The sequence below is a fragment of the Kitasatospora sp. NPDC042419 genome (assembly GCF_056437345.1).
In genome coordinates this window covers 1-57,671 of the sequence record NZ_JBWKAW010000026.1, presented here as the reverse complement: position 1 = coordinate 57,671, position 57,671 = coordinate 1, and the positions used below count along the sequence as shown (strand labels likewise).

Annotated in this window: 49 protein-coding genes (1 of these 49 running past the window's edge); 31 read left to right on the top strand and 18 right to left on the bottom strand. The window is 72.9% G+C overall.

Annotated elements, in window-relative coordinates; all coding sequences use genetic code 11:
* Positions 1–225, top strand: partial view of a transglycosylase domain-containing protein gene (locus AC067J_RS34040; RefSeq protein ID WP_478305858.1) — the 3' portion only. The gene continues 1,785 nt to the left of window position 1, outside the view; only the last 225 of its 2,010 coding nucleotides appear in the window; its start codon lies off the left edge, out of view; it ends in the stop codon at positions 223–225.
* 45 nt (positions 226–270) lie between these two features.
* Here the strand turns inward: AC067J_RS34040 and AC067J_RS34035 are convergent, their stop codons facing one another.
* From AC067J_RS34035 to AC067J_RS34025, 3 genes are all read right to left on the bottom strand, one after another.
* On the bottom strand, positions 271–1,530 hold the full coding sequence (locus AC067J_RS34035) for a polysaccharide deacetylase family protein (RefSeq protein WP_478305857.1): 1,260 nt from the start codon (positions 1,528–1,530) through the stop codon (positions 271–273).
* A 166-nt stretch (positions 1,531–1,696) separates the two neighbouring features.
* Positions 1,697–2,065: a cupin domain-containing protein gene (locus AC067J_RS34030; RefSeq protein ID WP_478305855.1), complete on the bottom strand. Its 369-nt coding sequence runs from the start codon at positions 2,063–2,065 to the stop codon at positions 1,697–1,699.
* 120 nt (positions 2,066–2,185) lie between these two features.
* Positions 2,186–3,721, bottom strand: a complete 1,536-nt coding sequence (locus tag AC067J_RS34025) for an AMP-binding protein (protein ID WP_478305853.1) — start codon at positions 3,719–3,721, stop codon at positions 2,186–2,188.
* Positions 3,722–4,193: 472 nt separating this feature from the next.
* Here AC067J_RS34025 and AC067J_RS34020 point away from each other — a divergent pair, with 472 nt between their 5' ends.
* The 5 genes from AC067J_RS34020 to AC067J_RS34000 all read left to right on the top strand — a co-directional run bounded on the left by AC067J_RS34020 (position 4,194) and on the right by AC067J_RS34000 (position 9,581).
* A complete protein-coding gene (locus AC067J_RS34020; protein ID WP_478305851.1) occupies positions 4,194–5,450 on the top strand; it encodes an MFS transporter in 1,257 nt (418 codons plus the stop codon).
* Between the two features lie 212 nt (positions 5,451–5,662).
* Positions 5,663–6,601 carry a TauD/TfdA family dioxygenase gene (locus AC067J_RS34015; RefSeq protein WP_478305849.1) on the top strand — a complete coding sequence of 313 codons (939 nt, stop codon included), beginning with the start codon at positions 5,663–5,665 and terminating at the stop codon, positions 6,599–6,601.
* Positions 6,602–7,030: 429 nt separating this feature from the next.
* Positions 7,031–8,017: a class I SAM-dependent methyltransferase gene (locus AC067J_RS34010; protein ID WP_478305848.1), complete on the top strand. Its 987-nt coding sequence runs from the start codon at positions 7,031–7,033 to the stop codon at positions 8,015–8,017.
* Between the two features lie 90 nt (positions 8,018–8,107).
* A complete protein-coding gene (locus AC067J_RS34005) occupies positions 8,108–8,851 on the top strand; it encodes an FAD/NAD(P)-binding protein (protein WP_478305846.1) in 744 nt (247 codons plus the stop codon).
* 133 nt (positions 8,852–8,984) lie between these two features.
* Positions 8,985–9,581, top strand: a complete 597-nt coding sequence (locus AC067J_RS34000) for an alpha/beta hydrolase (RefSeq protein ID WP_478305844.1) — start codon at positions 8,985–8,987, stop codon at positions 9,579–9,581.
* Positions 9,582–9,689: 108 nt separating this feature from the next.
* On the opposite strand, the gene AC067J_RS33995 is transcribed toward AC067J_RS34000, so the two are convergent.
* Both AC067J_RS33995 and AC067J_RS33990 read right to left on the bottom strand, forming a co-directional pair.
* Positions 9,690–10,250, bottom strand: coding sequence for a GNAT family N-acetyltransferase (locus AC067J_RS33995; RefSeq protein ID WP_478305842.1), 561 nt, complete (start codon positions 10,248–10,250; stop codon positions 9,690–9,692).
* A 195-nt stretch (positions 10,251–10,445) separates the two neighbouring features.
* Positions 10,446–11,129 carry a sulfotransferase family protein gene (locus tag AC067J_RS33990; RefSeq protein ID WP_478305840.1) on the bottom strand — a complete coding sequence of 228 codons (684 nt, stop codon included), beginning with the start codon at positions 11,127–11,129 and terminating at the stop codon, positions 10,446–10,448.
* A gap of 360 nt (positions 11,130–11,489) precedes the next feature.
* Here AC067J_RS33990 and AC067J_RS33985 point away from each other — a divergent pair, with 360 nt between their 5' ends.
* The 16 genes from AC067J_RS33985 to AC067J_RS33910 all read left to right on the top strand — a co-directional run bounded on the left by AC067J_RS33985 (position 11,490) and on the right by AC067J_RS33910 (position 28,122).
* Entirely contained in the window at positions 11,490–11,750 is a 261-nt protein-coding gene (locus AC067J_RS33985; RefSeq protein ID WP_478305838.1) for an acyl carrier protein, read from the top strand.
* A 33-nt stretch (positions 11,751–11,783) separates the two neighbouring features.
* The gene (locus AC067J_RS33980; RefSeq protein WP_478305836.1) at positions 11,784–13,061 is read left to right on the top strand and encodes a condensation domain-containing protein; all 1,278 of its coding nucleotides are present in this window, start codon (positions 11,784–11,786) and stop codon (positions 13,059–13,061) included.
* Positions 13,062–13,283: 222 nt separating this feature from the next.
* Positions 13,284–14,201 (top strand): phenylalanine 4-monooxygenase, encoded by a 918-nt coding sequence (locus AC067J_RS33975; protein WP_478305834.1) that lies wholly within the window; start codon positions 13,284–13,286, stop codon positions 14,199–14,201.
* Between the two features lie 16 nt (positions 14,202–14,217).
* Positions 14,218–15,144 (top strand): zinc-dependent alcohol dehydrogenase, encoded by a 927-nt coding sequence (locus AC067J_RS33970; protein ID WP_478305832.1) that lies wholly within the window; start codon positions 14,218–14,220, stop codon positions 15,142–15,144.
* A gap of 61 nt (positions 15,145–15,205) precedes the next feature.
* Positions 15,206–16,555, top strand: a complete 1,350-nt coding sequence (locus AC067J_RS33965; protein WP_478305830.1) for a preATP grasp domain-containing protein — start codon at positions 15,206–15,208, stop codon at positions 16,553–16,555.
* On the top strand, positions 16,552–17,844 hold the full coding sequence (locus AC067J_RS33960; RefSeq protein WP_478305828.1) for a type III PLP-dependent enzyme: 1,293 nt from the start codon (positions 16,552–16,554) through the stop codon (positions 17,842–17,844). Before AC067J_RS33965 ends, AC067J_RS33960 begins: the two co-directional genes overlap by 4 nt.
* Positions 17,841–18,101, top strand: a complete 261-nt coding sequence (locus tag AC067J_RS33955) for an acyl carrier protein (protein WP_478305826.1) — start codon at positions 17,841–17,843, stop codon at positions 18,099–18,101. The genes AC067J_RS33960 and AC067J_RS33955 overlap by 4 nt, the downstream gene beginning before the upstream one ends.
* A 162-nt stretch (positions 18,102–18,263) precedes the next feature.
* Positions 18,264–18,707, top strand: a complete 444-nt coding sequence (gene acpS, locus AC067J_RS33950) for a holo-ACP synthase (RefSeq protein ID WP_478305824.1) — start codon at positions 18,264–18,266, stop codon at positions 18,705–18,707.
* Complete coding sequence (locus tag AC067J_RS33945) at positions 18,704–19,549, top strand: cupin-like domain-containing protein (protein ID WP_478305822.1); 846 nt, start codon at positions 18,704–18,706, stop codon at positions 19,547–19,549. Before acpS ends, AC067J_RS33945 begins: the two co-directional genes overlap by 4 nt.
* Positions 19,550–20,068: 519 nt before the next feature.
* The gene (locus AC067J_RS33940) at positions 20,069–20,224 is read left to right on the top strand and encodes a hypothetical protein (RefSeq protein ID WP_478305821.1); all 156 of its coding nucleotides are present in this window, start codon (positions 20,069–20,071) and stop codon (positions 20,222–20,224) included.
* Between the two features lie 427 nt (positions 20,225–20,651).
* A complete protein-coding gene (locus AC067J_RS33935) occupies positions 20,652–21,749 on the top strand; it encodes a hypothetical protein (RefSeq protein WP_478305820.1) in 1,098 nt (365 codons plus the stop codon).
* Positions 21,750–22,508: 759 nt separating this feature from the next.
* On the top strand, positions 22,509–23,285 hold the full coding sequence (locus AC067J_RS33930) for a hypothetical protein (RefSeq protein ID WP_478305818.1): 777 nt from the start codon (positions 22,509–22,511) through the stop codon (positions 23,283–23,285).
* A gap of 123 nt (positions 23,286–23,408) precedes the next feature.
* Entirely contained in the window at positions 23,409–24,218 is an 810-nt protein-coding gene (locus AC067J_RS33925; RefSeq protein WP_478305816.1) for an endonuclease/exonuclease/phosphatase family protein, read from the top strand.
* 429 nt (positions 24,219–24,647) lie between these two features.
* The gene (locus AC067J_RS33920) at positions 24,648–25,928 is read left to right on the top strand and encodes an aminotransferase family protein (protein ID WP_478305815.1); all 1,281 of its coding nucleotides are present in this window, start codon (positions 24,648–24,650) and stop codon (positions 25,926–25,928) included.
* A gap of 106 nt (positions 25,929–26,034) precedes the next feature.
* Positions 26,035–26,733 (top strand): hypothetical protein, encoded by a 699-nt coding sequence (locus tag AC067J_RS33915; RefSeq protein ID WP_478305813.1) that lies wholly within the window; start codon positions 26,035–26,037, stop codon positions 26,731–26,733.
* Between the two features lie 72 nt (positions 26,734–26,805).
* On the top strand, positions 26,806–28,122 hold the full coding sequence (locus AC067J_RS33910) for a pyridoxamine 5'-phosphate oxidase family protein (RefSeq protein ID WP_478305811.1): 1,317 nt from the start codon (positions 26,806–26,808) through the stop codon (positions 28,120–28,122).
* 64 nt (positions 28,123–28,186) lie between these two features.
* Here AC067J_RS33910 and AC067J_RS33905 read toward each other — a convergent pair whose 3' ends face one another.
* From AC067J_RS33905 to AC067J_RS33885, 5 genes are all read right to left on the bottom strand, one after another.
* Complete coding sequence (locus AC067J_RS33905; RefSeq protein WP_478305809.1) at positions 28,187–29,530, bottom strand: FAD-binding oxidoreductase; 1,344 nt, start codon at positions 29,528–29,530, stop codon at positions 28,187–28,189.
* 347 nt (positions 29,531–29,877) lie between these two features.
* Positions 29,878–30,438 carry an RICIN domain-containing protein gene (locus AC067J_RS33900; protein WP_478305807.1) on the bottom strand — a complete coding sequence of 187 codons (561 nt, stop codon included), beginning with the start codon at positions 30,436–30,438 and terminating at the stop codon, positions 29,878–29,880.
* A 37-nt stretch (positions 30,439–30,475) separates the two neighbouring features.
* Complete coding sequence (locus AC067J_RS33895) at positions 30,476–31,324, bottom strand: peptidoglycan-binding protein (protein WP_478305805.1); 849 nt, start codon at positions 31,322–31,324, stop codon at positions 30,476–30,478.
* Positions 31,325–31,357: 33 nt separating this feature from the next.
* Positions 31,358–32,260, bottom strand: a complete 903-nt coding sequence (locus AC067J_RS33890; protein ID WP_478305803.1) for a CAP domain-containing protein — start codon at positions 32,258–32,260, stop codon at positions 31,358–31,360.
* A 228-nt stretch (positions 32,261–32,488) separates the two neighbouring features.
* A complete protein-coding gene (locus tag AC067J_RS33885; protein WP_478305801.1) occupies positions 32,489–35,512 on the bottom strand; it encodes a BTAD domain-containing putative transcriptional regulator in 3,024 nt (1,007 codons plus the stop codon).
* A gap of 132 nt (positions 35,513–35,644) precedes the next feature.
* Here AC067J_RS33885 and AC067J_RS33880 point away from each other — a divergent pair, with 132 nt between their 5' ends.
* Complete coding sequence (locus AC067J_RS33880; RefSeq protein ID WP_478305800.1) at positions 35,645–37,063, top strand: AfsR/SARP family transcriptional regulator; 1,419 nt, start codon at positions 35,645–35,647, stop codon at positions 37,061–37,063.
* 93 nt (positions 37,064–37,156) lie between these two features.
* Here the strand turns inward: AC067J_RS33880 and AC067J_RS33875 are convergent, their stop codons facing one another.
* Positions 37,157–37,660, bottom strand: coding sequence for a hypothetical protein (locus AC067J_RS33875; protein ID WP_478305798.1), 504 nt, complete (start codon positions 37,658–37,660; stop codon positions 37,157–37,159).
* 202 nt (positions 37,661–37,862) lie between these two features.
* Here AC067J_RS33875 and AC067J_RS33870 point away from each other — a divergent pair, with 202 nt between their 5' ends.
* The 4 genes from AC067J_RS33870 (at position 37,863) to AC067J_RS33855 (ending at position 46,707) form a co-directional block, all read left to right on the top strand.
* Positions 37,863–38,204 (top strand): PadR family transcriptional regulator, encoded by a 342-nt coding sequence (locus tag AC067J_RS33870; protein WP_478305796.1) that lies wholly within the window; start codon positions 37,863–37,865, stop codon positions 38,202–38,204.
* On the top strand, positions 38,201–39,103 hold the full coding sequence (locus AC067J_RS33865; RefSeq protein ID WP_478305794.1) for a hypothetical protein: 903 nt from the start codon (positions 38,201–38,203) through the stop codon (positions 39,101–39,103). The genes AC067J_RS33870 and AC067J_RS33865 overlap by 4 nt, the downstream gene beginning before the upstream one ends.
* A 168-nt stretch (positions 39,104–39,271) precedes the next feature.
* A complete protein-coding gene (locus AC067J_RS33860) occupies positions 39,272–40,114 on the top strand; it encodes a DUF4184 family protein (RefSeq protein ID WP_478305792.1) in 843 nt (280 codons plus the stop codon).
* Positions 40,115–40,551: 437 nt separating this feature from the next.
* The gene (locus AC067J_RS33855) at positions 40,552–46,707 is read left to right on the top strand and encodes a glycosyl hydrolase family 18 protein (protein ID WP_478305790.1); all 6,156 of its coding nucleotides are present in this window, start codon (positions 40,552–40,554) and stop codon (positions 46,705–46,707) included.
* Positions 46,708–46,856: 149 nt separating this feature from the next.
* On the opposite strand, the gene AC067J_RS33850 is transcribed toward AC067J_RS33855, so the two are convergent.
* Complete coding sequence (locus AC067J_RS33850; protein ID WP_478305788.1) at positions 46,857–47,711, bottom strand: threonine ammonia-lyase; 855 nt, start codon at positions 47,709–47,711, stop codon at positions 46,857–46,859.
* A gap of 437 nt (positions 47,712–48,148) precedes the next feature.
* Here AC067J_RS33850 and AC067J_RS33845 point away from each other — a divergent pair, with 437 nt between their 5' ends.
* The 3 genes from AC067J_RS33845 to AC067J_RS33835 all read left to right on the top strand — a co-directional run bounded on the left by AC067J_RS33845 (position 48,149) and on the right by AC067J_RS33835 (position 51,631).
* On the top strand, positions 48,149–49,435 hold the full coding sequence (locus tag AC067J_RS33845; RefSeq protein ID WP_478305786.1) for an MFS transporter: 1,287 nt from the start codon (positions 48,149–48,151) through the stop codon (positions 49,433–49,435).
* A 173-nt stretch (positions 49,436–49,608) separates the two neighbouring features.
* Positions 49,609–50,838, top strand: a complete 1,230-nt coding sequence (locus AC067J_RS33840) for an ATP-grasp domain-containing protein (RefSeq protein WP_478305784.1) — start codon at positions 49,609–49,611, stop codon at positions 50,836–50,838.
* A gap of 52 nt (positions 50,839–50,890) precedes the next feature.
* Positions 50,891–51,631: a TauD/TfdA family dioxygenase gene (locus AC067J_RS33835; protein ID WP_478305783.1), complete on the top strand. Its 741-nt coding sequence runs from the start codon at positions 50,891–50,893 to the stop codon at positions 51,629–51,631.
* A 230-nt stretch (positions 51,632–51,861) separates the two neighbouring features.
* On the opposite strand, the gene AC067J_RS33830 is transcribed toward AC067J_RS33835, so the two are convergent.
* From AC067J_RS33830 to AC067J_RS33810, 5 genes are all read right to left on the bottom strand, one after another.
* Positions 51,862–52,659, bottom strand: a complete 798-nt coding sequence (locus tag AC067J_RS33830; RefSeq protein WP_478305781.1) for an alpha/beta hydrolase — start codon at positions 52,657–52,659, stop codon at positions 51,862–51,864.
* A gap of 497 nt (positions 52,660–53,156) precedes the next feature.
* Positions 53,157–53,816: a LysE family translocator gene (locus AC067J_RS33825; protein WP_478305780.1), complete on the bottom strand. Its 660-nt coding sequence runs from the start codon at positions 53,814–53,816 to the stop codon at positions 53,157–53,159.
* Between the two features lie 193 nt (positions 53,817–54,009).
* Positions 54,010–54,555 (bottom strand): dihydrofolate reductase family protein, encoded by a 546-nt coding sequence (locus tag AC067J_RS33820; RefSeq protein ID WP_478305778.1) that lies wholly within the window; start codon positions 54,553–54,555, stop codon positions 54,010–54,012.
* Positions 54,556–54,619: 64 nt separating this feature from the next.
* A complete protein-coding gene (locus tag AC067J_RS33815) occupies positions 54,620–55,483 on the bottom strand; it encodes a haloalkane dehalogenase (RefSeq protein ID WP_478305776.1) in 864 nt (287 codons plus the stop codon).
* 172 nt (positions 55,484–55,655) lie between these two features.
* Complete coding sequence (locus AC067J_RS33810; protein ID WP_478305775.1) at positions 55,656–56,471, bottom strand: NAD(P)H-binding protein; 816 nt, start codon at positions 56,469–56,471, stop codon at positions 55,656–55,658.
* An 80-nt stretch (positions 56,472–56,551) separates the two neighbouring features.
* Here AC067J_RS33810 and AC067J_RS33805 point away from each other — a divergent pair, with 80 nt between their 5' ends.
* Entirely contained in the window at positions 56,552–57,133 is a 582-nt protein-coding gene (locus AC067J_RS33805; protein WP_478305773.1) for a TetR/AcrR family transcriptional regulator, read from the top strand.
* Between the two features lie 25 nt (positions 57,134–57,158).
* On the opposite strand, the gene AC067J_RS33800 is transcribed toward AC067J_RS33805, so the two are convergent.
* Positions 57,159–57,671, bottom strand: a 513-nt coding sequence (locus AC067J_RS33800) for a DUF4097 family beta strand repeat-containing protein (RefSeq protein ID WP_478305771.1), incomplete at its 5' end; no start/stop codon positions are given.

Sequence of the window (57,671 nt, the reverse complement as noted above, 5' to 3'; positions counted from 1 at the left end):
CCCGATCCGGCAGCGAAACCCGGCACCACCCCGGACCGCACGGCGGGGTGGGCGGTCGGCTACAGCGGACAGCTCGCCACGGCGGTCACGGTCTTCCGGGCCGACCTGCGGGACATGAAGCTGCTGTCCCTCGAAGGACTGGGCGGGGCCGGTCCGGACGCCCTGGACTCGACGCTGCCCGGCCGGATCTGGGGCACGTACATGAAGGCGGCGGGCGGGCAGTAGGAGGGTCGGGCGGCTGCGGCCGGTCCCGCAGCCGCCCGGCGGTCGTCACTTCACCAGCCGCGACCAGTCCGCCGGCTGTGCCGGGTCCAACTGGCGCAGCTGGTCCAGCACCTTCGGGTCCTGGGCGTCCAGCCAGTCGGCGACCTGGCGGAACGAGGCGCAGCGGACCTCCTCGCGCTTGCAGACGCTCTTCATCACGTCCTCGATCGCCTGCATGTAGATGCCGCCGTTCCAGTCCTCGAAGTGGTTGCCGATGAACAGCGGGGCCCGGCTGCCGTTGTAGACCCGCTCGAAGCCGGCCAGGTAGCTCTCCCGGGTCGCCTTCTCCCAGGCGTCGAACTTCTTCGGGTCGCCGTTCGTGGTGGTGCCGGACTGGCCGGCCAGGTAGTTGAAGTCCATCGAGAGGCTCTGGGAGGACGTGCCGGGGTTCGGCAGCAACTGCAGCGGGAAGTTCCAGACGCCTTCCTTCTTCACCGGCCACACCTGGAACTCGCCGGGCGAACTGGCGTCGTAGCGGAAGCCCTTGGCCTTCTCGACGGGCAGCAGGTTCTTCTGGCCCTCCAGGCAGGGGGCGCGGCCGCCCACCAGTTCCTTGGTGTAGTCGAAGGGGAGCGGCGGGACGTCCTTGTAGCCGGTGTTGGTACGCCAGTTGGTGACGAAGGACATCGCCTGGTCGAGCTCGGACGCCCACTCCTCGTTGGACCAGTCGCCGCCCCCGCCGGGCTTCGGGCCGCAGAAGTGCCCGTTGAAGTGGGTGCCGATCTCGTTGCCGTCCAGCCAGGCCAGGCGGAGCTGCTCCAGGGTGTCCTTGATGTGGGCGTTGGTGGCGAAGTCGATCGATGCCGAACCCGCGTCGTGCTTCGGGGGGCGGTAGAGCGTGCGTTTGGACTTGGGAAGGAGGTAGAGGCCGGAGAGGAAGAACGTCATCTGGGCGTTGCTCTCCACGCCCAGCTTCCGGAACCTGGAGAAGAGGCGGTCGTCGCCCTCCAGGGCGCCGTCCCAGGAGAAGACCACGAACTGCGGCGGCTTCTCCCCGGGCTTCAGCCGCTCGGGCTTGGGCTGCTTGGGCTGCGGGCCGGTGTCGGAGGTGGAGCCGTCGCCGAGCAGCTTGACCTGGCCGTCCCAGGCCGGCGCGGGCGTGGGCGTGGGGGCCGGGGCCGGGGTCTCGGCGGGGGCCGAGGGCGTGGGGCTCGCGGGCGTGGTGGCGGTGGCGGTGCCGGTGGCGGTGGGTCTGCTCCCGGGGGTGGAACATCCCGTGCTCAGGACAAGCGCTGACGCGACCCCCACCGCCAGCAATCCGGTCACACCGCGAGCATTCCGCACCGTACCTCCGCCAATTCGTCCGACCGTTCGATCACTACTGCACTGATTAGATGTGATGAACAGTCACGAAGGTTGCCTGGATGTCGAATTGAGGTTCGAGGGAGCGGATCTCGAACCGGGGGTCGCCGCGGTCTGCGCCGCCGCGGGATCAGGGCCAGGGGCTCTCGTCCTCGTCGATGAACCTGACGTGCCGCTCGTCCCGTTCGTCGAACGCCGGGGCGACGGTCAGGACCATGTCCATCGCCCCGAAGTAGTGGATGCGGGTGTTCGGCGGGACGGTGACCAGGTCGGTGGCGCCGACCTCGACCGGCTCGCCGTCCAGGTGGAACACCCCGTGTCCGCCGACGACGTAGTAGATGTAGGAGCTTCGTACGTTGTAGAACTCCTGGAAGTGGCCCCGCTCGACGTGCACGTGGACGACCGTCGCGGACGGGTCCTGTCGGCCGTAGACGGTCAGGTCGACGCCGTGCTTGTTGAACCTCGCCGCTTCCTCGGCCGTGTGCCTGTACGTGGCCATCGTTCGGTTCCTCCTGAGCGGCAGGGCGAGGGGGCGACAAGGCGAGGGGACGACGGGGTGGCAGGGCGAGGGGGCGACGGGGCGCCGACCTCCCGGCGCCCCCTCGGGCCGGTGCCCGGGTCAGTCGGGCAGCTCCTCGGCCCGCCGCCGCAGCGCCAGCCGGTCCACCTTCCGGTTCGGGTTCAGCGGGAGCTCGTCCAGGTGGACGTACCGGCGCGGCAGGGTGCTGGACTGCAGTACGGCGCGCATGGCATCGGCCAACGTCGACTCCGGGACTTCGGCGCCGGTGTAGAACACGACCAGCTCCGTACCGTGCGCCGCGGGCCTCGCGACGGTGACGGCGTCGCGCACCCCGTCGCACTCGCGGACCAGGTGATCGACCTCAGCCAGCTCGACGCGCCACCCGTGAACCTTCACCTGCGAGTCCATGCGGCCGATGTAGGCGAGTTCGCCGTCCGGATTCGCGCGCACCCGGTCGCCCGTGCGGTACCAGCGCCGGCCGTCGAACTCGACGAACCGGCCTTCGTCGTCGGCCGGATCGAGGTAGCCGTCCGTCATCTGCGGTCCGGTGACCCAGAGTTCGCCCTCCACGGACGAATCCTCCCCCTGCTCGGTCACCAGCCGGAAGTCGTGGCCCTTGTGCACCCTCCCGATCGGCACGGTCCCGTTGACGCCGCGCCTCGCCGACTCCTCGCCGGACCAGCGGTGGTAGGAGATGCCGATCGAGAGCTCGGTCGGTCCGTAGCGGTTCTCCAGCTTCGATCCCGGTGCGGCCGCCAGCCAGTCCTCGACGTCCTGGCAGCGCAAGGCCTCCCCGCCGAAGATCGACCACTTCAGGCCGCCGAGCGCGCCCTTCTCCAGCCCGCCCATCTCCCGCGCCATCCAGATGCCGCTCGGCGTGGAGTGCCAGATGGTGACTCCGTGCTCGGCGAGGAACGCGGGGAGGTCCCGGTACGCCGACGGCGGGATCACCTGGATCGTCGCACCCGCGCCCCACGCGGCGAACACGTCGTGGATCCCGGGGTCGAAATTGAGGTCGTAGGTCTGGCCGAGTACGTCGTCCGGTCCGAAGTCGCACCGCCGGGCGAGCTGGTCGAAATAGTGCGCGAAACCGCCGTGCAGAACGGGAACGCCCTTCGGGGTGCCGGTCGAGCCCGAGGTGAAGAGAATGTACGCCCGGTCCGAATGGGACACCCGGACCGGCTCGGTGAATTCCGGGTGGGAGGCCACCGGGATCGTCGGGAACCCGTACGCGGAACCGTCGGTGTCGAGGATCCGGACGGGCCTCTCCCGGCCGGTGACCTCCGGCAGGACCGCCAGGCCGCGTTCGTCGACGATCAGTGTGTCCAGCCCGGCCGCCTCGATCATCCGGCGGGTGAGCTCGGTGGGGAAGGCCGGCTGCAGCGGGACGACCGTGGCGCCCGCGTACAGGACCGACAGCAGGGCCGCGTAGGACGTGATGCTCTTGCCCGCCAGGACTCCGACGGCACGAGGGGAACCGTTCGCCACGAGCGACCCCGCCCAGCGCATGGCCGTGTCGTGCAGCTGCCGATAGGTGGCGACGTCCGATCCGATCCTCACGGCGGGGCGGTCCGGGGATATCTCCAATCCCCGCAGGAATCGCTCGACCAGCGTGAGAGGCACGATATTTGCCATTCCCTGTCCCTCGGTCGTGAAATCGTCATTCGGCAGGACGACCGATCGTCCGTCGTCGAGCCAGTAGATTACCGACCGGCCCGGCGAACTGTACTGACACCCGGCAGGGCTCCGGTGAAATCCGACCCTCGGCATTTCCGCCGTCCGCGCGGCCTCCTCGGCCGGGTGGCCACGGCGGCGCCGGGACCGCGGAGTGCGCCCCGGAGCGGAGGCCGGGTTCGATCGCCCGGTGCCCCGAGGGCGAGGACGGTGGGGTGGCCGGCGCCGGCGCTGCCACCCCACCACCTGTGCGTGCCGGGGCGGTTCCGGGCGGCACCGGGCCGACGGAGCCGGCTGTCCGCCGCTCCGGGGACCTGTCCTATGTCAGGACACGGGCACCGACCGGCCCGGCTAGCGTGCGCACATGCCCCGAGCCACATCAGCTGTCCCGCCGCCCGCCCCACGGAAACCGCTGGCACGCCTGCTCCGCCGGATGGGCCCGCCGTCGCCGACGGCGGGCCGGGTCAGCGCCCAGGCGCTGGTCTACGGAATCGGCACCGGCAGCTTCTTCACCACGAACGCGGTCTTCTTCACCGAGGTCGTCGGCCTCTCCGCCGCCACCGTCGGCCTGGGCCTGACCATCGCCGGGCTCGTCGCCGTCGTCTTCGCCGTGCCGCTGGGCCGGGCCGCCGACCGGGCCGGCCCGAAGGTCGTGTGGGCGGCGGCGTCCCTCGCGGAGGCGGTCTGCTACCTCGCCTACCCGGCGGCTCGCGGGTTCGCCGCCTTCCTGGCGGTTGTCATAGCCCTCGGACTGATCAACGCCGCCGGCTCCGCCGGGTACGGCGCGTACGCGCTCAACCTCTACACCGGAGAGGACCGGATCGCGGCGCTCGCCTACAACCGGAGCGCGCTGAACGCCGGGTTCACCGTCGGCGCGGGCCTGGGAGGCCTGGCGCTCGCCACCGGGAGCGACACCGTCGTCCGGCTGCTCCCCGTCTTCGTCGGCGTGGTGATGCTCCTCAACGCGGCGATGATCTTCCGACTGCCCGGCGGGACCGCACCCGTCCGGGAACCCGCCCGGCCGCGAGGGCGCGAGCCGCGCAAGCTGGGGAGCGCGCTGCGGAACCGGCCGTTCTTCGCCGTGTCCGTCCTGGGCGGTGTCCTGTCGACGAACCAGGTGATCCTCTCCGTGGTGATCCCGCTCTGGCTGGTCGAGGAGACCAACGCGCCCCACGTGCTGCTGGCGGGGCTGTTCGCGACCAACACCCTCATGGCGGTGACCATGCAGACCATGACCGCCCGCGGGACCCACACACTGGCGGGCGCCGTCCGGGCGACGTACCGCAGCGCCGGCTGCTTCGCGGCCTCCTGCGTGGTCGTCGTGTTCACCGACGGCAGCAGTGCGGCGTGGCTGACCATGGCCCTCGTCTGGGTGGCGCACATCGTCCTGACCGGTGCCGAGCTCTTCCAGGCGGCGGCCGGCTGGGGATTCACGTCGCTCCTGTCCGACCCGGCCCGGCGCGGCGAGTACCAGGGCGTCACCCAGGTCGGCCAGACCATCGGCACCGTGTGGGCGCCGGCGGCCTACACCTACCTCGCCATGAACTGGCACACGGCGGGCTGGCTGGCCATCGCCGCCATCGTCGGCCTCGCGGCCGTCGCCACCCCGCCCGTGGCCCGCGCCGCCGAACGCTCGCTCGGCGCGGCCGCCGAACCCTCGCCCGGTCCGGCGGCGGTCAGCGCCCCTTGAACCCGCGGCCCGGGGCGACGACGGACCGCCGGCGCCCCGGCGGAGCCCGGAGGCACGCGGCGTCCCGGCACCGACGGCCCGGCGGGGGCCCGGCACCGCGGGCGCCGCGCAACGAGCGCCGCGCAGCGGGGAACCGCCCATCCGTCGACGTGAGCCGGTAGGACCGGTAGTCGGTAGGACCAGTAGTCGGTAGGACCAGTAGGAGGAGACAAGTGAGCGAGATCGCCCCCGGGCCGGAGGAAGAAGCACCCGTTCCGTCCTTCGAGGCCCCGGCGGACTCACCGCTCTCGTGGCTGCGGGACATGACGGCGACCATCCGCGACCGACTGCTGGTGGACGGCGCGGTCCTCGTCCACGGGCTGCCGATGGACGGACCGGGCAGTCTGGCCGCGGCGCGGGACGCCCTGGGCATCGGCAGTTTCACCCCCACCGAGGTGTTCAACCGCCGGAGCGACTTCGGGGACGGCGTCATCTCGCCGATCAGCTGGCCGCAGGACCGGCACATCTGCCCGGTCCAGGAGAACTCCTTCAGCAGGACGTTCCCCTCGGTGGTGCTCACCGCGTGCATCACCCCGCCGGACGGCGACGGGAAGGCCTACCTCAGCGATGCCCGCCGGATCCCGGGGCAGCTGCCCGCACACCTCGTCGAGCGTGTACGGGCGGGTGGTTGGACCATGAACCGGGCCTTCCACGGCGGATTCGGCATCGCCTGGTCGGAGGCCTTCTCCGTGGCGGACCGTGCGGCCCTGGAGGAACTCTTCGAGGCGGAGGGGATCGAATCCGAGTGGCTGCCCAACAGCGCGCTGTACACGGTGCGGCGCCTGCCCGGCTTCGTCGAGCACCCGGTCACCGGGGAGGAATGCTGGTTCAACCAGCTCTCCTTCCTCAACGCCGGCAGCCTGGATCCGACCGAACGCGCCTACATGGCAAGGGCCTTCGGGAAGTACCTCCCGATGGACACCTTCTTCGGCGACGGATCGCCGCTCTCGGAGGAGGACGTGGCGGCCATCGACCACGCCTACGACGCGGTGAGGATCGACCTCTCGTGGCGCCCCGGCGACCTGCTGATCACCGACAACATCATCATGGCCCAGGGCCGGTCGCAGGTGCAGGGCTCCCCTGAGTTCCTCGTCGCCCTGGGCGGGAGTTAGGGCGTGTCCGGGCCGGACAGCGCCCGACAGCACCTGGTTCCGACCCTGGTGTCTATCAGGACCTCAGGAGCCGGGGTTCGGACAGACTGCTTCCGTGCTCCTGCGGCGTGACGTGCGGCCGCGAACGGAGGGCCGGTGGCCACGCCGTGGCGGTGGCGTCGGGGCCTGGGGGTTCCCGGGCATCGCGGTACGGCTCGTTCGTCCCGCTGCTTCCCGCGAAGCGGCGGCAGCGCCTCCCGCCACACCCCTGCGGGCGTCGACGGAAGCGGAACCGCCCCCGTCGCGGGAACGCGGTTCCGGGCGACGGATGACGGGCGACAGACGACGGGCACGGTCCGGCCCGAGCGACGTGGCTGCCCGCCGGACGGGCCGAGGCGGCCGGAAGCCCCCGCGGGAGGAGCACCGTTGCCATATCGAGGAGAGGGAAAGATGGGCACGAAGGTCAGCAAGGCCGAAGTCGTGGTGCCGGTGGGCGAGTTCTTCCGGATCGGGGGGACGGAGCGGATCAGGCCGTCCGTCAGGCTCGAACTGTCGGAGCACTCGTACCTTCCGAAGTCGGACGATCCGCGCGCCGACTGGGTGGCGAGCGTCGCCGTGCCCGCGTTCAAGGCGCTCTCCGGGAGGGGCTTCCTCGCTCCGCGGTTCTGCACGATCGGCACGGGCGCCGGCTTGGACGCCCTGGCGGCCGTGGAGATCCTGAAGGCGCGCACCGTCGGCTTCACCGACATCCACGACGACGTCCTCGAACACGCCCGGAGGAACATCCGGGCCAACCTCCTGGCGGAGGACGTCGAACTGGTCGGAGGAGTCGGCGATCTGCTCTCCCCGCTGGTCGGCAGGTTGTCGGAGGTCGATGTGATCTACGAGAACCTTCCCAACATCCCGATGGCCGAGAGCGACGATCTCGCCGACGGCCAGACGAGCTCGACCTTCATCCGGGAGCGCAGCGAGGAGATCCCCGGTTTCGCCGAGAAGAACCTCGTCACGCTGCACTACCTGGCCCTGCAGCAGGCGCACCCGGTCCTGCGGGTCGGCGGGCGCGTGCTGTCCTCGATCGGCGCACGCATTCCGGTGGGGGAGATCCTGGCTCTCTCCGGGGCCGCCGGCTACGACGGCAGTGTGCTGACCTACACGTGGAAGGTCCAGTCCGAGCCGGAGGAGGTGGTGGGTGGATTCGCCCGGTGGGAGCGGGAAGGCCTCGGCCCCTTCCACTTCTACCCGGTGAGCGTCCTTCGGGAGGCGTTCGAAGGCCTGTCGCCGGAGGCTGCCGGTGCCCGGGCACTGCGGATCGAGAGCGAACTGGTGCCGCACGAGATTTCGGCGGTGGACGCCCTGGCCCTGGTCGAGCGCGGCGAGAAGGTCGGGCACACCGTGGTGGTTCTCGATTCCGTCAAGGTCCCCGAGCCCGCACTCTGACGGCGGCAGGGCGGGCTCGTGCCCGTACCGGGACCCGTGTGCAACGAGTGCCCAGCCGACTGGGCCGAGGACAGTGAGGGGTGGGAGCCGATGGAGGACGCGCGGAGTCAGCGGAGCGTCGTCGCCGTCGTGGGACTCGGTGTGGCCGGTTCGCTCGCGGCGGTGCACCTGTGCGAGGCGGCGTCGGGCCGTCCGCGGGGCGGGCCGGTCGAACTGGTCCTCGTCGATCCGGGCTTCGGCACCGGAGCGGACCGGCCCCGCCGGGGGCCGGGTGAGCGCCGGCTCGAAACGCCTGTCGAGAGCATGAGTTGCTTCGAGGGCGACACCGAGCACTTCGCCCGTTGGCTGTGCCGGCGGGGCGAGTGTCCGTCGCGCACCGACCTGCTTCCCACCTGGCACCGGTACCGGACCTACCTCGCGCACACCCTCGGCGAGTCGATCATCCGGGCGAACGGAACGGCGACCGTGCGGCGGGTCAGGAACCGGGTCGAGCAGCTCGGCTCGGTGGACGAGTCCGGCGTCGTGCTCTACCTGGACGACGGCGACTACTGCCGCGTGGACTCCGTGGTGGTGGCGACCGGCCCGGGGTGCGCCTGGCTGCCGGACGACGGCGAGCGGTGGACGTCCCGGGCCGTGGACGACGACGCCGCGGACCCGGCTCCGCGCTGCGTCCGGACGGAGTTCCGCGCCCGTGGGGCCGGGTCCGGGGCCCGGTTGTACTCCCTGTCGGCCCGCGGCGGCACGGGCTCCGCCGGACCGGTGGACCAGGTGCCCCTGCTGCGCAGGGAAGCGGCCGAGGTCGCCGCTTCCGTATTCGTCGGCAGGGAATCGTGAAGGCCTTTTCGAAGAATTTTCGAAGGATTCTCACGGCCCTCGTTTCCGCTGTGCCGGAATGCGGCACGGAGGCGATGGAATTACCGCCTGAAAAAGCCTTCCCGGTACTGCGTCCCCGATATACGATAAAGAAATGACGAATGAAGACGAGGGAACGCCCGTCCGGGCCGCGGTGATCGCGCCCGGCAGGATCTACGGCCCGGGGACGTCGCTGCTGATGTTCAACCGCGAGGCGGTGGCACGGCGCGGGGCCTTCATGTACCCGGTCGAATGGGACCTCGGCAACGGGGACCTCTTCGCCGACGACGTGGACGAGATGATCAACGCGCGGGTCGCCGCCGCCGTCAAGGAGGTCGCGGCGGCCGGCGCGGGCGAGACGGTGATCATCGCCAAGTCGCTCGGTACACGGGCGGCGCCCGTGGCGGCCGAGTACGGCGTTCCCGCCATCTGGTTCACGCCGTTCCTGGCCGCTGCGCCGGTCGCGGAGAGGACCATCGCGGCGCTGCGGCGGGGCACCGCGCCCTTCCTGCTCGTCGGGGGGACGGCCGATGAGTTCTGGGACGGGGACATCGCCCGGTCGCTCACTCCGCACGTGGTCGAGATCGAGGGCGCCGACCACAGCATGTTCGTGCCCGGCCGCCCCCTCAGGGAGTCCGCCGCCGTGCTCGGCGAGGTGGCAACGGCGGTGGAGCGCTTCCTCGACGAGGTCGTCTGGCCCGGCGGCCGGTAGCGCCGGGGCCGTGGGAAACGGTGGCCGGCGCCGTCAGGGAGCGCCGGTCGGTCCCGAGTGCTCCACGCTGGTCGACACCCCGGCCGCGGCCGGGGTGTCGACCAGGCGTCACGCGGGACTGTCGGGGATTCGACCGGACGGCGCGGCCGGGGGCCGCATACCGAGCCACTGCTCGGCGTCCCAGGCCTCGAAGCGCTCCACCTCGGTGAACCCCAGCCTCGCCGCGAGACGCATCGAGGCGAGGTTGGCGCTCTGGGTGGTGAGTACCACCGGCTCGCCGGGAAGCGCGCCGGCGAGCCAGTCGAGCGCCGCCGTGCACGCCTCGGCGGCGTACCCGAGGCCCCATGCCCGCGGCAGGAACAGGTAGCCGAGATCGGCCTTCCCCGCGGCGGCCGGGCGGCGGTGCCCCGTCGCCCGGCGGAGCAGGACGTGGCCGATCATCGACCCGTCGAGGTCGACGACGAAGCTGCCGGGCCACTGCTCCGGCACCGCGGCCAGTTCGCGTTCGAGGTCGCCGCGCGGCCGGGGGCCGCCGACGTAGGCGTTCACCTCCGGCGATGCGAGCAGTTCGATGAACGCGGTACGGTCCCCGGCCTCGGACCCGCGGAGTACCAGCCGCTTGGTCCTGATCGGCTCGGGTGGCCAGGACACGGCTCCGAGATCTTCCATTCGCGCACCCTAACAGGTAGATGGGACAAGCGAGTTGCCGGTGCCGGGGGGCACCGGGGGAGGGGGCCCGGCTGCCGGGATCCGGACGAAGGGCCCTCCGGCACCGGCCCGACGCGACCGCCGGCCCGACGCGACCGCCGGCCGCCCGCCGGGAGCCGCCGTGCTCCCGGCGCCGCCCCGGCCGGAGCGGCGGAGCTACAGGTCCATCCCCTGCAGGACCTTCAGCAGGCTGTCGACCTGGTACTCGTTGAAGACGGCGGAGCCGTTGACGTGCGGCAGCGGTGCCTCCGGGACGGGGACCTCCAGGAAGGCGCAGAGCGGCGCCCAGCCGTCCTTCGGAGACCACTCCAGCAGCCGGTCGGCCGGGATGGCCGCGCGCACCTGCTCGATGTGCCGCTCCATCGCCGCAGCCACCGCGTCCTCGTCGAAGACCTCCGGGTCGGGGCCGAACAACCCGGCGCGGGCGTACATGCCCCGCAGCATCAGGCCGTTCCGGCGCATGTCGGGATCGGCGGCCTCCACGGCCGCCGCCAGGTGGTGGGCCACCGTGTCGCCGTACGTGAGGCCCCAGACGGTCTCGCGCATGCTGCGGGCCCACGAGCGCCCGTCCCGCACGCTGAGCAGGACCTTCGCGTCCGGGTAGGCCTCGGCCAGCTCCCGGTAGTAGAACGACGCCGGGTAGTCGACCGCCGCCGAGAAGCCGTCGAATATCGCCTCCCAGTCCGGATCGCCCTCGTACGCGGCGATCCATTCGGACATGTGGTTCCGGTCGGCGGCCACCGTGTTCATGTGGTAGCAGGGGCCGTAGCCCAGCATCTCCAGCGCGATCTTCTGAGTCAGCGTCGCCGTGCGCGGCAGGCCGGCCCCGATCAGTTTCATGTGACCTACTTTGTGCTCGGAATGGGAGGTGTGGCGCTGATCCGCCCCTCGCCTCGGGTACCCGGAACCGGCTGGAGGCGGAAGACCGGAAGCGGTGCCGAGCACAATAGGCCAGGCGCCGGGAAATGTGTACTGACAGGTAACAGTACGGAATGCCACCCGCATCTCCCCGACAGTGCGGCCGGCGGCGCCGCATTCGCGGTCCGGCGCCTCCGGTGATTCCTGGAGGAATGCGCTCCGGGGCGCTGGTGGGCGCGGCGGCGGCTGGCTCGGTCCTGACCGCTGTCAGTACGGGCGCACCGTGCCGATCGGTAGTTTACGGGCCAAGAAATCCGGCGTGGATCCACGTTATGGGGAGCGATGTCAGAACGTACCGTAATCCTGACCAAGATCTGGCGACAGGTTCTCGGCAAGCCCGACCTCGACGAGAACTCCGATCTCCTCGACAATGACGGGACCTCTTTGCACATGCTGCAGATCGTCGGCGAGGTCCACCGGACCCTCGGTGTCGACGTGAAGCTGCGTGAGGTGTTCTCGCACACTTCGCCGCGAAGCCTCTCGGACTTCCTGGAGGGCAAGCAGGGGCAGGCCCCGACCGGTTCCCCCGCCAGCGATGCCTGACGGGCGCAGGGGGCGGGCAGCGGCGGGCCGGACGTGACGGCGCCCCGCGTCGGGGCCTCCCTGGGCCCGACCTCGCTCGCGGAAGAGGCGAGGCTGACCGGGGAGTTCGCCGACTGGAACAACCTGGTGCACAGGGCGGTGTGGATAACCGGGCCGTTGGACCTCGCCGCGGTGCGCGACGCCTGGCGGCGGGTCTGCCGGCGTCACGACGCGCTGCGCAGGACGTACGTCTCGGCGGACGAGGCGCGCACGCACGACGACGCCCTGAGCGAGGTGGAGTTCCGCACCGCGGAGACGGACGAGGAGGCGATCGAGACGATGCGCCGGTTCCTCGGTACCCCCTTCGCCCTGGACGGCCCGGGGTTCTCGCGGGTCGCCGTCGTGCGGCGCAGCGAGCGGAGGCACCTCTTCGGGGTCGCGCTGGATCACATCGTCACCGATCTGATCTCCTGGTTGCGCATCAAGGAGGACTTCAGGGAGCTCTACGACCGCGCCCTGGCCGGCGACGCCGGTGACGTGGCGGAGGCGGGCAGCTACCAGGGCTTCGCGTCGGAGCAGCGCCGCTTGTTCTCCGGTGCGTGGGGGGAGGAGGCCAGGGCCTTCTGGCGCTCCTACACCCGGGAGTTCGGGGCCTTTCCTCCGCGCTTCCCGGCCGGTGCCGGGCGCACCGGCGGGTACCGGCACGGGGTGGTCACCCGCGCCCTTCCGGCGGATGTCAGGGCCCGGGTGCACGCGCTCGCGCGGAAGGCCCGGGTGACGTCCTTCGCGGTGGTCTCCGCCGGCGTGCTCGCGGGTGCGCGGGAGGTGGCCGACGATCCGGCGGCGGGGATCTCCGTCGCCCATCACGGCCGCGCCCTGCCGGGTACCGCGCGGACCGCGGGGCTGTTCGTCCAGACCGTTCCGCTGCACCTCGGGGACCGCGCGGCGACTCCGCTCGAAACGGTCCGGCAGGTGTTCCGGCGGGCCCAGGACGTCTTCGAGTACGCCCTCCCGCTCACCGTCGCGGGCAGGGCCTGGAACGAGCCCCTGACGGCGGCGGACCGGGCGGCCGCAGGCCTCTACGTCGAGCTGAACGAGCAGCCGAGGTCCGCGTACTACACGCCGCTGTTCACCGGTACCGGGGCGGAGTACGTCGAACTGGGCCTGCCCGGCGACAAGGTCTGGGCCGAGACGGTGGCGGTGTCGTGGAACCTGTACGGGACGGGGCCGCAGCTCGTCGCGGACTTCGACGCGAACCGCTTCCCGGCCGGGGTCGTGGAGGAACTCCTCGGGGCGGCCGAGAGGTTCGTCCTCTCGGCGACGGCGGTCTAGGGAGTGCCCCGCCCGCCGACGCGGACGTTCCCGCCGGCCGGTCCCGGCGCCCCGGCGCGGCACGCGTGGATTTCCGGCCCGATTTCCGCACCGCGAATCCGCGGCCGGCTTGTTCGCCCGGCAAGGGAAGGCGGTCGGACGTGTGCTTCCGGGCCCGGGGTTCCGGAGTTCGGAGCGGAAGTCCTGACAAGCAACAGGACCGGGTTCCACCGCGCTCTGGCTATGGTGTCCGGCATGGCGGATCAATTCACTGAACCGATCGTGATGAAGGGGCGCCGGCCGGGGCCGGCGCTTGTCGAGAACAACAACGGCGACATATCGGTGACACTGCCCGAAGGCCATCCGGGATATGGCGATCAGCGCTACGTCGAGCGCCGTGAGTGGATCGCCGCCGCGGCGGTTCACGCCCGGCCCGGGGATTCCGCTCCGCACATCGTGTACTCGGAAAGCGACCGTCGGGTCTGGCAGGTGGTGACCGGGGAACTGCACGGTCTCCACCAGCGTCATGCGAGTTCGGTGTACCTCGAATCGCTGAGCGCGCTGGACTTTCCGTCGCACCGGCCACCGCAACTCCGGGACGTTTCGGACGCCATCGGGAGGGCGACGGGATTCCGGATGACCCCGGTCGCCGGAAGCGTCTCGGCCAGGGTCTTCTACGAGAGCCTCGCGGATCGGAACTTCCGGGCCACCCAGTACATCCGGCATGTCGCCCGGCCCGGCTTCTCTCCTGAGCCCGACATGATCCACGAGGTCCTCGGACACGGCCCGCACCTGGTGAACGAGGGCTGGGCGGAGTTGTACCGGCTCGCCGGGGAGGCCGTGCGACGCCTGCGGAACCCCGATGTCGTCGAACTCGTCTCGCGGATCTTCTGGTTCGGCGTGGAGTGCGGGCTGGTGTACGAGGGCGGCGAGGTCAAGGTGTGGGGGGCGAGCCTGCTGTCCTCCGTCAGGGAGCTCACGCGGTTCCGGGACACCGACATCAGGCCGCTGGACCTGGCCGCCATGGCGCGGCAGGACTACGACTCGCACGCCCATCAGCCCGTGCTCTTCGTGGCGGAGTCGCACGCCGCCCTGGAGGACTTCCTCGCCGGGTTCTTCAGCGCGGTCGAGGACGACTCTCCTTACGCGGTCAAATTCTGAGGGTGGGATCTCTTTCATGAAGGCTGTCATTCGGAATTCTGAGCGCACCGAGCTCGGTGACGTCCCCGAGCCGCTGCGACCGTCCGGTTGGGTCAGGCTCCGAGTGCTGCTGGCGGCGATCTGCCGTACGGACGTCCAGGCGGCAACCGGGCTCCTTCCGCTCGGGGGCACGAGGGTCCTCGGCCACGAGGTGGTCGGGGAGGTGGTCGAGGCCGACCCGACGAGCGGCTACCGGAGCGGGGACCGCGTGGCGGTGGCGCTGCCGCTGATCCCGTGCGGGGACTGCAAGGCGTGCGCCGACGGCGGCCGCTGTGCCCACCGGCTCATGCTCGGCGTCGACATCGACGGCGCGTTCGCCGAGCAGGTGGTCGTGCCCGAGGCGAGCCTGTGCGCCGTACCCGTGGACCTGCCGTTGGTCCGGGCCGCCTGCGTGGAGCCGATCGCCGCGATGTCCGCGGTGGTGAGGGCCCCGATCCGGCCCGACGGGCGGGGACTGGTGCTGGGCTCGGGCCGGATCGCCGACCTCACCACCAGGGTCCTGCGCGCCCGCGGCTTCGCCGACGTCGAGACCGCCCCGACCCCGGGCACCGCGGGGGGCGCGGCCGCCGGCGGGTACTACGACTTCGTGGTCGAGGCCGCCGGGACGGACGAGGCGCTCGACCTGGCGCTCCGGTCGGTCCGGCCGGGCGGGGTGGTCGTGTTGAAGAGCCGCCCGGCGGTGCCGCTCACGCTGGACGTGACCCGGGCCGTGCGCAATGACGTGACGCTGGCCGCCGTCTCCTACGACGTGCTCGACGACGTGGTGCGGCTGGCCCGCGACCTGGAGATGGACGACCTCCTGGGCCCGGTCTACCCGTTGGAGAGGTTCGACGAGGCACTGGCCGCGAGCCTGGACGAGCCGCTGGGGTCCAAGATCTTCCTCGCGCCGGACGGCGCCCGGTAGGCCGACACGAGCGTGCGGTGCCATGTCCTTGCAGGAGCCGTCCCGGTGTCGAGGAGTCGCAGTGGGTTTCGCCGATCGATTGAAGCGTGATCTCGTCGGGGACGAGAACGCGCGGTTCGTCCATCTCAACAACTTCGAAGTGGAACGCAGTTGGGCCGCCGGTGAACCCAAACTGCCGGGGGCGGGCATCTCCTTCGCCTCGGCGACGGTCAACCGCATGGAGGAGATGGGCGCACTGCTCGCCGAGGGCCCGGACATCGTGCTGCTGAAGTCACCGATGGACGGCGACTACGCCGCGTACCTGCGGTCGGTCGACGCCGCGGCGAGCGAGGTGGTCGCGGTCGAGGGGTCGCTGCCGGAGCGCACCGTCACGGAGGACGCGCTGGACTCGCCCGGGACGCTGGAGTTCCTGCGGGGGTTGGCGGACGGCCGCACCTACCTGATGCCGATGGGGATCTCCGCGGCGGAGGAGCGGCTCTCCGAAGCGGTGGGCCTGCCTCTGGCCGGCCCCTCCGCCGAGGTCTGCAAGCGGGTGAACGGCAAGATCTACAGCCGCCGCCTGGCCGACTCGCTCGGGCTGGCCTCCGTACCGGGGCTGGTGTGCGAGCGGGTCGCGGACCTGGCCGGGGCCATCGGTACGCAGATCGCCCGCGGCGGCCGGGCGGTCGTGAAGGAGTCGCTGGGCGTCTCGGGGCGCGGCATGGTGGTGCTGCCGGACGCCGCCGCCGCGGACCGGCTGCTCCGGCTGATCGGCCGCCGCGGCGGGCAGGCGCGGGCGGACATGGTGGTCGAGTCCTGGATCGAGAATGCCAGTGATCTCAACTACCAGTTCCTGGTGAGCCGTTCCGGTGAGGTCCGGTTCGAGGCGGTCAAGCAGGCGGTGCTGCGCAACAACGTGCACCAGGGGCACCGCTTCCCCGTGGCGCTGTCCGAGGAGCACCTCGCCACGCTGCACGAGTCGGCCCGCCTGATCGGCCGCGCGCTGCACGCCGACGGCTACTACGGAGTGGTCGGCGTGGACGCCGTGGTCGGTCCGGACGGCACGCTGTACCCCTGCCTGGAGATCAACGCCCGGTTCAACATGTCGACGTACCAGAGCCGGATCGCGGAGCGGTTCGTCCCCGACGGGCGGCACGCCATCGCGGCGACCTTCAACCTGAGGCTGTCGCGGGCGCACTCCTTCGCGGAGGTGGCCGCGGCCCTCGGCCCGTCGATGTTCGACGGCACCGGCGCCCCGGGCGTGCTCGTCAACAACTTCGCCACCCTGAACGCGGGGGTCGGCCCCGGTGCCGGGCCGTTCCACGGGCGCCTGTACGGCATCTGCATCGCCGCCGACGCGGACTCGGCGCTCGCCCTGCGGGGCCGGGCCGAGGAGCGTCTGCGCACCCTCGTGGAGAGTGGGAGCTCATGAAGATCCAAGGGATCGCCTACACAGATCTGGCGGAGCGGTTCGGCACGCCGCTCTACGTCTACGACGGTGACGTCCTGCTGCGGCGGCTGTCGGAGCTGTCCGAGGCGCTGCACCCCGCGCTCGACGTCTTCTTCTCGCTGAAGTCGAACCCGAACATCAGCGTGTTCGCCACCCTGAGGGAGGGCGGGGCGCACGCGGAGGTGTCCTCGCTGCTGGAGCTGCGCACGGCGCTGCTGGCCGGTGCCCGCCCGCAGGACGTCATCTTCCTCGGACCGGGCAAGAGCGACCAGGAGCTGGACGCCTGCCTGCGGGCCGGGATCTACGCCGTCGTCGCGGAGTCGTTCGAGGAGGTGGAGCGGATCGAGCGCCTCGCGGGCGGGCAGGGCGTGCGGCAGCGCGTCCTGCTGCGGATCAACCCGGCCCGCGCGATCAGCGGATCCCGGCTGACCATGGGCGGCAAACCGCGGCAGTTCGGCATCGACGAGGACCAGGTGCTCGCCGCGGGGGACCTGGCGTCGCGCTACCGGCACGTCGAACTGGCCGGCGTCCACGTCTACATGGGCACGCGGATCCTGGACGCCGAGGTGGTCGGGCGGAACACGCGCTACGTCCTGGACCTGGCCGAGCGGGTGGCGGCGGCCACCGGGATCCCCCTGGAGGCGGTCGACATCGGCGGCGGCCTGGGGGTCGCCTACTTCGAGGGGGAGGAGGACCTCGACCCGGCGTCGCTGGCGGGGGAGGTCAACCCGCTGATCGAGGAGTTCGCGCGGCGCCACCCGGACACCCGGCTGCTGATGGAGTCGGGCCGCTACCTGACCGCCCACGCCGGCACCTACGTCGTGTCGGTGCGCTACGTGAAGGAGTCGATGGGGGAGCTGTTCGCCGTGGCGGACGGCGGCACCAACCACCACATGGCCGCGGTGGGCATCGGCTCGTTCGCCAGGCGCAACTTCCCGGTGCGGCTGCTGAACCGCGCGGCGGACGAGGACGGGCTGCGGAACTGGAACGTCACCGGCCCGCTCTGCACGCCCAACGACACCCTGCTCAGGCGCGCCGCGTTGCCGCCGCTGCAGGTGGGTGACCTCCTGGGGGTCACCCGCTCGGGCGCCTACGGCCCCTCGGCCTCCCCCGGACTCTTCCTGGGCCACGGCTTTCCCGCCGAGGTCCTCGTCCGGGACGGCGAGGCGCACCTCGTGCGCAGCCGTGACCTGCCCGATGACATGTTGCGTCAACAACACCTGTACAGCCGGGCCGCGTCGCCGGCCGGCACAAGAAATGAGGTCTCGTGAACCGCGAGCAGATCGTCGAGCACATCCGCGTCGCGCTCTCCAGCGTGCTCGACCGGGAGGTCGAGCAGTTGGCCGAGGGCGTCCGCCTCGTCGAGGACCTCTCGCTGGACTCCACCAGCGTCATCGACCTGTTGATGGCCCTGGAGGACACCATCGGTGTGGAACTGGACGTGGAGGACCTGCAGCCCGAGGTGTTCCAGTCGATCGGCAGCCTCGCCGACTACCTGGAGACAGGGGTCCCGGGTGTGGCGGCCTGAAGCCGCCGGAGGCCGCCGGACGGCCGTGACCGGCACGGCCGCACCGGTGCGCTCCGGGCACCGCCGGCACGACGGGCACGGCCGGCCCGACCGCTGCGACCCGGAACGGCGGCACGGCGCCCGGGCGGTACGGACGTGCGGCGCCGCGGGAAGGGGGCCGGCATGAGGATCGGCGTCGACCTGCTCGCCGTCCGGCGGTTCGCCCGGATCGCCGGGCACCACCGCTACCGCTCGCTGGTCTTCACCGAGGCGGAGCTCGCCCAGGCCGCCACGCTGGGGCCGGAACGCCGGGTGGAGCGACTGGCCGGCCGCTTCTGCGTCAAGGAGGCGACCTGCAAGGTCCTCGGACGGGGGTTCTGGCAGGGGATCCGTTGGCGGGACATCGAAGTGCTCGGCGACCCGTGGGGCAGGCCCGTCGTCACGTTGAGCGGGGGTGCCCGGAGGGCGGCCGACGAACTCGGCCTGACCGAGGTGGCGGTGACGCTCACCCACCAGGCCGATCTCGTGGTGGCGGTGGCCGTGGCGGTGGTGGACGACCGGGGAGCCGCTCACCGGCCGCTCGACCGGCGTCCGGCCGTTCCTTCGGACCAGGGGGGTGCTCCGTGACCGGTCGCGGCCCGGGTGCCGGCATCGACCGGAACGAGTTCATCGAGAAGCACCTCGCCGGGAACGTGCCGCTCGTCGCGAGGGACTGCTTCCCGCGGACGGGGCCGCTGGCTCCGCCCCGGGAGCTGGATCTGCTGGCGCGGAGGTTCGCGGAACGCCACGTCCCCGTCTTCGACGACCTGTTCGAGATGCAGCGCACGGTCAGGTTCGGCGACTTCGTGTCCACGATGGAAGGAGGGCGGCCCGACGAGGCGTCCGTGCCCTACGTCCGCTGGTACGCCAGGCAGCGCCACTTCCAGATGATCTGTGCGGACGATGCGTTCGCGGAACTGGCGGAGTTCTGGGCGGCGCCTTCCTGGCTGCCTTCGGCGGGCTACGTGTTCCCGCCCGTCGAGGGGGACGCGGATCCGGTGTGGGACAGCTTTCCCGCCAAGGGCATCTTCGTCTGCGCCGCGGGCGGGCGCACCCGCCTGCACGTGGATCCGTGGGCGAGCGATGCCGTCCTCTGCCAGGTCACGGGGGAGAAGCGCTTCGTCCTGTATCCGCCCGGCGCGGCGGAGTTCCTGTCGGACGGTTCGGCCGTGGTCGACCTGGACCACCCGGACGACGTGCGGTTCCCCGACTGGGGATCGGTCCGCCCCGCCGTCGAGGCGACGCTCTCCCCGGGGGACGCCGTCTTCATTCCCGCCGGGTGGTTCCACGCGGCTGTCGCCCTCACGCCCAGCGTGTCCATCACGTGGAACTTCGTCCACGAGGCGAATGCCGACCGGTTCGCCGCGTATCTCGAATCCGGTGGCGCGACGGACCCGACGGTGCGGCACTTCCGCGCGACCCGACCCTGACGCCCCGTACCGCTACCGCCCTTTCCGCGACCCGTCGATCCGCAGTTCCCGACGGGGCTGCGGAATCGGCGGTTCCCGGCATTCCCGGCACGTCCGGGGGCCGACGAGGGGCCCGGTGCGACGGGTCCGCAACGACTGAAACGAGCCGATCCGATCGGTCCGGCAGCCGGCCGGCGTGCGGGCCCGTCCATTCGTCGTCGGCGGTGAGGGGGCGGGGCGCGGCCGTGCCGGGGGTCGTGGAGGCGGTCGCCGGTGGGACGGGAGCGCAGTACCGGGAGGTGGTCGTCCGCGCCCTGGGGTGACGTCCGGTTCCGGCAGTCGGCCCGGCGGGCCCTGACCGGACGCGAACTCCGGGGCCGGGAGGCCCGGGGAGCGATGGCCGAGATCGTCTGCTGACGGAGGATCAGGTCGAATGGCCGTTGACGGCGTTCGCGACTGGTCACTAGTGTAATTTCACATGGCATATGTCACGTGATTATCGACCGAGTGGCCATTGCATACCCAGGGGGGGCTAACAGAATGAACAGGAAGCGTGTCGTACGGGTCGCCGGAGCGGATCCGGCGGTGGCGGCGGAGAACTCCGGGCCCGTCCGGACCGTCCAGGAGGCCGCCGCCGGGGAGGCCGGGGAGGCCCCGCGGGGCGGCGGACCGGAGGGCCACGAGCGCGGGTGGTGAACGCCGCCGGGTCCGGCCCGGAGTGCCGGCCGTAAGCCGGGCCGGCCGCAGGCCGGTGCCGTCACCGGCGCGGTCGGTGCCGACCGGTCCCCCGGATCCCGGGCGCGCGAACCCGGCCCCGTCGCGGGCCGAGCGGGCCGGGAGGCCGACCAGGGCCGACGCGGCCGGCGAACCGCGCCGCCACCGCGACCGCGGGAAGCGTTCCGACGCCGCCCGGCTCGACGGCGCGGAGACCGCGGAGGTGGTGACACCGCCGCTTCGCGGCCGGTGCGCGGCACGCCGGCGGATACCTCCGCCGCCCCGGTCCCCGGGCCGCCGACCCCGCACGGTGCCCGACCCGCCGGCGCCGCCGCACGGACGCCTGACCCGCTCCGCGTGCGCGTCCGGCCCTGCACCAGCCCCCACACGAGAGGAGCTTCCGGCTTCCATGGCACGTGACAACCGGACCGCGGGTCCGACCGGTTCAGCCGTGACCGTCGATCTCATCCCGAGCCTGGCCCCGGTGGACGCCGCCCAGTTCGACGGGCTGGACGGTTCGGCGGGCGCGGTCGGCTGCTACCACCGGATGCTGCAGCACGAGGACGACGGCCGCTGGAGGACGCGGTACGCCCGGGCGACCGCCGGGGAGCGGCTCCTGGCCGTCCTCCCGGTGTACACGCCCCGTGGCAGGCGCTGGCCGAACCCCGCCTACGATCCGGGCCGGTGGCCCCTGCCGCCGGGCGCCACGGACGGCAGCGGCACCGACCCCGGCTCGTACGTGCTGGTCGGCGGCAACGCCGATCTCCGCTCGGCGGCCCGCGTGAGCGGCGGCCTGCGGGACGGCCCCTCCTTCGGGCGGGTGCTCACGGCGGTGGCCCGCGCGGCCGCCGCCGAGGACCGCGGCATGCTCTTCCCCTACGCGTACCGGGAGTCGAGGGACCTCCTCGACCGTGCGTCGGGAGGCCGCATCAGCTGGGCGCCACTGGGGCAGGAGGCGCACTTCGTGGACGTCATGGCGGACGACAGCGAGCAGCGCTGCGGCTCCCGGGTCAGGCGGGTGCTGCGCCGCGACCGGAACCTGATGGAGCAGCAGCGGGTGACCACCGCGGTGCACTCCTGGCCGGAGGTCGCGGACACGGCGGCCGAGGTGATCGCCGAGCACAACACCGGGAAGGGGATCCCCGACCACCCGGAGTTCGTCCGCATGCGCTACGCCCAGTGGCTCGACTGCCGGTCGGTCGAGCTCGTCGTCCTCACAGCCCGCGCCGGGGGCGTGGAAGGCGTGGCCACCGCGCTGAGGTGGCGCGACCAACTGGAGGTCCACGAGATCGCGCTGACCGGGGAGGAGAGCCCCGCGAGGCTCGCCGCCTACGTGAGCCTGCTGTTCCACCAGCCGGTCCGGTTCGGGCGGGCCCACGGCCTGAGGCACCTCCGGGGCGGGCTGAAGGCGGCGACAGCCAAGGGCATGCGCGGCGCCGTCTTCAAGGAGCTGCACGGCGGGATCCTGAGCGCCTCCGCCACCAGGGAGCTCGCGAACGGGGAGTAGCGCCCTCCCCGCTCCGCGCTCCGTGGTCCGGGCGCGGGTTCGGGCCGGGTGGAACGGTCGTCGGACAAGGGGAGACGGGCAGGGGAGACGGGCAGGGGAGACGGACAGGGCAAGCGGGGAGGGGAAGCGGGGAGGGGGCGGCCGGCCACGGTCGCCCGCTGAAGCCGGCCGGGCGCGGGCGTCCCGGCCTCCACCGGCGGGTCGGGGCCATGAGGGCTGCGGGGGCGGCGGGGGTTACGGGGCTGCGGGGCCATGGGGGCCAAGAGCCGGGTGACTGCCGGCCGTTCCGCCGCGGGCCGTCCGCCCGGAGGCGTCGACGAGTCTCCGGGCGGACTCCTCGCCACGGTCGGTGACGTGTGCCCCGTGCGCTCCGGTTCGGGCGCCCGGGTTCGGGCGCCCGGATTCGAACACTGTGGTTCGGGCGCTGCGAGGAGCGGAGCGCCACGCGTCGGCGTGCCCGCGTGCGGTACCCGACCGGGCGGACCGGTGATCGCCGGAGTCGACAGTGGAGCGGAGCGCCGTGGGCGGGGTGTCACCCCTGCGTCCGATGGCGTCGCACCGCTGTCCCCCTTGGGGAGGTCTCGGGCGCCGGGCCCGTGCCGGGGAGAAGTGTGCAGGACCAGAGGTGCCACGGCATCGACGTCGTGACGGTTGATCAGCTCGGTCGTCGGCCGGCCATCGCGGTGCACGCGACGGAGGACGTCGTCGGGTCGACCTTGGAACTCCCGTGAGGGATCGAGGACGAGGAAGGTGCTCTTCATGCGGACTGGGATCGAAACCGATGTGGAAGTGATCGTGACCTGGTGGAAGAAAGGCCGCCATCCCGGTGGGTCCGGAGCCACGGAGCGGAGCAGCCTGAGGGCCGGCGATCGGCTGAACTTCGGCATATCGAACTTCACCGGCCGGCTCCAGCCCGATGTCGCGCCCAGCATCGGCGCGTTCGAGGTCTCCGGACAGCACCTCCTCTTCTCGAACTTCACCGCCGGTACCACCTTCGCCGTCGAGAACCTGGAAGGCGGCACGGAGTTGGTCAAGGCGCGCCCCCGCCAGCTGGACATGGTGATCCCGTTCGAGATATCGCGCATCCTGATCCCGTCCGGGGCGAGCATCAGCGAGCTCACCGTCTTCGCGCCCCCGCCGGTCCTGCTCGGGCCCGACCAGGCCGCCTCGTCCGCCGAGTCGGCGATAACCAACCTGGACATGGCGAGCAAGTACTTCGCCGTCCTCGTCGCACTGTGCGAGCCCCGGCTGCGCGGCTCCTCCATGGCGGCGGTGCCCTCCGCCCAGGAGGTGGTCAAGAGGCTCAAGGGCACCAGGCAGTTCAGGGACGCGAACCGCAGCAGCATCAACTACCACATCGACTACCTGACGGACCGCAAGCTCCCGGTCGGGCAGTGGGCCAAGTACGTGGACGAGGGGCGCATGCACTCCAAACGCGAAGCCCTGGTCGCGTTCGCGCTCCGGTTCGACCTGGTCCGGGAGGAGCACCTCGGCCTGCTCCCCGACCTCAAGTACGCGAGTGCGCAGCGCTCTTGAGGCGAAGGCCGCCCCGCCGCGCGGCCCGCTCGACCACGGCCGTGCGCCGCACGCCGACGACACGCCGCACGCCGGTCGCGCGCGGCTCCCACAGAGGCTCTCCACTCCAGACGGGACGAGTTCGTGAATCCTGCGGTCCTGAAGGTCGGAACGTGGAACATCGGGGGCGGGATCCCCGGCAAGTCCCATCAGCGGGGCGTGGATCCGTCGCTCGGCCACTACGCGTCGGTCCTGGCGGACCGCCGGCCCGACGTGCTCTGCCTGCAGGAGGCCCACGACTACCACGGGCGCCGGGCGAGCCAGACGGAGTGGCTGGCGGGGCGGCTGGGCTATCCGTACTTCGCCTCGTTCCCGACGAGCAGGTCCCACATGGCGGAGGACGCCTCCCTGGCGCTCGGAATCGTGTCCCGGTACCCCATCCGGAACGCCGTGTACAAGCAGTTCCCCAACCCGGGGCTCCGGGTGGCCGGTCCGGACGGCGAGGACTGGACGCTGCACGACAAGGGCTACGTCGTCGGGCAGTTGGAGCTGGGCGGCGGCGGAACGCTCGGACTGGTCAACGGGCACTGCTTCCCGCTGCACCACTTCGGCGTGAGCCCGACCGATCCGATGTTCGCGCGGGCGTGGGACATGCTGACCGCCGATCTACTGGCCGCGGGCGAGGCCGGCCCGGCCTTCGCGGCCGTCGACCTGAACCACCCCCGGGTAGCGGACCTGCTGGCCGAAGTCCTGCGTCCGGGGCGGTACTTCAGCGCGTTCGAGGGTACTCCCACGACACCCCAGGGCGTTCAGAAGGACCACATCCTCTACGGGCATTCGATCCGGCTGCTCACCACCACGGTGGCGGCCACCGGCTCCGACCACTCGTACTGCCAGGCGAGCTTCTCCGGCGTGGCCCGGGCGGAGCGGATACCACCGCGCGTGAACGAGTGATGTGTCCGGCGGGCCGCGGTGAGGTCGCGGAGGCCCGGAGGCCCGTACGGGCGGCCGGTCGTCGACCGGTCCCCGGGGAGGGGCGCCTTCGCCGGCTCCGCCACCGTGCCCAACCTAGCATGATCGATTCCATCGGGTCGGGCCTACGACCCTGTTACCTGTTGGGACTTCAGGGGCCGGAGTTCAGGCAGACTGGCTCCGAGTCGCAACGGGCACGAGCGCGGCGGGCGGTTCCGTCCGCCGCCGTCGTTCCGACACGTCCGCCGACCGCGCCGGGTGCCGCCGGGTCACGGGACGGCTCACCCGTGCGCACGCCGCGGAGCGCGCGGTGCCCGGGTGTCGGCGCCACCGGCTCGGCACGGCCGTCTCCGGCTCGCCCCGAACGGGAGCCCTGAAGACCCGATGACCCGTCCCCTGGAGTGTTCAGACATGCAGAGTTCCGATTCAACGAGTTCGCTGTGGCGGCCCTGGACGCCGATCGCCCGACAGGCCGACTCCATGCGGATCGTCGAGGCGAAGGGCAACCGTGTCCGTGACGCGGAGGGCAGGTGGTACCTCGACGGCATCTCCGGGGTCCTGAACGCTTCCTGCGGGCACGGGCACCCCCGGCTGATCGAGGCCGCCACCCGGCAGTTCCAGCAGCTCGTCCACTACGACCCCATGGTGTCGAGCCATGACCCCGCCGAGACGCTGGCCTCGCGGCTGGCCGGCATCCTGCCGGGCGAGCTGAACGAGACCGTCCTGCTCAACAGCGGTTCGGAGGCCACCGAGGCCGCCCTCAGGATCGCGCTGCAGTACTGGCGCAACAACGGCGAGGACCGCAACCGGGTCATCACCTTCGAGGCGGCCTACCACGGCACCACCTACCTGGCCCAGCAGCTCTCGGGGCTGCCGTTCACCGCCAGCGAATGGGCGCCGCCCTTCCCGGTCGACCGCGTACCCCTGCCCGCGTCGCCCCGCGAGATACGCACCGAGGAGGGCGCCGACGCGCTGATCGGGCTGTTCGCCAGGGCGCTGGAGGCCGGCCCGCCCGCCGCGGCGGTCATGGTCGAGCCGCTCCTGGGCCTCGGCGGCTGCGTCGTGCTCCCCACGGGATTCCTCGCCGCCCTCCGGGAGTTGTGCGACCGGCACGGTGCGCTGCTCATCCTCGACGAGGTGTTCTGCGGGTTCGGCCGGACCGGCCGGATGTTCGGCTTCGACCACGACGGGATCACGCCGGACATCGTCACCATGAGCAAGGGGATCAGCGGCGGGTACCTCCCGCTGGCCGCCGTGACGGTCACCTCGTCGATCAAGGAGACCTTCGTCCGGGAGCCGATCGCCCAGGGGCTCCGCTACGGGCACACGACGGGCGGCCACGCCGTCGCGGCCGCCGTCGGGAACACCGTGCTGGACGTGATGGCGGACGAGAAGCTGGTGGAGAACTCGGCGGTCCAGGGCGCCGCGTTGCTGGCGGGGCTGCGGGAGTTCGAGTCGAGCCCGCTGATCTCCGACGTCCGCGGGCTCGGACTGGTGGTCGCCGTCGAGGCCGCTGCTCCGGAGTCCGCCGCCGCCATCGCGGAGGCCACGGCGCGGGCCGGGGTGATGACGCGCCACGAGCGCGGCGTGATCAGGATCGCGCCGCCGTTGACGCTCACCGACGAGGACACGGCGGAGATCGTCCGGAAGATCGGAACCGCCGTCGCGGCGGCCGCCGCGGCACACCGCTGACCCGGAGGTTCCACCTCCCGGTATCCATCGATCCACTGGATCGCCAGTATCCGCAAAGGGGGAGAAGGCCATGGTGCGGGCTTCGTCAGAGGCGACCCTGCAAGAAGTGAAGGACCAGCTGGAACGGATCGTGGACAGCGGGCGCGGCTCGACCTTCCAAGGGTCGGAGTCGGTGGTCCGCCGTCTCTCCGAGCACGGGGAGCTGCGGGCCCTGATCGGGCGGATCGTCTCTGACGAGGCCGCCCTGTCCGACATGGCCGCCCGCTCCTACTACCACGCGAACAACTTCCTGAAGGTCGTCCTGCTGGTCGGCGACAAGAACCCCTGGAAGCTGCGCCTCCACCTGTGGCATCCGCAACCGGACGCCTCGGGGACCATCACGGAGGACATCCACTCGCACCGTTGGGACTTCACGACCGCGCTCGTGGTCGGCGAGTACTTCGCCCAGGAGTTCAAGATCGGCCCCGGCACCGAGTACCACCACTACAGGTACCTGCCGATCGGGCGGGGGAAGACCTTCTCCCTGGAGGTGCAGGGCAAGGAGCAGCTGTACGCGGCATTCGAGGCGGTCCTGCCGGCGGGGACGGTCTACCACATCAACCACGAGATCCTGCACTGCATCTCCCGGTCCGCCGGCAAGGCCGCGGCCTCGCTCGTCCTGCAACAGCCCGCCGTGGAGGACTACACGAACGTCTACCGGACGGCACCGGTCGGCGAGCGGGCCAGGACCGAGATCGAGGTGCAGCGGCCGACCGTCGCCCAGCTGCGGGATGAGCTGACGCTCTTCCTGACCTGGCTCGGCTGACCCCGGCCGGCTTGCGCGCCACGGCCGAACGCCCCTTCGCCCACCCTGAGAACCGGCACGGAGAGTGTGCAGATGCAGCAGTCCCGCGAGACGTCCCCCCACGAGCACGGCCGGGGCCCGGTGGAGGAGCTCGGCCGGGCCCCCGGCGCCGATGCGGCCCGGCTGTTCGCGGACGCCGCACAGCGCCGGGGCCTCGCCGGGAGCGACCTGGCCCTGGCCCGTGCGGCGCGGGAGGAGATCAGGCAGCGCGCACGCAGGATCTCCGAGCTGGTCGGGAAAGTGGAGGGGCTCCCGCTGACCGCGGACGAGCGCTCCGTACTGCGGCCGCCCTTCGGCCGCGCCACCCACCTGCCCAGCCCCGACCGCCCGTACGTGCACCTGGCCGTTCACACGGGACGGGGCGGTGTGAGCGTCACACCGGTCTGGGCGGCGGCGGTCGGCGGGAACGTGGTCATCAGCACGGTGGAGAACCGGATCAAGGCGAGGGCGACGGCTCTCGACCCGGTGGTCGCGCTGTCCGTCCCCGCCGGCGTCGGGAGCCAGACGTGCTTCGAGGTGGGCGGCTTCGCGAAGCAGTCGCCGGACCCGGACCGCGCGCTGATCCGCACGCTCGCCGGGCTGTACAGCAAGCCGAAGGTCGGCGAGCAGACGGACGGGAACTACACGAGCTGGGACCGGCGCGAGGGGAACGAGCGGATCCGGCTGGAGGTCCTCGCGTACCGCGTGCGCAACGAGCTCGGCGACGATCCGGTGTGCCGGTCCGCCCCCTACGTCCGGGTGCTGGCACCGAGGAGCGGCGGCGGCGACCCGGCTCGGCCGCCCGGGCGGAGCCCGCACGACGACTTCTGGGGCCCGGACGGGAACCACGGGGACGACGAGCCGGAACGGCGCGGAGCCCGGGACGAGTTGGCGATCCTCGGGATGGCGCGCCGGGGCGACGGGAAGGGGTACCGCGCGCTGAGCCCCACCTACGGACACCTCGCCTGCTTCGACCACGACGGCCTCCTGCGGTGCCGCCAGGTCGGGTTCGAGGTGATCGACGTCGAGGGGGAGGCCCGGATCTCGTTCCTCGCCGCGAGGCGTGATTCCGATCTGCTCCGGAGGAACCCCGCCGTCGCCCTGTCCGTCGCGAAGTACGACAGCGGGAGTGTCTGGCTGCAGTCCCAGGGGCTGGTCCGGCTGCACGACGACCCGGTCGCGGTCCGGGAGGCGGTCCGACGCCTGGAGGACCGGTACGACCGTGTCCACCACCGGCTGGCGCTCGACCTGGGCCCGCACGAGCACGCCTCCGGGGAGTACGTGCTGGTGACCCTGTCCCACCAGAGGCTCAGCAGTCGGTACCGTGAGACGGCCCGGTCGCTGCGTTCCGCCGTCACGCACGGGAAGTGAGGCGGCACAGACGCTCGGGCGCCCGTCGGCCCGCGCCACCGGACCGGGCGCCCGTCGGCCCGCCCTACTGGACCGGGGCGCCGAGGTAGCCGGGGAAGCGGCCTCCGGGGTCGCGGGCGGCGCGGATCCGCTGGAACGTCGACCAGGCCGCGTCGGACATGGCGCGGTCGGGCCGGACGGTGAAGTCGCTGTCGCCCAGGTAGCTGCCGGCCGAGTACGGTGCCACGCGGGCCATGGCGCCGTCCAGCCACGAGCGGCAGCGGGCGTCCTCCGCCGGGGTCTCACCGATCACGTACGCGGCGAAGTACAGGTCCGTCGCCACGGACAGGGCCATGTCCGGTGGCCGGCGCGCCATCAGGGGGGTGAAGTCGCCCAGGACCGTGAACGTCCTGGGCGTGGGCAGACCGCCGGAGGCGGGTACCAGCGCCGGGACCAGCGCCGGGACCAGCTCCTGGGCGGAGCCGGTGAGGAAGGCGTTGTCCGCGAAGTAGCGGTGGTGCTCGGGATTGCCCCGCGACTGTTCCGCGTTCAGGTCGGCGAAGTCCACCGGGCGGGCCACCGCGGCGGACAGGGCCCGGCCGGCCACCGGGCAGCCGCCGAGCGCGGCGAGCGAGGCCGGGCCGCCGTCGAAGGAGACCGCGTCGACGACCAGCACCGGGGCGTCGGAGCCGGGCGGAGTGCAGCCGACGGCGGCCAGCTCCACGGACGGCGGCAGGTCGCGGCGCGCCGTGAGGTACCAGTCCAGCACCTCCGGGGCGAGCTCGGCGGGGTAGACGTAGCTGGACCGGGTCAGCTCCCGGAACCGGGGGCGCGTGCGCAGCCGGAACCCGGTGACCACGCCGAAGAAGCCGGGACCGGAGCCGCGCGCCGCCCAGAACAGGTCGGCGTTCTCGGTCTCGGAGCACCGCACCGGCTCGCCGGCCGCGGTGACGACGTCCATGGACTCGACCGACTCCGCGGCCCAGCCCCAGCCGCGGCAGTTCCAGCCGATGCCGCCCTGCAGCAGGAAGCCGCCCAGGCCCACGGAGGGGGCGTGGCCCACGGCGAAGAACCGGTCGTGCCGGGCGAGGTACGGGTCGAGGTCCAGGCCGCCGCGGGCCGCCGGGCCGACCGCCACCGTCCCGTCGGCGGGGTCGTAGGACATCCCCGTGAACCGGGCCAGGTCGATCAGCAGGGTGTCCTCGCGCAGTGACCAGGCCGCCCAGCTGTGCCCGCCGGATCGGACCGCGACCTGCCAGCCCTCCGCCGCGGCCAGCTTCACGCCCGCCACCACGTCGGCGGTGTCGGCGGCGCGCAGCACCGCCGCCGGCCGGCGCGACGGGCGCCGCTGGTTGAAGACGCGCGAGGTCGTGGCGTCCGCGAAACCGGGGTCACCGCTCCGCCAGAACGCTCCGGTGAAAGCCGTCATCGGTGTGCCGCCCCCAACTCTGCGATCCCCAAGCCGGTCCGTACGCCGTGCGGACCGTTCGGCCGCGGGGTGCGGCCCTTCCACGGCCGCGCCGGGGACGTGGTCCGCGTCGTGTGCGACCGGTTGTGGAACCGCCCCGTACGGGTGCCACGGGACGAGCGCGGTCGGACACGGCGGAACCACAAGCTACCGATCCGCGCGGGGCGTACGTACTGACACGGGTCAGGACCGCGCCGGTCCGGGAAGGGGCGCCCCGGCGGGTGGGCGTGCGGGCGTGCGGGCCGGGCCCCGTCGCGCTCCACCCCCGTGGGGAGCGCGGCGGGGCCCGGGTGTGCGGGGCGGGTGGTTCAGCGGAGCAGCCAGCGCTGGGCCGGGTCGTCCGGGTCGCAGGAGGCCACCGAGACGGGCCGGCCGACGCCCGCGGACGTGAGGCACCGCCAGGTGGCCATGTCGCGGATCAGGTACCAGCCGCGGTCCTCGTCGGCGAGGAGCCACTTCTGGTTGGCCGGTATCCCGCTGCCGGCCGGGTGGTTGAGGCCGTCCCAGCCGCCGGGGGTGCCCCAGAGCCGCACGGTGCCCGAGCCGGTGTCGAGGTCGACGACCTTGCCCCCGGCGCCGTGCGAGATGGCGGTGGTGCCGTCGCAGTAGCCCCAGAACGACCAGGTCTGGGCGGTGGACTGGTTGTTGGGCGTGTAGACGCCGACCCACTGGCCGTCGGCCTCGTTGTCGGCCGGCAGGTCGAGGACGCCGGCGGCGCCGTTGTAGACCTTCTCGGGCGTGTGCAGGGAGGGCGCCAGTTCGCAGCCGGCGGCCTGGGCGGCCGGGGCGGTGGCCACGACGGCCCCCGCGACGGCCGCGGCGGCGCCGAGCGAGGCCAGGAAGCGGCGGGTACGGGTGAACGTGCTCATCCGGGTTCTCCTTGTGGGGCGGTGGAGGCGGTCGGGATCATCCGCGCGGGACCTTGAGCGCGGACCACTGCATGGGGCCGGGGACGCCGTCGGCGTCCGTGCCGGAGTCGCCGAGCTTGTGCTGCCAGTTGCGGAAGGACTCGCGGTCGGCGTCCGACCACTCCGGGCCGGGGCCCTCGGCGTAGGCGGAGCAGCCTTCGGCGACGAGGCGCTCGCCCATCCGTGTGATGACGTCGCTCTTCTGTCCGTCGTGGAAGAAGTCGGCGCCGGGGAAGGGCTCGTGGCCGTCGCCGGACCCGCCGTCGCCGGACCCGCCGGCCCGGGCGCCGCCGGCCGGCCGGTCGGTCGCGGACGCCTCGTGCCCGAACCAGAGCGCCCCGGGCCGGTCCTTCCACGCCGGGTCGGCGAGCACGACGCCGTCGGAGAAGTCCGGGACGCCGTACCCGTAGACCCAGTCCGAGTGGCGGTCACGGGACTTCAGGTAGACGCCGTCGCCCTCGGAGCTGCCGCCGCCGTTGGTGTTCCCCTCGACGGTGGTGATGGTGGAGGCGGTGTAGGCGATGCAGATGCCGGTGTGGCTGCCGCCGCCGGGTCCGAAGAAGACCTGGCCGCCCAGCACCGGGTACTCGGTGAAGCGGTCGCGCTCCTTGAACCAGGCGACGCCCTCCGCGCAGGAGGCGCTCACCGGGAAGAGGCCGGCGCTGCCGGACTCCTGGGCGCACCAGGCGACGAAGGTGGCGCACCAGGCCTGGCCCTGGGACCACTCCAGACCGGGGACGGCGGGCGAGAACCGCTGGACGTTGTTCCAGTGGCCGCCGCTGCGCCCCTCGTGGTAGCCGACCTGGTCTCGGGCGACGCGGATCAGGTCCGCCGCGTTCGAGGACATGGGTGTTGACTCCTTGTTGGCGGTGGAGGGGTCTCAGGCCTGGCCGAAGGTCTGCACGTAGCGGCCCCAGTTGCCGCGCCGGCGGGGCGCGTAGCCGACGCCGAGGACGTTGAGCGCGGGGTTGAGGATGTTCTCCCGGTGGTGCTGGCTGTTCATCCACATCCGCATGGCCTCCGGCACGCTGTTCCCCGGGGTGACGTTCTCGGCGGAGCTGCCGCGGGAGGTGAAGCCGGCGGCGCGGATGCGGTCCCAGGGGGAGCTGCCGTCGGTGCCGTCGTGCTGGGTGAGGTCGTGCGAGGCCATGTCGTCGGCGTGGCGCTGGGCGGCGGCGCTGAGGCGGTCGTCCAGGCGCATCGGCTGGGCGCCGGTGCGGCCGCGCTCGGCGTTGACGGCGTTCAGCATCTCGGTGCGGAAGTCACCGCCGCCGGGCTGCGGCTGGGGCTGCGGCTGCGGCTGGGGCTGCTGACCGCCGCCGCTGACGCCGCCGGCCGGGAAGAGCTGCCAGCGCTGCGCCGGGTTGCCGTCGTCCTGCTTGGACAGGGTGAGCGGGGAGCCGGGGGCGGCCGCGGTGAGGAACAGCGTGCCCTCGTCGGCGCGGGTGGTCCGGATCCGGAACCAGTCGTTGTCGACGGGCTCCAGGCACCAGTGCTGGTTGGGCTGGTTGTGCTCGTTGAACAGCCAGGCCTGGCCGAGGGAGTAGTTGTAGTCCATGACCATGGCCTGGCCGGGGGCGTGCCGGCCGACGGTGAGCTGGGTCTCCAGGAGCCACTTTCCGCCGTCCTTGGCCCAGAAGGTCCAGCCCTGGGCGGTGGTGCCGTTGGAGCCCCAGGACTGGATGCCGGTGCCGGCGGCGGTCTGGCTGGAGCGGACGTCGGCGACCGTTCCGTTGGCGGACTTGAGCGTCCAGGTCTGGCCGTGCTGCGGGAGCGTGGGCATGTCGCGCCTCTCGTCGATGGTGTCGCCCCGGCCGCACCGACGCGGTCCGGGGCGTCGGACCCCGCACCGCTGCGGTGCGGCCGGGGCCTGACGAGAAAGACGCTCCCGGACCGCGGTAGACAAGCGGTCAACGCGCGTAGCGCGGCCCGCCCGGGGGCCCACTGCGCTCCACTCCGTGCTCCACCCCGCGGACCGCTCCGTACCCCACTCCGCGTCCTGCTCCCGCGCCTACTCCAGGGCCGCCAGCAGCTCCCTGACCTGCGCCGCGTCCTCGCCGAGGCCCAGCCGCTCGTACACCTCCAGCCCGTCCGCCAGACAGGCCCGGGCCCGGCGCGGGTGCCCGAGGCCGGTGAGCGCGGTGCCGAGGGTGCGCAGCAGGGCGGCCTCCAGGGCGGCGCTGGTGCGACGGGCGAGGGGGAGGACCGCTTCGGCGGCGTCGACGGCGAGCAGCCAGCGGCCGGCCTCGGCGTGGATGCGGGCGGCGAGGTCGCCGGCCGCGGCCTCGAACACGGTGACCTGGAGGGTGGCGAACTCCTCGCGGGCTCCGGTGGCGTGGGCGAGCGCCGCCTCCGGGTCGCCGCACAGCCGCAGCACCCGGGCGAGGTAGTAGCGGCCGGTCGCGGCGGAGACCGGCCCGGAGCCGCTCATCAGCAGGGCGCCGCGCTCGGCAGCGTCCCGGGCCTCGGCGAGCCGGCCGGTCTGGGCGCAGCTGAACGCGAACTCGCCGAGCGCACTGCCCTCGGAGCGCTCGGCGCCGAGGCGCCGGAACAGCTGCGCGGCCCGGCCGGCGTGCTCGGCGGCCTCGGCGTAGCGGCCGTGGATGCGGGCGTTTCCGCCGAGGGTGAGCAGGGCCTTGGCGAGCACGCGTTCCGTCGGCGCGGGGGACTCGGGCGCGGGGGACTCGGCCGGGGACTCGGCAGTGGACGGGCCGCCAGCTGACGGGCCAGCGGTGGACGGGCCGGCCGCCGGGGAGCCGGCGGCGGGCGAGCAGAGCTCGACGGCCCGGCGGATCTCCGCCTCCGACTCGGCGTAGCGGTTGACGTGCCAGAGGTTGGCGCCGCGCAGGTACCGGGCGAGGGCGAGCGGGCCGTGGTCGCCGCGCGCGGCGGCCTCCCGGGCCAGCTGCTCGGCGAGGTCGGCGATGACGGTGGTCTGGGTGCGCTCGGGGAGCACCGCGCCCATCCGGTCGGCGAGTTCGGCGGCCCGGTCGAGCGGCAGGTCCGGATCGGCGCAGCTCAGGGCGATGGCGGCGGCGTGCACCCCGGCCTGCTCGCGCATCCAGCGCACCGCCTCGGCGCCGTCGGCGAAGGCCCGGCCCGGGGAGTGGACGGCCACGCCGAGCAGGCTGAGCTCGACCGGGTCGGCCTTGCGGGCGGCGCGGTCGGCGTTGCGGGCGGTGGCGAGGCAGAAGTCGGCGAGCCGGCCGGCGGCGGCGGTGCGTTCGGCGGCGCCGTCCTCGGCGGCGAGCCGGCCGCGGGCGTAGGCGCGGACCAGGTCGTGGAAGCCGTAGCGGCCGAACCGGGGGGAGTGCAGCAGGTTGAGGTCGACGAGGGTTTCGAGCAGCTCGGCGGTCCCGGCCTCGGGGCGGTCCAGCAGGGCGGCCGCGCAGGGGAGCGGGATGTCGGGCGCGTCGGGCAGGGCGAGCAGCCGGAAGGCGCGGGCGAGTTCGGCGTCGAGGCGGTGGTAGGAGAGCGCGAAGCTGGCTTCCACGGTCCTTTCGCCGTCGCTGAGTTCGGCCAGCCGGTGCTCCTGGCGCAGCCCTTCGGCGAGGGCGGCCAGGGTGAGCGCGGGGTCGGCGGCGAGCCGGGAGGCGACGATCCGGACGGCGAGCGGCAGCAGCCCGCAGGCCCGGACGATCTCCTCGGCGGCCCCGGGTTCGGCGGCGGCGCGCTCGGCGCCGACGATGCGGGTGAGCAGCTCCAGCGCCTGCTCGGGCGGCAGGGTGTCCAGGCGCAGCTGGTGGGCCCCGGCGAGGTCGGCCAGCCGGTGGCGGCTGGTGATGAGGACGGCGCAGCCGGCCGAGCCGGGCAGCAGCGGTTCGACGTGGCCGGGGGTGGCGGCGTTGTCGAGGACGACCAGGACCCGCCGCCCGGCCAGCGCCGAACGGTAGAGCGCGCTGCGCTCCCGGGGATCCGGCGGGATCTCGGCGGGGGCCACGCCGAGGGCGCGCAGGAAGCCGGCGAGCACGGTGCCCGGGTCGGGCGGGGTGCGGTCGGCGCCGCGCAGGTCGGCGAAGAGCTGCCCGTCGGGGAAGCGCCCGCGGACCTGCCGGGCCACGTGCACGGCGAGGGCGGTCTTCCCGACGCCTCCCATGCCGTCCAGGGCGGAGACCACGACGGCCCGCCCGCCGGCGGTGGCGAGGCGGTCGACGAGGGTCTCGACCTCCTCGGCGCGTCCGGTGAAGTCGGGTATTCCGGTGGGGAGTTGGTCGGGCGCCTGCCAGGTTTCGGCGGCGGGCTCGGCGGTGGCGGCGGTGGCGGGCAGCAGGGTGGCGTCCTCGCGCAGGATGCGCAGCTGCAGCGCGGCCGGGCCGGGCTCGCCGGGAGGGAGCGAGGCACGGGCGTCCTCGTACACGGCGAGCGCCTCGGTCTTGCGGCCCGCCTGGTAGAGGGCGCGCATCAGGACGGCGGTGAGCCGGGCCCGGCCCGGGTGCTCCAGCGCCAGTGCGGCGGCCTCCGCCGTCAGGTCGGTGCGGTCGCCGAGTTCGGCGTCCAGTTCGAGCTGCGCCTCCTTGGCCGAGATCCGCTGTTCGGCGAGGCGGGTCCGCACGGTCTCGGCGTGCGGTCCGGGCAGCCCGGCCAGCGGCTCGCCGTCCCACAGCCGCTGGGCGCGCCGCAGCACCTCCCGCACCTCCTGCGGTGGCGCGTCCGCAGCCCGCAGCCGTCCGGCCTCGGCCAGCAGCGCGTCCCAACCGGCCGCGTCCACGTCGGCCTCCGGGACCCGCAGGGCGTACCCGTCGCCGACCCGGACCAGCGGCATCCGCTGCGGATCGTCCCCGGCGTACGGCCGGAACGCGGTGCGCAACCGGGAGACGGCCAGCTGGACGGCCTTGCGCGGGTCGGCCGGCGCGGCGCCGCCCCACACGCCCTCGACCAGCACCGAGGTCGCCACCGTCCGCCCGGCGGCGCCCAGCAGGACGGCGAGCACGGCCCGCTGCTGCGGCCGGCCCAGCTCCAGTTCCTGTTCCCCGTACCAGGCACGCAGCGGTCCCAGCAGTCCGAACCGCAGGCCGGAGCCCCCCATGTCAGTCATCGCCCGTCCTCCGAGACTCGCCGGTGCCGGGATCCCGCCATGTCCGTACGGCAGGAGACGCCCCCGTACCCCGGTCACCTATGCTTTCGCACAGATTGTGCACCGGGACTCATGGCTTCGAGGGGTGGGGGCATGGGGTTCGAATTCCAGCTGCTCGGTCCGCTGCGCGTACGCCGCGACGGCCGCGAGATCGACCTCGGCAGGCCGCAGCAGCGGGCCGTGCTCGCCGCGCTGCTGCTCACCCCGGGCCGACTGGTCTCCACGGAACGGCTGGTCGAGGGCCTGTGGGGCGAGGACGACGCCCGCTGGCCGAAGGACCCGGTGGGCCAGATCGGCACCCACGCGCACCGGCTGCGCCGCGCCCTGGCCGAGCCCGGGCTGCTGGTCGCGGCGGCGGGCGGCTACCGGCTGGGGGTGGAGCGCGGCGCCGTCGACCTGTTCGGCTACGAGGACGGGGTGGCGGAGGCGACCTCGCTCCGTCAGCGGGACCCGGTGCGGGCGCGCGCCCGGCTCGCGGAGGCGCTCGGGGCGTGGCAGGGGCGGTGCGCGCTGGACGGCGTGCCGGGCGTGCTCGCCGAGCGCGCCCGGGGGCGGCTGGCGGCGGGGCGGTTCGCCGCGGTGAAGGCGCTGCACGACCTGGACCTGGCGCTCGGGCGGCACGCCGCGGCGCTGCCCGCGCTGGACGCCCTGGCGGCCGAGCACCCGCACGACGAGGAGGTGCAGCGGCTGCACCTGCTGGCGCTGCACCGCAGCGGGCGGACGGCGGACGCGCTGGCGGCCTACGGGGCGCTGTGCGAGCGGCTGGACCGGACGCTGGGTCTGGAACCGGCGCCCGCGGTGGTGGAGCTGGCCGGACTGATCCGGCGCGGGGAGGTGCCGGCGCCGGCGAGGCGGCTGCCGAGGCCGTGCCAGTTGCCGCCGGACATCCCCGACCTGGTCGGGCGGGCGGCGCCGGTGCGGGAGGCGGAGCGGGTGCTGCGGGGGGCCGGGGCGCCGGTCCTGGGGCTGTCGGGCCCGGCGGGCAGCGGGACGTCGGCGCTGGCGGTGCACGTCGCGCACGCCGTCCAGGACGCTTTCCCGGACGGGCAGTTGTACGCGAGCGGCGGCGATTCCGGTGCGGCGTCGGCGGGGTTCCTGCGGGCGCTCGGGGAGTGGCCGGCGCCGGGCGCCGGCCCGGAGGAGCTGTGTGCGCGCTACCGGGCCGCGCTCGCCGGGCGGCGGGTGCTGGTCGTGCTCGACGGTGTGGCCGACCCCGCGCCGCTGCTGCCCGGGACACCGGGGTGCGCGGCGGTGGTGGCGGGGGCGGAGCCGGGGGCACTGCCCGTAGGCGCCGTGCGGCTGGCGGTGGGACCGCTGGAGCCGCACGACGCCTACGAACTGCTGGCCCGGATCGCGGGCGCCGACCGGATCCGGCGGGAGCCGGACGCGGTGGCCGAGGTGGCCGGCCTCTGCGGCCACCTGCCCGTCCTGCTGCGGACGGCGGCCACCCGGCTCGCGGCGCGGCCGCAGTGGTCGGTGGCCGACCTGGTCGAGTGGCTCGCCCGCGGGTGACTGCCCGGCCCGCTCGGTGCGGGCCGGTACGGGTGGGTACGGGTCGGTGCCGGTCGGTGCAGGTCAGTGCCGGTCGGTGCCGTCCGGAACGGGTCAGTACAGGTCGGACGACAGGATCCTGGAACCGCCGGTGTTGGAGTGGGGGATGCGAGGGCCGGTGGAGCCGTCCCAGTGGATGACGACGGCGCCGCCGTCGGTGACCGTCAGCCTGGCGTGCGGGTGCCCGTACGTTTCGGTGGCCCAGCAGCGGTTGCCGTTGACGTCGCGGACGACGAGGTTCCCGTCCGACTGCATGACGGCCTTGTAGCCGCAGCCGTTGGTGCCGGCGCCCCAGACCGCGCCCTTGCCGTTCTGGTAGATGACCAGGTTGCCGTCGGTCTGCATGATCAGCCGGGTGCTCAGCGAGTCGACGTGCCAGCCCTGGTAGAGCGGCTCGTCGTCCCAGATGGAGTGGTCCACCGGGTCGTACGCCGCCTGCGCGGTCCCCGCCCCCGCCAGTGTCCCCGCCAGGGCCAGCGCGCCGGCCGCCGCACCGACGGCCATGTGCCGCAGCACCTTCGTCACCTTCGTCGCCTTCATCGCCTTCGTCACCTTCATGTCCCCGTGTACCTCTTCCTGCGTTTCGCGCCCGTGAACGTCCGGGGCGCCCTCTGCAATCGATCATGGACCAAGCCGGTAGACAAACGATGAACGCCCCCGTTGATCGGCCCCGGGAGGACGGCGGCCGGGCCCGGAGCGAGGAGCCGTGGCACGGCCGGGCGCGGTTGAGACGGTCCGGCGGAGTGACTATGTTCATCGGGTGAGCGAGCGCGTGATGCAAGAGCCGACCGTGATGGTGCTGACCGCCCTGGCGGACGAACCACGGCACGGATACGCCATCGCGCAGGAGGTCAGGGCGATGACCGGCGGCCGGGTCGTGCTGCGCACGGGCGCCCTCTACGGGGCCCTGGACCGCCTGCTGGCCGACGGCCTGATCGCCATCGAGCGCGAGGAGACCGTCGACGGCCGGGCCCGGCGGATCTTCACCCTGTCCCCGGCGGGGCGGGAGCGGCTGGCGGCGGAGGCCGAGCGCCTGGCCGAGACGGCGAGGGAGGCCACGCGCCGCCTGTCCGCCACGCGGCCGTCGGCGTCCGCCACGTGATCGAGCACGTGCTGCGGCTGTATCCCGCCGCCTACCGGCACGCCCACGGCGGGGAGATCGCCGCGACCTTCCGCGAGATGACCGCGGGCGAGCCCTTGGGCTCGCGGCTGCGGGAGGGCGCCGGGCTGGCGGCGCACGCGCTGAGGATGCGGACGGGACTGGGCCCGGCCACGCGCGCCGCGCGGATCGTCGGCCTGGCCTACCCCCTCGCCCTGTCCTCAGCCGCCGCGGCGTGCGGCCTGCACCTCCTGCGCTGGTACGCGAGCTTCGTCGCGTCCCCCACCCCGGTCGGGGTGCAGCTCGCAGCCGACCTGTCGGGGGTGTGGGGCGTCCTGCTCGTCTCGTCGCTGGTCGTGTTCGCCGGTGCGGCGTCGGCGCTGGCCGGCCGGTGGCGGGCGGGGGTGCCGTGCACGGTGGCGGGGCTGCTCTCGTTCGCGGTGGCCGCGGTGGTCAGTGGACCGGCGTTCGGGGATCCGGTGTTCACCCCGGCCGCGGCGGTCCTGGCGGCGGCCGTGGTGCTCGCGTGCCCGCCGGACCGGCGGGTGGAGCGCGGCGCGGTGGGGTCGGCGGGCGCGGCGGGGGTCGTGGTCGCGCTCGCGGTCGTGCCGCGGGCGGTCGTCGACGCGCACGTGCTGCCGTGGGTCAGCACCGACTACGGGTGCTGGCCGCTGCTGGTCTTCGCCGCGGCCGGTGCCGCGCCGGCCTGGCGCGATCGACTGCCGGGAGGCCGCGCCCTGGGGGCGACGGCCCTGGCGTCACCGCCGCTGCTCGCCCACGCCTACATCACGGCGCGGGGCGATGCGGCCGCCGTCGCGTGCCTGGCGGCGGTACTGCTGGGGGCCGTTGCGGTCACCCCGCTCGCCGGTCGCCTGAGGTGGAACCGGCGCACCTCCGTCTGAGCGGGCTGTCTGAACGTCCCTCCTGAACGTCCCTGCTGAGCAGTCCGTCTGACGCTCCGCCGTGGCCGAACACCGACGCGGGGCGTGTTGGGCATCGCCGCATCCTCCATAGTCCGTTTGACGTAGCATTCCGTTCGACGGACTATTGGTCCGGGCGAGAGGATGCCCATGCCGTTCACCCTGTCCCACCCCGCGGCCGTACTGCCGCTGATGCGGCGCCCCTTCGGCCGCGCCGCGCTGGTCGCCGGAGCCCTCGCGCCGGACATGCCCTACTTCGTCGGCGTCGCAGGCCTGCCCGTCAGCGCGCAGTCCTGGTACGAACCCTTCGTCAACGCCACGACCACGCACGGCACCTCCGGCATCGTCACCGTCACCCTGCCGTACGCCCTCCTGCTGTGGGGGCTGCTCCGGGTCGGCCGTCGACCGTTGGCGTCCCTGCTTCCGGTACCCGTCCCCGCGTCGCGGCCCCGGACGGCCGGCGCCCTGCTGCGGCGGGCCGGGTGGACCGTCCTGTCCGCACTGATCGGCATCGCCACGCACCTGGTCTGGGACGCCTTCACACACGCGGACGGCTTCGTGGTCACCCGTGCGCCCTGGCTCGACGCCACGCCGGTGGGCGGCCTCACCTGGGCGCGGGCCCTGCAGCACGCGAGCACGATCGGCGGCCTGGCCGCCATCGCGGTGTACGCGTGGCGCAGGCGGGCCCGCCTCCTCGCCGGCGAAGGCCGTACCGGGCCGAGCGGCGCGGTACGGCGCCGAGTCCTCGCCGCCGCGGCCCTGTTCGCGGCCGCCGGGGGCGTCGCCCACGCCTGGCGCTGGCTCGCCGGACAGGAGGCGACCGGACTGCCGCTGAGCGTCGTGGCCGAGGGAGTGCTGTCCGACGCGGCCAAGGGCGCGGGCGCCGGCCTGATCGGCGCCCTGGCCCTGTACGTCATCGCGTGGTGGATCGGCCGAGCCATCGCGGAAACCCGCCCCGCCGCGCGCGGAGCGGGCCCCGCGCACGGCGGCTGACAACGCGTTGATCGGCTGTCCGCCGGGACCGTCCACGATCGGCGGGCGGAGGCGGACGGGCCGACGGTCGTGAGCCGCCCCGCTACTCGATACCGCCCACTGCCGGGCGCCGACCGAACGCCGGTCGGCGCCCGGCGAGATCACACCCACCCTGTGTCGTCGACGACGGGAAAGACATGGAAGATACGCAACACCGCTCCGGCCGCGCCCCGAGCGCGCCTTCGCGCCATGGGCCGGCCGCCTGGCGCCGAGTCGCCGTGGTCCTTGCCCTCAGCATGATCGTGGGCCTCGTCCAGGCCGTTCTGCTACCGGCTCCGCATGCGATTCGCCCCCGGAGCCGTCCGACCGAAAGGGGCGATGAGACAGTCATGACCTTTCTCCGAACGTCATTGGGAAGAGCATCGCGCCGGAGGGGAGTCGGCAGGATGAGGACCGGCATGCCCGCAGTGGCGGTCGCGCTCGCCACGGCGCTCCTTGCCACGATGCTCGCCGTCCTGACCGGGCCGACAGCCGCCGCCGTCGCCGCCGACAACCGCGTGCCGCCGCGGCAACTCGCCGGCCTGCGGAACATCATCACCTGGAACATGCAGGGAGCGACCGCGGCCGAAACCGGCAGCACCTACGAACGAGTCAACCAGCTGTATGCCCGAGCCGTCGCCGACGCCGGCCGAGCCGGCGAACCAGCGGAGGAGAAACGGGTCGTGATGGCTCTTCAGGAGGCCGGCGTCCCACCCTCGTCGTGGGCCGCGCTTGGACCCGCCGATCTGCGGAACCTCGCCGTCCCGGACGGGTTGCTGGGCTACAAGCGGAAAGTGGGACGGGACTACGCCTACCTGTTCCACGCGCAGACCATCGGCGAAGACCCCGCTGGCCGGGTCAACTCGGCGATCATGACCAACGAACTGCCTCGGCGCCTGGTCTACATTCCCGGCGTGGCCGGAGCGCTTCGCCCTCTGATCGGTGTGGGTTATGGCGAGAACCGCGCGAATGGGGAGTACTACTTCTCCTTCCACGCGGCCTCCGGGAACGGTGGTAGCGACATCATGCCCATGCTCGGGCGCCTGGCGGCGGAGATGGGCCGACTGGAGTCGGACGAGCACCAGGGATACGCGGTCAACTGGTACGTCGGCGGGGACTTCAACCTGAAGCCGTCGGAAGACAACCAGGAACCGCGAGGCGACCTCAGGACTCGCCTCGACAGAAACAATGCGCAGGACATCTACATCGCCGAGCCGGAGCGGTACACGCATCGAGGTCCCAGCCGCACGAGCAAACTCGACTACCTCGTCACCAACGACCCGTCGATGCGCACCGTGCTGGGGGCGGTAACGGATCAGACGGGTTACGCCGACCATGACTCCGTGTACTACGGGCGGCGGATCGGCGGCAGGGAGCCCTGCGCCAGGCCGGGCGCGGCAGCGCTGGAGGCGGCCGCTGTGGCGGCGGCCGGCCCCTGTACGCTCCCTGGTCAGAGCGCCATCGTGTCGATGGGGGACAGCTACATCTCCGGGGAGGGCGGCCGGTGGGCGGGCAACGCTCCCACGAGGCAGGAGGGGGACGTCTGGGGGACCGACCGGCGCTCGCGCTGTCGGCCCGGGCAGGGTGACTGCGTGTACGACACGACGTCCTACGACGGCGGCAACGGCTGCGACCGGTCCGACGTCGCCCCCGTCAAGGGAGCGCAGTTCGAGGACGTCCCCGTCGAGCGGCGGTTCAACATCGCCTGCTCGGGTGCGACGACGAAGAACATCGTCTCCGACGGGTTCAAGAACGAGAAGCCGCAGATCCAGCAACTGGCCGACCTCGCCCGAACCTACGACATCCGCATGGTCGTGGTGTCCATCGGCGGCAACGACCTGGACTTCTCGGGGATCATCGCTGCCTGCGGCGGGGCCTACTTCGTGGCCGACGCGTCCCTGGTCGCCCCCTGTTCCCGGTCGAAGGAAGCCGACTTCGCGGCCAAGCTCGATCGTGTCCGGGCCGACGTCAGCAAGACGCTCGACGCGATCCGCGACACCATGACCCGGGCCGGCCAGTCCGGCTACCAGCTCGTCCTCCAGTCCTACCCGAACGTGATCCCCGCGAAGGAGGCGCTGCGCTACGGCGAGGGCCAGATCTCGGAGGACGGGGTCGTGGACAGGAGCCGTTACCAGCAGGGCGGTTGCCCCTTCCTCAAGGTCGACGCCGACTGGGCCCACAACTCCGTCGTGCCCCGGATCAGTGACATGCTGCGCCAGGCCGCCGGTACGGCCGGGGCCAGCTTCCTGGACGTCCAGAACGCCTTCGCCGGACACGAGTTGTGCGCCACGACCGCCGAGCAGGCGACGAGCGCCAACGGGAACGGCGACCAACTGCCGGGGGACAAGGCCGAGTGGGTCCGCTGGGTCCCGTACCTCCCGGGCTGGGAGCGGTGGGCGAGCATGCTGCAGGGGAACTGGCAGGAGGCCATCCACCCCAACGCGTTCGGTCAGCAGGCCCTGTCGCGGTGCCTGACCGAGTTCGGCAAGGCGGCCGCTGCGAGCGACAAGTACGCCTACACCTGTACGGGTTCGGGCGGCGGCATGAAGGTCGAGCCCGACAACGTCCGGCTGCGCGAGGGCATCGTGCTGCTGCGCAACGCCCAGACGGGCGAGGTACTGGACGCGGAGACGGGGGAGAAGGACTCCTATCTCGTCACCAGGAAGGACGAGAGGCTGGACAGCCAGCGATGGATGCTCCGGTACACGGGCAGCAAGATGGTCCTCCAGGCGCAGCACAACAAGCGCTACCTGGACAGTTGGCACAACATCCTCAGCGGGAGGAACTGGGCGTACCTGGGCGGCAACCAGCTCGGCTGGTTCCGCTCGACGGCGGCTGACGGCCGGGTCGCGTTGTCCCTGGACCGGAGCGACGGGACCAGCGACTGCCTGACGCAGGACCCGGGGATGCGGTCCGGGGACCAGAACTGGGTCGGTATCGACTCCTGCGCCAAGGGTGTGCGGGACGACCAGTTCTGGTACATCGAGTACCCCGGGGACGTGGCCGTCACCCCGCGCACCCCCGACTCCGGGGCGGACCCCACCGAGGGGCAGCGCATGGAGCTGCGTTCGGCGACCGGCATGGCGATGGACCTGAGCGGTGGCGACACCGGTGCCGGGACGAGCGTCCAGGCGTGGGAGCCCAACGGCACCGGCGCCCAGCAGTGGGTGACGCGGTCGCTGGGCGGCGGGAACTGGCGGATCACGGCCGCGGCAGCCCCGGGCATGGCCGTCGACCACGACCCCGGGCCGCACACCACCCACCTGGTCCCGACCGAGGAGGGCAACGCCAACCAGGTGTGGCAGGCGAAGGGCACCGGCACCGGCTGGTACACCCTGGTCAGCGGGGCCGACGGCGGCTGTCTGACGGCGGGCGGCGCCGGTGCGGCGCTCGCGGTGACGGCCTGCGACGCCGGCAACAGTGCCCAGCGGTGGAAGTTCCGGGACACCGGGACGGGCACCGAGGTCGGCACGATCCGCGGGCTGGACGGCAAGTGCGTCGAGCCGCGCGGCGGCAGCCGGGACGACCGGACGCCGGTCCGGCTCGCGGACTGCGCGGGCTCCGACGGCCAGGCGTGGACGGTGTCGGCGGACGGCACGCTGCAGTCGCTGGCGAAGTGCCTGGACGTCGACGGCGGTGGCGCCGACAGCGGGACGGCCGTCCAGCTCTTCACCTGCAACGGGTCGGCCGCCCAGCAGTGGATCCACACCGCGCGGCAGGAACTGAAGAACCCCGCCTCGGGCAAGTGCCTGGACGTCCCCGGGTCGGACACCGCCCGGGCGCTGCAGATCTGGGACTGCAACCGGAGCGACGCCCAGAAGTGGCGGCTGTCCGCCCGGCCGGTGGGCCAGCCCGACGGTGGTGACGCGGGCGACCCGTTCGACGGCTCCCCGGACGCCCGCGGCACCAAGCCCGCCGTGGCGGGGGACTGCCGCCCCGAGGGCATGACGCCGACCCCGGGCGTGGCGGCCCGGTACTGCGACGTGTACGACGGCGAGGGGCGCGAGTGGGTCGGCAACGACCGCACCCGGCGCGTGGTGGGCTACTTCACCGGCTGGCGCGCGGGCGCGAACGGCGACCCGAAGTACCTGGCGTCGAACATCCCCTGGTCGAAGGTCAGCCACGTCAACTACGCGTTCGCCAAGGTGGAGGACAACCGGATCAGCATCGGCGACCCGAACGACCCGGCGAACCCCGCGACCGGCATGACCTGGCCGGGCGAGAAGAACGCCATGGACGGCTCGCTGCCGTACAAGGGGCACTTCAACCTGCTGAACACCTACAAGAAGAAGCACCCGGCGGTGAAGACGCTGATCTCGGTCGGCGGCTGGGCGGACACGCGGAACTTCTACGCGATGACCACCAACGCCGACGGGTCGGTGAACCAGCCGGGGATCGACGCGTTCGCCGACTCCGTCACCGCCTTCCTGGACCGGTACGGGTTCAACGGCGTCGACATCGACTACGAGTACCCCACCGCACTGCCCGACACCGGCAACCCCGCGGACTGGGACGTCTCCAACCCCCGCCGCAAGGGCCTCCAGCAGAGCTACAACGCGCTGATGAGGACGCTGCGCGAGAAGCTGGACCGGGCCGGCGCCGACCGGGGCCGCTACTACCTGCTGACCTCCGCGGGCTCCTCCTCCGGGTACCTGGTGCGCGGACTGGACGCCGGCCAGGCGCTGCAGTACCAGGACTTCGTCAACGTCATGACGTACGACCTGCACGGCTCCTGGAACAAGTTCGTCGGCCCGCAGGCACCGCTGTACGACGACGGGCGGGACAACGAACTGGCCGACGCCGGCATCTACGACGACCGGTCCCCGAACACCAAGGACTTCCAGAAGGAGGGGTACTTCAACGTCGACTGGGCCTACCACTACTACCGCGGCGCCCTGCCGCCCGGCCGGATCAACCTCGGCATCCCGTACTACTCGCGCGGCTGGCGCGACGTCCGGGGCGGCACGGACGGGCTCTGGGGCACGGCCGCGATGCCGGACCAGGCACAGTGCCCGCTGGGCACCGGCGGCCGCGGCCCCGCGAACGCGCAGTCCTGCGGGCTCGGCGCGGTCGGCATCGACAACATCTGGCACGACCTGGAGAACGAACGCGAGGTCGGCGCCGGGTCGAACCCGCTGTGGCACACCAGGAACCTCCAGGACGGCCGCGCCCCCGGCTACCTGACGTCCTACGGCGTCGACACCGGCCTGCCGTCCGGGCAGCTGACCGGGAGCTACGCGGAGAAGTACTCCGACGCGCTCCAGGCGCCGTGGCTGTGGAACGACGCCAAGAAGGTGTTCCTGTCCACCGAGAACGAGAAGTCCCTCGACGCCAAGGCCCGCTACATCGTCGACAAGGGCATCGGCGGCGCGATGGTCTGGGAACTCGCCGGCGACTACGCCCAGCGGCCCGGCGGCGAGTGGGGCATGGGCTACGACCTGACCACCCGCCTGGACAACGCGTTCAGGGGCGCCGGAGCCGCCGGCAGCACGAAGGCGGGCGGCCGGACGCAGCCCGCGGAGGTGATCGACGTGAAGGCCGAACTGGTGGACTTCCCCACCGGGAAGGACGACTTCTACCCCGTCCAGCCGAAGCTGCGCATCACCAACGGCAGCGGGGTCGCCCTCGCCCAGGGCACCGAGATCTCCCTCGACCTGCCCACCTCGACCCCGCCGGTCGTCAAGGACAACGACTACAAGGAGATGAAGGGACTCGTCCCCGGCCACACAGGGCCCAACACGGGCGGACTCAAGGGGGACTTCCACCGGCTCACCATCACCCTCGGCTACTGCGAGGACCTGGCGGCGGGCGCCTCCCGGGACATCGACCTGAAGTACTACCTGCCGGTCACCGGGCCCGCCAACGTCACCTTCCGGATCGGCGGGCGCGAGTTCGGCTCCACCGGGGACCAGCGCCGCGGCGTCCGGACGGTCACACCGCCCGCCCCCGCCACGGGCAGCTCCTGCCAGGCACCGGACTGGAAGCAGGGCCAGGTCTACCGGCCCGACGGCGGGCGGCTGTGGCGGCTGTACGACAAGGGGGACAAGGGCTGGCAGTTCGAGTACGGCGACAGCGCCCCCGGGAAGCCCATGATGATGGACGACTTCGCCGACGAGTCCCGGGCGCACCTGGTGGAGCCGATGGAGCAGAACCCCAACCAGTACTGGCGGATCCAGCCGGCCGGCGGCGGTCTCCACACCGTCGGCAGCGGCGGCAGGTGCCTGACCGCCACCGCCGCCCGTCAGGACGTGGCCTCCCTGCCGTGCGACGGCCGGAACGAGCAGAAGTGGCGGCTCGTCCCGATCGCCGACAACGGCAGCGAGGGGGCGCCCGGCGCACCGAAGCACAACGGCCTGTTCAAGCTCCGCTCGGCCGGCGGCGGTGACATCGAGGTCTCCGGCGGCGCCGCCACCCGGGAGACCCACCTCCTCACCGGCGACCCGGCCGCCTCGACGGCCGCGTTCGTGAAGTACCAGGGCTACTACTGGTACGCCCAGTGGTACACCACCGCCGCACCCGGCACGGCCGAGGCGAACGGCGGCCGGCCGTGGAAGCGGCTGAGCCCGGCGGCGTAGCCCCGGGGAACCACCGGACGGAGGAGCCGGCCGCGCACCACGCCTCAGGCGGTGCGCGGCTGGCTCCTCCGTCCGTGGCCCGGACAGCCCCGCCCCCGGTCCGCCGGGGGCGGTCGGATCGGCGGGCGGCTGCGGCTACCGGCCGGCGGCTACCGGTCGGCGGGGAGCGGCCGGTAGGTGAACAGGCGGCCGGGCTGCAGGTCGTCGAAGAGGTCGAGCAGGGGGGCGGCCGAGTCGGCCACCGCGACGATGCGGGCCATGGTCCCGCCCGGGGTGCCCTGCTGCCAGCGCGGTCGGTCGCCGACGGCGTACGGCAGTTCCGCCTCGGCGACCGCGGGCACGGCGAGCAGTTCGTCGACGGTCGGCGCCGCGGTGAGGACGGTGTCGGCGTGCGGGGCCTGCGGGAGGAGGAAGGCCGTGCTGCGCACCGGCGGTGAGAACTCCGGCAGCGGTCGGCCCGTCGCGATGGCGGCGCAGGCCAGCACCGAGTCGAAGGAGCAGAGGTCCTCCGCGATCTCCAGGCCGACGGTGCCCTGGCCGGCCATCACCAGCAGGTCGTCGAAGGGGGAGACGACCGTGGTGCCGCGGTCGGCGGCGAGCTCCACGGCGATCCGGCGGTAGGTCTCGGCGGGTGCCGTGATCACCTCCGCGCCCAGCGCCCGGGTGGCCTCGATCTTGAGCCGGGGCGCGGTGTCGGGCATGACGACGGTGGCCGGGATGCCGAGCAGGCCGGCCGAACGGGCCACCGCCTGCGCGTGGTTGCCGCTGGAGTGGGCGACCACGCCGCGGGCCCGCTCCGTCCGGTCGGCGTTCGCCAACCGGTGGTAGGCGCCCCGGATCTTGAACGAGCCGGTGAGCTGGAGGTTCTCGGCCTTGAGCCAGAACGGACGGCCCTGCCCGGTGACGGGGAGCGGTCCGGTGACGGGGAGCAGGGGAGTGCGGAGCACGGTGCCGGCGATGCTGCGGCGGGCCGCCTCGACGTCGTCCGGGGACAGCAGCTTCATGGGCCGGCCCCCGGTCGGCCGGGGAACGCCGGTCGGTGGGGCGGCGCGGACGTGTTCACAGGACTCCTCGGAGGAGACGGGGAGGTGCGGCGGCGCCGGCCGGCGGCCCGGCGCGAGGCGGCCTGGGCGCGAGGTGCTCCGGGCGGCGGTCCGCCCTCGGCAGACCGACTCTGACAGACCGGGGCCGCCGAGGGCAGCGCCGCCGGTCGTCGTGATCACGACAGTCGCAAACAGGAGACCCGCACCGCCCGGCGCGGGTTCTGCGGGTTCTGCGGCCCGCGGGCTCGGCCGCGGGGCCGCACCGTCGTGTTTACGCCAGGCGCAAGTCCACCTGTGCCCGCCCCGCCGATTCACCTTCCCCGTCTGCACAATGAGCTGGACCGACAAGGTCCGTGACGGAGAGCCGGGGTGGGAATCACGACCGAGGGGGTGGATGCGTGCTGTCCGGGAAGAGCCCGACCGTCGAGCGGGGCCAGGTGTCGGCGTCCCAGTTCGCCGTCTTCTTCGGCGGCCAGGTGTTCTCGCTCCTCGGCGACGGCCTGGCGTTCCTCGCCGTGCCCCTGGTGGTCCTCGAACTGAGCGGGAACCCGTTCGCCGCGGCCCTGGCCGCCGCGCCGCGGACCGTCGGCTACCTGCTCGTGGGCCTGATCGCGGGCGCCCTGGTGGACCGCCTCGACCCCCGTACGACCATGCTGGCGACGGACGCCGTCCGCTTCTCGGCCTTCCTGGCGCTCGCGCTGCTCGCGCACACCGGGGGCCTGCAGGTGTGGATGGTCCTGGTGCTGGCGTTCCTGGCGTCGGGGGCCGGGGTCTTCTTCGAAACGGCCCTGACGGTGGCCGTGCGCGACCTGGCCCGGGGGCAGCGCCTGGTCCGGGCCAACTCCTGGCTGGAGGCGACCAACCAGGCCTCGCTCGTGGTGGGCCCCGGTCTGTTCGGTGCGCTCAGCGCCCTCTTCGGACTGAACACGGCCCTGTTCGGCAACGCGGCGACGTACCTCCTGTCGTTCGCGACGGTCTTCACGATCGGACGGTTCGGCGGGTCACCCGACCGGGTGGGCCGGACGACGCCGCGCGGCATGCTCCGCAGGCTCCGCACGGACGTGGCCCACGGCCTGCGCTTCCTGTGGGACAGCAGGCTGATCCTGTGGCTGACCTGCCTCCAGGCCACCGCCAACCTGTTCGTCGCGGTGGAGACGCTGACCCCGTTCTACGTGCGGAACCAGCTGGGATTCGGGGACTCGGCCCTGGGCGTGGTGGTCGGCCTCGGCGGGCTGGGCGGCGTGCTGGGCGCCGCGGCCGCCACCCGGCTGGCCACGCCCGCGCGCCGGCTCGGCGTGGTGGCCCTGAGCGCGGGCTGCCTGGGGGTGGCCCTCGCCCTCATGGGGCTGGTCGGCGGCCTCGTCCCGCTGGCCGCGCTCAACATGCTGGTCAGCGGCTCGGCGGTGCTGGCCGTCGTGGTGATCCGCAGCGTCCGGCAGGAACTGGTACCGCGGGAGATCCTCGGCCGGGTCACCGCCACCGCCCGGATGGCCGCGCTGGCCGCGAGCCCGGTCGGCGCGATGGCGGCAGGACTCCTGGCCGGGCTGAACCACGCCGACCCCCGGCCGGTGTTCGTCGGGTTCGGCCTGCTCGCCACGGCGACGGCGGCGCTCGTCTGGTTCGCCGGACTGCGCGACCACGCCGCCCCGGCAGGCGCGGGGGCGGAGGCCCCGGACGCCGTGTGACCGGCGTCCGGGGCCCGCGCCGGCGGCCGGGGCGCCGCCGTACCCGTGCAGGGCAGGGCAGGGCAGCAACGCAGCAGCACACCAACGCGCCGACGCGGCAACGCGCCAACACACCAACGCGGCGACGCGGCAACGCACATCCTGCATCGACTCATCGGAGATCAGAGGACGTCATGACGCACTTGCTGGTGATCAGCGTGGGTACCGAGGTGTACCGCCGGTACATCCTGGAGGACCTGCGGGCGGCGGGGATCAGGGTGACCGCGGTGCAGGAGCCGCCCCAACGGCCGTGGGCCGCCCCGCTCGTCGACGTGACGCACGAGGCGGACCTGCGGGACCGGGACCGGGTGGTGGAGCTGGCCGGGAAGCTCCACGCGGCGGAGCCCTTCGACGGGGTCCTGACCTACGACGAGGCGCACGTCGAGCTCGCGGCGGAGGTGGCGGGGGCGCTGGGCCTGCCGGGGCTGTCGCCGCAGGCGGCGGCCAGGAGCCGGGACAAGCGGCTGATGCGGGAGGCGTTCCGGGAGGCGGGCGTCCCCTCGGCCCGGAGCGTCCTCGCCATGACGGCGGACCGGGCGGCGGAGGCCGCCGAGCTGATCGGCTACCCGGTCGTCCTCAAGCCCCGCAACCTCGGCGGCAGTTACGGAGTCGTGCGGGTCGACGACGAGGTCCGGCTCCGTGAGCTGTTCCACGTGGCGGTCGGTGCCCGGATCAGCCGGATCGACACCGTCCCCGGCGTCCTGGTGGAGGAGTACCTGGACGGCCCGGAGATCAGCGTGGAGGCGGTGACCCAGGACGGGCGGACCCACATCTGCGGGCTGACCGAGAAGGAGGTGGGGTTCGCCCCCTACTTCGAGGAGCTCGGCCACATCTGCCGGAAGCCGTCGACGTACCCGGGGTACGCGGAGATCGAGCAGGTCGTGCTGGCGGCCCACCGGGCCCTGGGGATCACGTACGGCGCGACGCACTCGGAACTGCGGATCACGGCACGCGGACCCCGCATGATCGAGACGGCTGCCCGGCTCGGCGGGGAGAAGATCCCGTACGCCACCCGGCTGGCCACCGGGGTGGACCAGGTGGCGCTCACCGTGGCCGCGCTGACCGGCGGACGGGTCGAGGTGCGGCCCGACCGCGAACTGGTCGCCGGCGTCCGCATGCTCTACCCGTCGCACGACGGGCGCGTCCGGACCCTGGCGCACCGGGCGGGCGCGGAGGACCTGTGGCACGAACTGGTGTGGCACGCCTCGCCGGGACAGGACATGGCGCTGCCTCCCCGGGGGTTCATGACGCGGCTCGGCCACGTCATCGTGGTCGAGCCCTCGCGCGAGGCCGTGACCGGGCGCATGGAGGACTGCCTGGAGGCCCTGACGATCGAGATCGATCCGGCGGCGTCCTCCGACTGATCCCGAATTCAGGTTTCCGGCTTGCGTCAGTCGTGACACGCCGACCCGCTACGTGGAGACCGAGGCCGGCTACGAGATCAACGAGGGCCAGATCCTGCACGGGCTCTACGGCAGCCTGCTCGGTGAGCCGATCGGGTACGTCTCCCAGCGCGCGGGCAGCATCTACAACTCGATCATCCCGCTCCCGGGCCTGGCCGACGTCGCGAATTCCAGCTCCGGCTCGAACCACGACTTCGGTTTCCACATCGAGGACGCCTTCCACCCGACCCGCCCCGATTTCCTCGGCCTGGTCTGCCTGCGGAACGACGAGGGGGCGGGGACGACCCTGTCGGGAATCGAGGGAATCGACACGCTGACCCCGGAGGAGTGGGAGGTGCTCTGGGAGCCGCGTTTCCGGATCGGCCACAATCCCATCCACGAAACGTCGGGCGTGATCGACGAGGAGCAGCAGTCCGTCTTCTTCGGCCGCCGGGAGAGCCCGTGCTTCCGGGTCAATTTCGCCGCCCTGCGGATGGACGAGCTGGGCGGGGTCGAGCGGAGCGCCCTGGAGAGGCTCCACGATTTCCTCCAGCTGAACAAGGTGACCCTGGTGCTGCGGGGCGGAGAGTTCGTGTACGTGGACAACTACCGCTGCGCACACGCCCGGGACGCCTACACGCCGCTGCCCGAGGGGCGGTCGCGGTGGCTGTCGCGGCTCTGCGTCACCAGCGACCTGCGGAAGTCCAGCGAACTGCGCGCGGACACCTTGAGCCGCGCCATCGCGGCCTGGGGTCGCGAAGTCCTGGGGTCGTGAAGTCCCGAGGCCGCGAGCGCCGGGGTTCAGGGGTCCTGACGCCCGGTCGGCCCGGCCGAGCCGGGGAGCCGGACCGCAGTTCGCCGGCCCCCTGCTGGCCGAGGTGATCGCGGAGGAGATGGGCGAGGGGGTGGCCCTCATCTCCAGCGCGGAGGAGTCGGCCAAGGACGTCGCCTGGCAGCTCGGCAAGTTGGGCCTCGCCCGTACGGGGCCCGCGCCGCGGCACGTCTTCATGACGACCGGAGACCCGCGTGAGTTCGAGCGGATCGGACGGCGGTTCCTGGGGCCGGTGCTGACGGACGTGGCCGCAGCAGTGCGCTGACGAGGCGCTGCCGGTCCTGCGGGTGCTCGGCCAGCCAGAGGCCCAGCCGGTGGCCGGCTCCCGCGAGTCGCAGTGTGGAGAAGTCGGCCCGCGCGGCCAGCGAGGCGCCGACGAGTTCGGTGACTCCGGGCGGGATGACGTCGTCGTGCTCCGGGACCACCAGCAGGGCCCGGCCGGTGAACTGCGCGAAGGTCCCGGGTGCGGAACTGGTCAGCCAGCTCTCGGGCTTGCGGATCAGCTCGGTGAAGCCGGAGCCGAAGGGCACGTCCCAGACCTCCGTCCCGTAGATCCCCGGGGCGCAGGTGGCGACCGCCGTCACCCGCTCGCCGTACCGCGCGATCAGGTCGGCGACGGTCTGGCCGCTCATGCTGAATCCGACCAGGGCGAGCGGCAGTTCGGCGTCGAAGACCTCCTCGATGACGGCGGCGGCCTGGTCCCGGCGCCGCCTGAGGCTGAGTTCGTGCAGCTCGCCGGTGCTCTCCCCGTGGCCGGAGAAGTCCAGTGCGACGGCCGGGTGCCCGAGCGCGGCGAAGTCCTCGGCGAGGGGCAGGTTGCGCTCCTTGGTCCCGTTGCCCGCGCCGTGCATGATGACGACGCCGAGGCGGGCGGCGGCGCGGGTGCCGGGCTGCGGGCTCACCGTGTAGACGCTCAGCTCCTCGCCGTCGACGGGGTGGACGGTCTTGCTCACGACACTCACGACACTCATGGCATCTCCAGGCACGGTGGTGGCGGTACGTCGTCCGCGGTCTCGCCTGTCACGGTGTCACATCGGGCCGCCCCGGCCGGATGCGGTCGCCGGGTCGGCCGCCGATCCTCATAAAAATGTCACACTTCACACGTGTGTACAAAGTATAGTGAGTGGATGTGCGGGGGTTGGTAGCGCAGCTGTGGACGGCGAAGCCAGAGCACATCGGCCGGAGAAGCAGGGGAACGGCCGGTGACGGGGGGTGCGTTATGCGTGTTCAGGTCATGGGTGAGGCGCGTCTGACGACGGACCGACGGATCCCGGCGGATGCGAGACCTTCCGCCGGCTAGTCGTCGTGCGCCCGGAAGTCGGCCCGTTCCCCGCCGTCACGGGCGCCCGCACGGCACGGGCCGTTTTCCATGGGTGGGGCGGTGGGTGGGGCGCTGGGGCGGCCGGGGCGGCGGGGCGTGCCGTACGCGCCGAGCCGGTCCGGAGCCGCCCCTGCTCGGGAGCCGCCCCTACTCCGGAGCCGTGACCAGCCGGACGGCCAGGGCGCCGAACACGGCACCGCTGAAGACGTTCAGGCCCCGGGCCACCCGGCGGCTCCGCCGGAGCAGCGCCGCCAGCCTGCCCGACAGCACGCCCACCGCGGCGTCGACGGCCAGGCCGATGACGACCAGCGTCACGCCGAGGATCAGGAACTGCCCCGTCACGTGCCCCAGGGCGGGGTTCACGAACTGCGGCAGGAACGCGATGTTGAACATGATCACCTTGGGGTTGAGCAGGTTCGTCACGGCGCCCTTCGAGAACGCGCGCAGCCGGCCGGCCGCGGCGGCGCCGCTCCCGTCGCCACTGCCCTCGCCCTCGCCACCGCCGTCGGCGCCGAGGGGCGAGCGGTCGCGGAACGCCTGGACGGCGAGGAGGACGAGGTAGGCCGCGCCCGCCCAGCGCAGCACGTGGTAGAGCACGGGCAGGTGGGCGAACACCGACGACAGCCCGAGCATGGCGGCCAGGGCGTGCACCGTCGCCCCGAAGGCCACCCCCAGGGCGGCCATCACCCCCGTCGCCGGGCCGCCGCGGCCGCCCATGGCCACCACGAACATCATGTCGGGCCCCGGCGTCACGCACAGGGCCAGGGCGGCGGCCACGAAGGCCAGGTACAGCGGAAGGTCCAGCATGACCAGCATCCTCTTCTCCCGTGCTCCACGGGGTCGGACCGGGTTGCGTGCCAGTCTGACCGTCAGATCGTGTGCATGGCAACGTCTTTCGGGTCCTCCGGCCGATCACCGGTTGATCACCGGCCGCTTTCGGCCGGGGTCCTCGGGGCGGGGTCCGCCCGCCGCGCGTCGGCGGCGGGCGGACCCCCTCCCGTCAGGCCGGCTGGTAGGTCAGGTCCAGCACGCCGGTGGAGAAGGTGACCGAGCGGGTGAGCTCCAGCGGCACCCGGGCGGAGCCCTCGGGGAAGAGCCGCAGGCCGGTGCCCAGCACGATCGGGTGGACGAGCAGCCGGAGTTCGTCGACGAGTCCGGCCTCCAGCAGGGTGCGGGTCAGGCTGATGCTGCCCGTCAGGTTGATGTTCCCGCCCGGCTGCTGCTTGAGCTCCTTGAGCGCGGCGACGACGTCACCGTCGATGACGGCGGAGTTGTTCCAGTCGGCGCCGGTCATGGTGGTGGAGGCGACCAGCTTGCGGATGCCGTTGATGGCGTCGGCCAGCTCGCCGCTCTGCTGCGGCCAGGCGGCGGCGAAGGACTCGTAGGTCTTCCGCCCCAGCAGCAGCGTGTCGGCCTCGGCGTGCATCCCGCCGACCGCGGCGCCCATCTCGTCGTTCAGGTAGGGGAAGTGCCAGGTCTCCGGCGCTTCCACGACGCCGTCCAGTGAGATGAACAGGCCTGCCACGAGCTTGCGTTGTGCAGTCATGCGATTCCTCCTGAGTGTGGTGGTGGTGCTTCGGTTCCCGCTGAGCCCCGTCGTGCGACGGGACTCAGCGAAGCGCGTGGCGATCCGCCCAGTCGGTGACGGCGGCGGCGATCGCGAGGGGCTGGTCCTCCGGCGTGTGGTGGCCGGCGACCGCGTCGCTGCGCTCGATCTCCAGACCGGCGATGTTCTCCGCGCACCAGTCGACGATCGCCGGGCCCATCATGGCGCCGGGTCCGGGCGCGAAGGCGAGCAGCAGTTTGGGCACGTCGGGGGTGGTCGCCAACCACCGGTCGTAGTCCCGGATCCTGGCCACGACGTCGGCGGGCTCCTCGTCGAGCGGCATCGACCGCGGCCACTGGAGCAGCGGGCGGCGGCTCTCCCGGGTGGGGTAGGGGCGGCGGTAGATGTCCAGGTCCTCGGGGGCGAGGGGCGTGGCGACCGAGCCGGGCAGCGCCTGCTCGATGAAGAGGTTGTCGTCGAGGATCATGGCCTCGCCCACCTGCGGCGTCCTGATCGCCCGGAACAGGTGGCGGCCGCCCTCGGGGAACTCCTCCCAGGCCATCGGCTTGACGATGGTCTCGGTGAACGCGATACCGCGCACCCGTCCGGGGTGCCGGGCGGCCCAGTCGAAGGCGAGGGCGCCGCCCCAGTCGTGTCCGACCAGCACCACCTCCTCCAGGCCGAGCGCGTCGAACCAGGCGTCCAGGTAGCGGGCGTGGTCGGCGAAGGTGTAGGCGAGGTCGGGTTTACCGGACTCGCCCATGCCGATCAGGTCCGGGGCCAGGAGCCGGGCCGGCCCGCCGACGGCCGGGAGGACGTCCCGCCACAGGTGGGAGGAGGTGGGGTTGCCGTGCAGGAAGACCATCGGCGTACCGGCGCCGAGCTCCCGGTGGTACATGGTGGAGTCGAGTACGGGCTGAACGGGCAAGGGATGCCTTTTCCTCTCGGGCGTCCGGATGTTCGGGCGGCAGGGCTGCAGGCTGCAGGGCTACAGAGCGGCTGGGCTGCAGGGGGGTGGGGCTGCAGGGGGCGGGACAGCAGAGCGGCTTGGGGCCCCGGGGCGGGCGCGGCCCTTCGAGCGGGCCCGGCGGGGCGGGAGTTCAGCGGAAGGCGGGGGCGGTGCGGGCGGCCCAGTCCGCGAAGGTGCGCGGTGCCCGGCCGAGGACGCGCTCGACGTCGGGGCTCACGGCCTGCTCGGCGGGCAGTGGCTCGCCGAGGATGGCGAGGGTGCCCTCCACCACCGGCTCGGGCATGAACGCCAGCATCTGCGCGCGGGCCTCGGCGCGGGTCTGCTCGACGAACCGCACCGCCTCGCCCACGGCCCCGCCGATGGCCTCGGCCCGTTCGCGCGGGGTGACCGGGGCCGGTCCGGTGAGGTCGTACGTCCGGCCCGCGTGGCCGTCCCCGCGCAGGACGGTGGCGGCGACCTCGGCGACGTCCGCCGGGTCGACGGTGGGAAGTCCGACGTCGCCGAACGGCGCGGCGGCGGTCCGGTGGGCGCGGATCGACTCGGCCCAGGCGTAGGCGTTCGAGTTCAGGCCGCCGGAGCGCAGGACCGTCCAGTCGAGGCCCGAGCGGCGCACGGCGTCCTCGAACGCCGCGGGGTGCCGGTAGACCTCCGGCCGCGTCCCGGCGCCCTGGGAGGAGAGGAGGACGACGCGGCGCACTCCGGCGGCCCTGGCGTGGTCGAGGATGCCCTCCGGGGCGTCGCCGGCGACGAGCAGGAACAGCGCCTCGGCTCCGTCGAGGGCGGTGCGCAGGCTCGCCGGATCGGCGAGGTCCGCCGGTACGTGCCGTACGCCGTCGGGCAGTCGGGCCGGTCGCCGGGAGACGGCGGTCACCTGCTCGCCGGCTTCGGTGAGGATCCGCACGAGCTCCTGGCCGACGTTTCCGGTCGCACCCGTCACGACAATCATGAGAACTCCGGTTTGTGAGTTAGTTGGCTGACTTAGAAGGACCCTAGCCGACGCCGCGTCAGGCGTCTACACTTAGTCAGGTGACTGACTCAAGGAACGTCCGGCGATCGCCGGGCAAGCGGGAGCGGCTGGCGGCCGCCGCGGCGCAGGTGCTGCACGAGAAGGGTGTCGAACAGACCACCCTCGCCGACATCGCCCGGGTGGCGGACGTCCCGGTCGGCAACGTCTACTACTACTTCAAGACCAAGAACGAGCTGGTCGGGGCCGCGATCGACGCGCACGCGCAGGGCCTGGAAGCCGTGATCGACGCGCTCGACGGGCTCCCCACCCCGCAGGACAGGCTGAAGGCGCTGCTGAACGGCTGGATCGAGCAGCGCGAGCTCACCGCCCGGTACGGGTGCCCCACCGGAAGTCTCGCCTCGGAGCTCGACAAGCGGGCCGACGGTCTCGACGAGGCCGTCGCCGAGGTCATGCGGCGTCTCGTCGACTGGGCGGCGCAGCAGTTCCGGGCGATGGGGCGGGAGGACGACTCCCGGGAGCTCGCGGTCGCCCTGGTGGCTTCGTACCAGGGGATCTCGCTGCTCACCAACACCTTCCGGGCGCCCGAGCTCATGGCTGTCGAGGGGCGCCGCCTGGAGCGGTGGATCGACTCGCTCGCCTGATCCGGACGCCGTCGCCCCGGTGGGGTCAGATGCTGCGGGCGGTGATGTCGCCGTGGGTGGTGGTGGCGTGGATGGTGAGGGTGGGGGTGCCGTCGTTGTTCTTGAGGGCGTTGTGGACGCGGCCCAGGGTGGTGCCGGCGTCGAGGGTGGCGGTGACGCCGCGGGCGGCGCCGATCTCGATGTCGCCGGATTCGGTGCGCAGGGTGACGGTGCCGTGGTGGGCCTCGGTGATGCGCAGGTCGCCCTTGGCGGTGGTGAGTTCGGCGGGGCCGGTGAGGCGGCCGACGGTGATGTCTCCGGCCTGGAGGGTGAGGCGGGTGGCGGCGGTCTCGTCGAGCTTGACGGTGGCCTGGGCGCTTTCGAGGGTGACGTCGCCGAGGCGGCCGCCGCCGCGCAGGTCGGCGTCGGCGGTGGTGGCCTCGACGTGGGAGCCGGCGGGCAGACGGACGGTGACCTCGACGGCGCCGGTGGGGCCGAAGAGCTGGTTGCCGGTGGTGGTCCGGATCCGCAGGACGCCGTCGTGGTAGTCGACGGTGGT

Bases quoted from the DNA above. Each gene is read 5' to 3' on its own strand.
- AC067J_RS33850 (WP_478305788.1), bottom strand. From the start codon at position 47,711: ATGAAGCTGCTGTCCCCGGACGACGTCGAGGCGGCCCGCCGCAGCATC.
- AC067J_RS33900 (WP_478305807.1), bottom strand. From the start codon at position 30,438: ATGAGCACGTTCACCCGTACCCGCCGCTTCCTGGCCTCGCTCGGCGCC.
- AC067J_RS33940 (WP_478305821.1), top strand. From the start codon at position 20,069: ATGAACAGGAAGCGTGTCGTACGGGTCGCCGGAGCGGATCCGGCGGTG.
- AC067J_RS33910 (WP_478305811.1), top strand. From the start codon at position 26,806: ATGCAGCAGTCCCGCGAGACGTCCCCCCACGAGCACGGCCGGGGCCCG.
- AC067J_RS33840 (WP_478305784.1), top strand. From the start codon at position 49,609: ATGACGCACTTGCTGGTGATCAGCGTGGGTACCGAGGTGTACCGCCGG.
- AC067J_RS33860 (WP_478305792.1), top strand. From the start codon at position 39,272: ATGCCGTTCACCCTGTCCCACCCCGCGGCCGTACTGCCGCTGATGCGG.
- AC067J_RS33825 (WP_478305780.1), bottom strand. From the start codon at position 53,816: ATGCTGGACCTTCCGCTGTACCTGGCCTTCGTGGCCGCCGCCCTGGCC.
- AC067J_RS34010 (WP_478305848.1), top strand. From the start codon at position 7,031: ATGGGCACGAAGGTCAGCAAGGCCGAAGTCGTGGTGCCGGTGGGCGAG.
- AC067J_RS33960 (WP_478305828.1), top strand. From the start codon at position 16,552: ATGAAGATCCAAGGGATCGCCTACACAGATCTGGCGGAGCGGTTCGGC.
- AC067J_RS33995 (WP_478305842.1), bottom strand. From the start codon at position 10,250: ATGGAAGATCTCGGAGCCGTGTCCTGGCCACCCGAGCCGATCAGGACC.
- AC067J_RS33810 (WP_478305775.1), bottom strand. From the start codon at position 56,471: ATGATTGTCGTGACGGGTGCGACCGGAAACGTCGGCCAGGAGCTCGTG.
- AC067J_RS33890 (WP_478305803.1), bottom strand. From the start codon at position 32,260: ATGCCCACGCTCCCGCAGCACGGCCAGACCTGGACGCTCAAGTCCGCC.
- AC067J_RS33930 (WP_478305818.1), top strand. From the start codon at position 22,509: ATGCGGACTGGGATCGAAACCGATGTGGAAGTGATCGTGACCTGGTGG.
- AC067J_RS34030 (WP_478305855.1), bottom strand. From the start codon at position 2,065: ATGGCCACGTACAGGCACACGGCCGAGGAAGCGGCGAGGTTCAACAAG.
- AC067J_RS33895 (WP_478305805.1), bottom strand. From the start codon at position 31,324: ATGTCCTCGAACGCGGCGGACCTGATCCGCGTCGCCCGAGACCAGGTC.
- AC067J_RS34020 (WP_478305851.1), top strand. From the start codon at position 4,194: ATGGGCCCGCCGTCGCCGACGGCGGGCCGGGTCAGCGCCCAGGCGCTG.
- AC067J_RS33820 (WP_478305778.1), bottom strand. From the start codon at position 54,555: ATGACTGCACAACGCAAGCTCGTGGCAGGCCTGTTCATCTCACTGGAC.
- AC067J_RS33920 (WP_478305815.1), top strand. From the start codon at position 24,648: ATGCAGAGTTCCGATTCAACGAGTTCGCTGTGGCGGCCCTGGACGCCG.
- AC067J_RS33935 (WP_478305820.1), top strand. From the start codon at position 20,652: ATGGCACGTGACAACCGGACCGCGGGTCCGACCGGTTCAGCCGTGACC.
- AC067J_RS33830 (WP_478305781.1), bottom strand. From the start codon at position 52,659: ATGAGTGTCGTGAGTGTCGTGAGCAAGACCGTCCACCCCGTCGACGGC.
- AC067J_RS33990 (WP_478305840.1), bottom strand. From the start codon at position 11,129: ATGAAACTGATCGGGGCCGGCCTGCCGCGCACGGCGACGCTGACTCAG.
- AC067J_RS33985 (WP_478305838.1), top strand. From the start codon at position 11,490: ATGTCAGAACGTACCGTAATCCTGACCAAGATCTGGCGACAGGTTCTC.
- AC067J_RS34025 (WP_478305853.1), bottom strand. From the start codon at position 3,721: ATGGCAAATATCGTGCCTCTCACGCTGGTCGAGCGATTCCTGCGGGGA.
- AC067J_RS33880 (WP_478305800.1), top strand. From the start codon at position 35,645: ATGGGGTTCGAATTCCAGCTGCTCGGTCCGCTGCGCGTACGCCGCGAC.
- AC067J_RS33970 (WP_478305832.1), top strand. From the start codon at position 14,218: ATGAAGGCTGTCATTCGGAATTCTGAGCGCACCGAGCTCGGTGACGTC.
- acpS (WP_478305824.1), top strand. From the start codon at position 18,264: ATGAGGATCGGCGTCGACCTGCTCGCCGTCCGGCGGTTCGCCCGGATC.
- AC067J_RS33875 (WP_478305798.1), bottom strand. From the start codon at position 37,660: ATGAAGGTGACGAAGGCGATGAAGGCGACGAAGGTGACGAAGGTGCTG.
- AC067J_RS33975 (WP_478305834.1), top strand. From the start codon at position 13,284: ATGGTGTCCGGCATGGCGGATCAATTCACTGAACCGATCGTGATGAAG.
- AC067J_RS33855 (WP_478305790.1), top strand. From the start codon at position 40,552: ATGCCCGCAGTGGCGGTCGCGCTCGCCACGGCGCTCCTTGCCACGATG.
- AC067J_RS34005 (WP_478305846.1), top strand. From the start codon at position 8,108: ATGGAGGACGCGCGGAGTCAGCGGAGCGTCGTCGCCGTCGTGGGACTC.
- AC067J_RS33885 (WP_478305801.1), bottom strand. From the start codon at position 35,512: ATGACTGACATGGGGGGCTCCGGCCTGCGGTTCGGACTGCTGGGACCG.
- AC067J_RS33905 (WP_478305809.1), bottom strand. From the start codon at position 29,530: ATGACGGCTTTCACCGGAGCGTTCTGGCGGAGCGGTGACCCCGGTTTC.
- AC067J_RS34000 (WP_478305844.1), top strand. From the start codon at position 8,985: ATGACGAATGAAGACGAGGGAACGCCCGTCCGGGCCGCGGTGATCGCG.